A 54,861-nucleotide genomic window follows, 5' to 3' on the forward strand; every position below is an offset into this window, starting at 1 on the left:
AGCCCACCAGGGCGACCACGACCGCCGGAACTCTCTCTTATCCGGTGGACCCGCCTAATGGGGCAGGTCACGCACCACGCCGACGGTCACGTCATCGACGATGGTATAGAGAATCAGATGTCGTGGCCGGCGCACACCCGCGCTCGCTGATCGCGCGCGTTCACGACTGAGGCGAAGGTGCCACGAGCGTATATCGCCGCCGAGCTCCGGACGCGGGGCACTCCCCGGGCGTTCCGGGGCCTCGCTGATGTCGTGCAGCGCGGCCACGAGCAGCGCTTCGTAGCGCCTTCTTGCCTCCAGCCCGAATTCGCGTTCCGAATGCTCCAGAATATCGACGATGTCGGTCTCGGCCGCGGCAGCGAGACGGATCGTGCGGGTCAAGGGGTCTTGCCGGCGCGCTTTCCGGCCTCGACACCGAGTCTGCCGACCGCAGTGTCAATGGCCCCCGGCTTCACGTCCCGAAACCGGCCCGAGGCGAGATCGGCAAGACCCACGTGTGCCGCCTTGCGCAAGGCGTCGAGCTTGAGCGCATCCTCATTCTCGCGCTGTTCGACCAGCCGCAGCCCTTCGCGCAGAACCTCGCTGGCGTTCTGGTAACGTCCCGAATCCACCAGCATTTCAATCACATCCTGCTGATGGTCGGTCAGGACAACATTTCGTGTCGGCATCGTTCAATCCTCGCGCACCTATGTCCAAGCCATTATAGGATAATTGGCAGTATATGCCAATGACATCGTTCCAGCCTAAAGGCTGATGATTGGTCCGCTGCAACGGGAGCGCCAAAGCAATCCATACAGCCGTTCGCCCCACACTTGGCGGTGAAAATGCCGTTCCAGACGGCGGAGAGGCTGTAACGCTCCCGAGCGAGCCCGTGCGAGTCTTCTCCGGTCGGACCATTGCATTCGCGTCGGAGCCTTCCCGTGACCCCCACCAAGCTTCTGATCGGCCAGATTTTCGTCGTCTTCGCGATCGTCATCGCCGGCGTTTGGGCGGCGACGCAGTGGTGCGCGGCAGCGCTCGGGTACCAGTCGCAACTCGGCGACGCCTGGTTCGTGCTTGCAGGAACGCCGATCTACAAACCCTGGGCCATTTTCCCATGGTGGTTCCACTTCGACGCCTACGCGCCCCATATCTTTGACAAGGCCGGCGCGATCGCGGCAGCGAGCGGCTTCCTCGGCTGCGGCGCGGCGATCGCGGGCTCCCTCTGGCGCGCGCGCCAGGGCGCCCAGGTCACCACCTACGGGTCGGCACGCTGGGCAACGCGCCGGGAGATCGAACGCGCTGGCCTGTTCAGGGACGCAGGCGTGTTTCTAGGGCGCCTGCGCGGACGCTATCTCCGCCACGACGGCCCCGAGCACGTCATGGCGTTCGCGCCGACACGAAGCGGCAAAGGCATCGGTCTTGTCATCCCGACGCTGCTCAGCTGGCCGGGGAGCGCGGTCATTCATGATATCAAGGGTGAGAATTGGCAGCTGACCGCGGGATGGCGCGCCCGCTTCAGCCACGCGCTTCTCTTCAATCCGACGGACGCTGCGTCAGCAAGGTACAATCCGCTCCTTGAGGTGCGGCGGGGCGAACACGAAGTCCGCGACGTCCAGAACATCGCCGATATCCTCGTCGATCCGGAAGGCGCACTCGAACGCCGCAATCATTGGGAAAAAACCAGCCACAGCCTTCTCGTCGGCGCGATTCTCCACATCCTCTATGCCGAGGAGGAAAAGACGCTCGCGCGCGTCGCGACGTTCCTGTCCGATCCGCAGCGCACGTTCGTCGCGACGCTGAAGCGCATGATGTCCACCAATCACCTCGGCACAAAAGAGGCACCGCAGGTCCATCCCGTTGTCGCTTCCGCCGCGCGCGAGGTTCTGAACAAATCGGACAACGAACGCTCGGGCGTGCTCTCGACCGCCATGTCGTTCCTCGGGCTCTACCGCGACCCGACGGTTGCCGCCGTCACGTCCTGTTGTGACTGGCGCATCGCCGATCTTGTCGAGGCCGAGAATCCCGTGTCGCTCTACATCGTCATCCCGCCGTCCGATATTTCGCGGACAAAGCCGCTTGTCCGCCTCATCCTCAACCAAATCGGACGGCGCCTTACCGAACGGCTCGATGTCGAACGCGCTGAGGCGAACGGCAGGCACAAGCTTCTCATGATGCTCGACGAATTCCCGGCACTCGGACGGCTCGATTTCTTCGAGACGAGCCTTGCCTTCATGGCCGGCTACGGCGTTCGCGCCTTCCTCATCGCGCAGAGCCTCAACCAGATCGAGAAGGCGTACGGCGAGAACAATTCCATTCTCGACAATTGCCACGTCCGCGTGAGTTTCGCGGCCAATGACGAGCGCACGGCGCGGCGCGTTTCGGACGCGCTTGGGCAGGCGACCGAACAGCGCGCCATGCGCAACTATGCCGGGCACCGGCTCGCGCCCTGGCTCGCACATGTCATGGTCAGCCGCCAGGAGACCGCGCGGCCGCTGCTGACACAGGGCGAGGTGTTGCAGCTGCCGCCGAGCGATGAACTCATCATGCTCGCGGGGCTCGCGCCGATCCGGGCGAAGAAGCTGCGCTACTTTGAAGATCGCAATTTCAAGCGGCGATTGCTTCCGCCGCCCGTCATTGCAGAGGGCGCCGCGCGCGACCACCCGAAAGCACGCGCCGACGACTGGACCGGTCTTGTCCGCACACCTGACGCGCGGCTCGTGGTCGCCGGCGAGGACGCAAAACCGGACGATCATGACGGGCTTCAGCAGCAGCGGCATCCGGGGATTGAGGAGACGACCAAATCGCCAGATCCTGCGAAGCCGGTCGATGCGCTCGGCTTTGAGAAGGATGATACCGACCCGGCAATCGACAAGCGCGCAATGGACCAGGCGCGTGCGCGCGACGCGGTTATCCGCGCGCATGCGATCAACCAGTCCCGCGATTCCAAGCCGCTGCCGAAATTCTGATGGGCAGGACCAGGAAACCGCCGCGCGTGCGCTACCAGCTTTTCCTGCCACAGGAATTGAGCCACCGCTTCGAGGCGCTTGCCGCCCCGCCTGGCGCGTCCAAGTCGGCGATCCTCACCGACGCGCTCACCGCCTGGCTGAGCCGCGAGGCCGTCAGCGAACTCGAGCACCGGTTCAGCGGACGGCTCGACCGTATGTCGATGGCACTCGGGCGGATCGAACGCGATGGCCAGGTCCTGCTCGAAAGCCTTGCGCTGTTCGTGCGCTACGAACTGATGGTGCAGGCGCCGCTCCCTGATGCCGATGAGGCGTCGCGTGCGGTCGGCCGCGATCGTTTCAATGCTTTCGTCGCCCGCGTCGGCGAGGCGATGGCGAGTGGGCGGCGTACGCTCGGGACGCCTGCGATCGGAGGCGGCAAGTCATGAGCGAAGCCATCGCCGAAGGGCGCAAGCACGCGATGCTGCGGAGCGCGATGGGACCGACGATCGCGGCAGCGCTCGCTGATCCGCTGACGCAGGAGGTCATGGTGAACCCGGACGGCACGCTTCGGATCGACCGGCTCGGCGAGGGGCGGATTGACACAGGCGTGCGGCTCGACCCTGCGCAAGTCGAGCGCATCATCCGCCTTGTCGCATCGCACGCGCGCGCCGAGGTTCACGCGATGTCCCCGATTGTCTCGGCGGAACTCCCGCCCCGCGGCGAAGGGGCGGGCGAACGCTTCGAGGGCGTACTCCCGCCGGTCAGCGTCGCGCCCTGCTTCTCGGTCCGCAAGCCCGCCGCGAAAATCTACACACTCACCGACTATGTGAAGGACGGCATCATGCCTGCCGAGATGGCGCGGCTGCTGAGCCTCGCCGTCGTCGAACGCAAGACCATCCTCGTCGCGGGCGGCACCTCGTCGGGAAAGACGACGCTCGCCAATGCGCTTCTCGCCGAAATGGCTCACCTCAACGAGCGCGTCATCCTCATCGAGGACACGCGCGAATTGCAATGCGCCGCGCCCGACGTGGTCGCGCTCCGGACCAAAGCCGGCACGGTGACGATGGCCGATCTCGTGCGCTCAACACTCCGCCTCCGCCCTGATCGCATCATCGTCGGCGAGGTGCGGGGCAGCGAAGCCCTCGATATGCTCAAGGCCTGGAACACCGGACATCCGGGTGGCATCGCGACGGTCCATGCAAACAGCGCGCCCGCCGCGCTTGACCGGATCGAGCAGCTCATAGCCGAGGCGGTCGTCACCGTGCCGCGGCGCCTCATCGCCGACGCGATCGACGTGATCGTGTTTATTTCCGGGCGCGGTCGCGCCCGCCGCGTCTCGCGCGCGGCACGCGTCGACGGCATCGGACCGGACGGCGGCTACCGTCTCGTCGACCTCTTCGACTTTATGCCAGATATTCAAGGAGACCGACATGCGCACGCTTCGCACGCGAGACTACTCTAAGCTTCTGTTCGTCCTCGGCATCGCGGCACTCGGTCTTTTCATCGCGACTGGTGCCGAGGCCGCGGGCTCGGGTATGCCGTGGGAAGAACCTTTGCAGCAGGTGCTGGAATCGGTTCAGGGCCCCGTCGCGAAGATCGTCGCGGTGATCATCATCATCGTGACCGGCCTGACACTTGCGTTCGGCGAGACGGCAGGCGGCTTCCGGCGCCTGATCCAGATCGTGTTCGGACTGTCGATCGCCTTTGCGGCGTCGTCCTTCTTTCTCAGTTTCTTCAGCTTTGGCGGCGGGGCGCTCATCTCATGACCGCGACCGGCGACCATATCGAAGGCTTCGAAGCGCCAATGCACCGCGCGCTTGCCGAGCCGATTCTCCTCGGCGGTGCGCCGCGTGCCGTTGCAATCGTGAACGGTACGGTCGCTGCCGCGCTCGGCCTCGGCCTTCAGCAGTGGATCGCGGGCCTCGTGCTTTGGGTTCTGGGGCACACGCTTGCGGTATTCGCAGCGAAGCGTGATCCCGATTTCATGCCTGTGCTGGCGCGACATCTCCGCCAGAAAGCTTATCTCTCATGCTGATGCTCCACGAGTATCGCCGGCGCGCGGACCGGCTTGCCGATCACCTGCCGTGGGCGGCGCTCGTCGCGCCCGGCGTCGTGCTGAACAAGGACGGCAGCTTTCAGCGCACGCTGCGCTTCCGCGGCCCTGACCTTGAAAGCGCGACAGAAGCCGAACTCCTTGCCATCTGCGCGCGCGCAAACAATGTGCTGAAGCGTTTCGGCTCGGGCTGGTCGCTCCATATCGAGGCTGAACGCCGCGAAGCAATGGGCTATCCGGCGAGCGATTTTCCGGATGCAGCGTCCTGGCTCGTCGATGAGGAACGGCGCGCCGCGTTCGAGAGTGCGGACGCGCATTTTGAGAGCCGTTATTACCTGACGCTCACCTTCCTGCCGCCGCCCGATCAGGCGGACACCGCGGGCCGCGCGCTGATCGAGCGCGGCGACCCGCAACAAGGCCGCGACTGGCGGCGGGCACTGGCGAACTTCATCGTCGAGACGACCCGCGCGCTCGACCTGTTCTCCGGGTTCATGCCTGAGGTGCGCGCCCTCGGCGACAGCGAAACCCTGACCTTCCTGCACGGCACGATTTCCGCGCGCCATCACATCGTCGCCGTCCCCGAGACGCCGATGTATCTCGATGGGTTCCTCGCCGACACGCCGCTCACCGGCGGGCTCGAGCCGATGCTCGGAACGGAGCATCTGCGAACGCTCACCATACTCGGTTTTCCGAACCTCAGCCGTCCAGGGATCCTTGACGCGCTCAATCACGAGGCGTTCGGCTATCGGTGGGTGACGCGCTTCATCGCGCTCGACAAAACGCAAGCGACAAAGGTGCTGACACGGCTGCGCCGCCAGTGGTTCAACAAGAGGAAGTCGGTCACGGCGCTGCTGCGCGAGGTGCTCTACAATCAGCCCGCGCAGCTTCTTGACAGCGACGCCGACAACATGGTGACGGATGCAGACGCAGCGCTTCAGGCACTTGGTGCGGATCATGTCAGCTTCGGCTATCTGACGACGACGATCACCGTCGCCGATGACGACCGCGCCCGCGTCGAGGAAAAGGTCCGCGCGGTCGAGCGCATCGTGGGCGGCCTTGGGTTCACGACGATCCGGGAAAGCGTGAACGTGGTCGAGGCGTGGCTCGGATCACTGCCGGGACAGGTTTACGCCAATGTCCGCCAGCCCATCGTCCATACGCTCAACCTTGCGCATATGATGCCGCTGTCATCGGTCTGGGCTGGACCGTCGCGCGATGCCCACCTCGATGGCCCGCCGCTGCTCTATGCCGAGACCAATGGCTCGACGCCCTTCCGTCTGTCCACCCATGTCGGTGATGTGGGCCATATGCTCATCATCGGGCCGACCGGTGCCGGCAAGTCCGTGTTGCTCGCACTGCTGGCATTACAGTTCCGGCGTTATCGGCAAGCTCAAGTCTACATCTTCGACAAAGGCCATTCTGCCCGTGCCGCGGTGCTGGCTTGCGGCGGCGCGCATCATGCGCTCGGCCTTGACGGCGAAGATGGCGAGGGCGGCCGTGCTATCGCCTTCCAGCCGCTGCGCCATATTACCCAGGCCGGCGAACGTGCATGGGCGGCCGAGTGGATCGGTGCGCTGCTCGCGCACGAAAAGGTTCTCGTTACCCCCGAGGTGAAAGACGCGGTCTGGTCGGCGCTCACCAATCTCGCCACGGCTCGGCAAGAGGAACGCACGCTCACCGGCCTGACACTGCTGCTCCAGTCGGCACCGCTGAGATCTGCGCTCGCGCCCTATACATTGGAGGGGGCGTTCGGCTGTCTGCTCGACGCCGCCGAAGATGATTTGCGCGTCGCCGACGTGCAGTGCTTCGAGACTGAAGCCTTGATGGGGCGGTCGGGCGTGGTGGCGCCGGTGCTGTCCTATCTGTTTCACCGCCTCGAAGCCCGGTTCACGGGTCGGCCGACGCTGCTCATTCTCGACGAAGCCTGGGTATTTCTCGACCATCCCCTGTTTGCTGCGCGCATACGCGAGTGGCTTAAGGTGCTCAGGAAGAAGAACGTCAGCGTCGTCTTCGCGACGCAGAGCCTTGCCGACATCACAGACTCGGCAATCGCACCGGCGATCATCGAGAGTTGCCCGCAGCGCATTTTCCTACCCAATGACCGCGCGATCGAGCCGCAGGGCCAAGCCGCCTATGTTCGCTTTGGGCTCAACCAGCGCCAGATCGAACTCGTCAGTCGTGCCGTGCCCAAGCGGCAATATTATCTGCAATCGGCGCGGGGCAACCGGCTATTCGAATTGGGGCTGGGTCCGATCGCGCTCGCGCTCTGCGGTGCGTCCGACCCTGAAAGTCAGAAGCGCATCGACGCCGTGCTTGCCGAGCACGGCTCCGGTGACTTCGCCGCGCACTTTCTGCGTGCGTCCGGCCTCAACTGGGCCGGCGATCTACTTGCTGAATTCAATGAAACGAGAAGGTGAAGGAATTAATCATGAAAACAACGTTTGTTCACGCTGTTCTGCCGATCTCACTCACGGCGGTCACGATCATAGGGACTGCGGTTCCGTTCGGGCCCGCGTATGCGATCCCGGTCTTCGACAGCACCAACTATGCCCAGAACCTGCTGATCGCAGCACGTACGCTCAGCCAGATCAACAACCAGATATTGTCCCTGCAGAACGAAGCAAAGATGCTGTTGAACCAGGGCAAGAATCTCGCCCGGATCGATTTCCCGCAGCTCGACGCGCTCCGCGAAAGACTTGCCGACATCGACCGGCTGATGAGCGAGGCGCGGGGCATCGACTTTCGGATCGACGCGTTGGATGAGCGCTACCGCGGACTGTTTCCGGAAGAGTTCGAAGGCGTGTTCCGCCGTGATCAGCGCGCTGCCCGCGCACGCGATCAGCTGGACAGCGCCATGGCGGCGTTCCGGCACACGATGGACCTCCAGAACCGCATCGCCGACAATGTGACACGCGACAGCGAAGCGCTCGGCGAAATCGCCGCGCAGAGCCAGGGCGCGGAAGGCGCACTGCAGGTCGCTCAGGCAACCAACCAGCTCCTCACGCTCGCCGCCAAACAGCAGCTGCAAATCCAGCAGATGATGGCCGCCGAGTATCGGGGCCAGGCGATCGAGAAGGCGCGCGCCGGGCAGATCGCGCGCGAGGCGCGGGAATCAACGCGCCGGTTCCTCGGTGACGGCAAGGCGTACACGCCGCGCGATTGAGTTGGGATCAGGGCAGGGCTGCTCCCCCAGCTCCCCCGGCCCGCCTTGGTCCCGTCGCGGGGCTCGGCAGATGTGCCGGCTGTCACCGCTGCCGGCCCCGCGACACCATCTGGAGACCTGCAACGTGGATGATCTGAATGTCATTGATGGATTCCTGGAGGCGTTCATCCTCTACATCGACAGCGGCTTCGGGCTGCTCGGCGGCGATGTCGGGTTCCTGACCTCGATCCTCATCGGCATCGACATCACGCTTGCAGGCCTGTTCTGGGCTCTGGGCGGCGAAGACAATGTCATCGCGAAGTTCCTCGCCAAGATTCTTTACGTCGGCGTCTTCGCGCTCATCATCAATAGCTTCTCCGCGCTTTCGGATATCATCTTCCGTTCGTTTGCCGGCCTCGGGCTCACGGCTGGCGGCGGCGCGATCACCGCGGACGACCTTCTACGCCCCGGGCGGCTTGCCGGAACCGGGTTTGAAGCCGCAGCGCCGCTCCTTGCGCAGGCCGCGGACCTCGTCGGGCCGGTCGCGTTCTTCGAGAACTTCGTCGAGATCTCGGTGCTGATGATCGCCTGGGTGATCGTCATCGCGGCCTTCTTCATCCTTTCGATCCAGCTCTTCGTCACCATCCTTGAGTTCAAGCTGACGAGCCTTGCGGGTTTCGTCCTCGTGCCGTTCGCACTCTGGAATCGCACGGCCTTTCTCGCCGAGCGCGTGCTCGGGCATGTCGTGAGCTCGGGCATCAAAGTGATGGTGCTCGCCGTGATTGTCGGCATCGGTTCGGGCTATTTTGCCGAGTTTACGGGCGCGCTCACGGGCGACACGGTCAACATCGAGCAGGCGATCTCGCTGATGCTCGCAAGCCTCGCAATGTTGGGCCTCTCCATCTTCGGCCCCGGCATCGCATCGGGGCTTGTGTCAGGCGCCCCCCATCTTGGCGCGGGATCGGCGATCACGACGACCGCGCTTGCCGCTGGCGGACTTGCAGCGAGCGGCGCGGGCACGGCGGCAGCAATGCGCGGCGTGGCAAGCGCTAGTCTCGGGGCCGTTCGCGCAGGCACGTCAATGGGCGCGGCGGCGCATACGGCGTACCGGCTCGGCCAGGAGACCTCGGGTATGGGCACTACGCGTGCGGGTCTCGGCGGTGTCGGCACTGCCCTCAAGGGCGCGGCGCTGCAGGGCGCGGACAAGGCGCTTGGCCTCAGATCAGCCGTGACGGAGGGCCGAATGGCAGCCTGGCAGGCCGGCGCCGGTCTGTCGCGTCCGCCGGCAACGCCGCAACCCGCCGAGCCCATGCCCGACTGGGCGCAGAAGCTTCAAAGCGCGCAGTCGGCCCGTCACCGCCGCCAGATGGCGATCCACGCGATCCGTGATGGCGACCGCGGCGGCGGCGGGATCACGCCGGACATCAAGGAAAGGGACTGAGCCATGCGATTCAGACGTGCTGTTCAGCGTTACGGAAAGACGCCCGAACCGGAGACGCCATATCATAGGGCGGGGCAGCTCTGGGATGACCGGATCGGCGCCGCGCGCGTCCAGGCCCGAAACTGGCGATGGATGGCCTTCGGAGGATTGTTTCTCACCATTGGCCTTTCGTCGGCTTTGGTGTGGCAATCGCTTCAGAGCCGTGTCGTACCCTATGTGGTCGAGGTGGATCGGCTGGGCGAAGCGCGCAGTGTCGTGCCGGCGGAAACGGACTATAGCCCAACAGATCCGCAGATCGCCTGGCACCTCGGACGTTTCATCGGCAACGTGCGCAGCCGGTCGCTCGACCCCGTGCTGATGCGCGAGAACTGGCTCTCGGCTTATGACTTCGCGGGCGAAGGTGCTGCCCGATTTCTCGGCGAATACGCGCGTGCTGACAATCCGTTCGCCGAGGTCGGCCTCCGTACCGTGTCGGTGCAGGTGACCAGCATCGTTCGCGCGTCGGCGGAAAGCTTTCGCGTCAACTGGACCGAAAGAACATACGAACGCGGCACCCGTACCGGAACCTCGCAGTGGACGGCGATGGTCACGGTCAGGGTCCGGACCCCGCGCTCCGCCGATGTGCTGCGCAAGAACCCGCTCGGCCTCTACGTCGAGGCGATTGACTGGAGCCGCGAACTCGACGCCGGGAACCAGCGCGAGGCACGCCCCACCGCGCAGCGATCTGGGTTTTCCGCAGGACCTGATGATTTCTCCGGAGACGATACCCAGCGTGATGCCGACCCCAGCCTCAAGGTTCTGCCCAATGAGAGGAATGCCCAATGAGCCGGATTCTCATCATGTCTGCGAGTTTAACAGTGTTTGCCCTGTCTGCTGCCGCCGCGCCCGCCGTCCACGTCGAGGCGGCGAACACCGAGGCGCTCCGCGAACCTTCGCGCGCCGGGTATATCGATGCCGTGCAGGTCTATCCCTACAGTGAAGGCGCGCTCTACCGGCTCTACGCCGCGCCGGAGCGCGTCAGCGATATTGCGCTTCAGCCCGGAGAAACTATTACGTCCGTGGCCGCCGGCGATACGGTGCGGTGGACGGTGGGCGACACAACGAGCGGCAGCGGCGAGAGGAAGCGTGCGCACATTCTCGTAAAGCCGTTCAGCGCCGGGCTTTCCACCAACCTCGTCATCACCACCGATCGCCGCGCCTACCGTCTGCAACTCATGAGCACTGCCGCGACCAGCATGGCGGCGATCAGCTGGACTTATCCCGCCGACGCGCTGCTTGCGATACAGCGCAGGCAGGAGCAGGCGGAAGCGGCAAAGGCCGCAGCTGCGGGCGTCACGGTCGAAGATCTCAACTTCGATTATGTCATCACCGGCGACACGCCTGCATGGCGGCCTGTCCGCGCGTTCGACGATGGGCGTCAGACGTTTATCGCGTTTGCGCCCGACATCGCTGCCGGCGAGGCACCGCCCTTGTTCATCCTCGGGCCTGACGGCGAGGCCCAGCTCGTCAACTACCGCGTCGTCGGGCGCTATTATGTCGTCGACCGGCTCTTCGGCGCGGCCGAACTTCGTCTGGGCAAGAGAACGCAGCAGATCGTGCGCATCACGCGCACCGAACCCGGGGGCCGTAAAGACCGGGGGGCGTTGTGACCAAGGCGGATAATGCAGAGACTGCTCCTGCCGAACCTCTTTCAAACAAGGCTACTCCGGCGAAGGCTGATCCCGAGGCTTTGGTCATGCGCGCGAGCCCCGTCCGTGTGACGCGGTTTCGGCGCGGCGTGGTTATCGCCGTTGCCGCCGCTGGTTCAACGGCTGTCGTTGGTGTGGCTTGGTTTGCGCTCAAACCGCCGTCGTTCGAGCTTGCCGAAGAGCGGGAGCGGCCCGAACTCACGGCAAAGACGCCTGCCGATGCGCTGGAGGGTGCGCCGACAAGCTATGGCGACGTGCCGCAACTCGGCGAGCCGTTGCCCGGTGACCTTGGGCGGCCCATTCTCAATCGGCGGCGTGAGCTGCAAATGTCCTCTCGGGAACCGATCGATGAGGCCGCAAGAGCTGCGGTGCAGGCGGCTGAGGCTGAGCGTCAACGCGTGGCGGCCGAGGAGCGTGCGGCGCGGACGTCGAGCGTAATTCTGCAGCTGGCGCGTGCATCGCCGATGGGGGCGCCTGCGCTCAGCCTGGCACGAACAGCGGACGGCGGCGCAGTCAGTCCAGAAGAGGGCGTCATGGCACCTGATCCTGCCCGCGATCCGGGCGGTCAGCAGCGCAAGAACGCGCTTGTAGGGCGTTCGGAGAATAGCGGCGAGATCAATCCACACAGGTTGATACCGCCCGCATCGCCCTGGACGCTCCATGCCGGCAGCATCATATCGGCCAGCCTGATCACCGGCCTCGACTCTGACCTACCCGGCCTTGTGACGGCGCAGGTCACCGAGAACGTCTACGACAGCGTGACCGGGCGGACGTTGCTGATACCGCAGGGGTCGAGATTGATCGGCGGTTACGACAGCGTCGTTGCGTTCGGTCAGAGCCGCGCGCTTGTCGTATGGCAGCGCATCATCCTGCCTGACGGTTCCTCGATCCGGATCGACAATGTTCCTGCCGCCGATACTGAGGGTTACGCTGGCCTGTCCGACCGGATCGACCGGCATACCTGGCAGCTGCTGAAGGGTGTGGCGCTCTCGACGCTGCTCGGGGTCGGAACGGAACTCGGCTGGGGCAGCGGAGAGAGCGACCTCGTGCGCGCACTCCGCGAATCCACGCAGTTGGCGGGCAGCCGGGCAGGGGATGAGTTCGTCCGGCGGAGCCTCGACGTGCAACCGACCTTGCGTGTGCGGCCGGGCTGGCCCCTACGGGTGGTCCTGCACAAGGATCTGATATTGCAGGAATGGAGGATGGAGCGTGGCTGAGCTCAAGCTGCCGCGGCTACCGGATCGCACGCCGGTCAAGGTAACTATCAGCATTTCGCCGGATTTGCATGACGCGCTCCGGGAATATGCATTGGCCTACATGGATGCCTATGGTCGGGAAGAGCCCATTGCCGAGCTGATTCCTGCGATGGTCTCTCATTTTCTTGAGAGCGATCGCGGATTTCGGCGGAGGCGAGCGCCTTTGGCGAAAACATGAAACGCGGCTCTCATCCATTACCACGACGAAACTCGAAAGCTGTTCTTGAGGATTCGGCGTTGCCATGGTCTTCGGATGCACAGCAATCGCAGCTTCGTCCGCTGACCGTGAGAGTGCGCGTTGCAGCTGCGATGCTCGGCATTGGCCGATCGAAGCTCTATGAACTGATCGCCGAGGGCGAAGTCGAAACCCTCAAAATCGGCAACGCCACGCTCATCCCGGTGGATTGCCTGCACAAGCTGATCGAGAAAAGGCGGTTCGGTCCGCAATCCTGACTGGCTTTGCGGCCGAGCCTGCTTTCAGCGGGCCCGCTGAAAGTTCGCGACGATCACTTCGCCACCCGCGCGCAGTTCATCGAGGTGATCGGACCACCACTGCGCCATTTGTACCCGTTCCGCCCAGTGTGTGCCGCGATGATAGGCGGCGCGCACCGCATTGCGGTCGCGATGCGCAAGCGCGCGTTCGATCGCGTCTGGGTTCCACAGACCTGACTCGTTCAGAAACGTGCTGGCGATTGCCCGAAAGCCGTGCGCGGTCATTTCGTCGTTCGCGTAGCCAAGCCGCCTGAGAGCCTGATTGAGCGTACCGTCACACATGCACCGCTTGTTCGTGTGAAAGGCCGGAAAGAGAAAGGTGCCATGGTTCGCAATGGCACGAAGCTGCAGAACCAATGCGAGCGACTGTCTCGAAAGCGGCACCATGTGCGGCTGCGCCATTTTCATCTTTTCAGCCGGGATGCGCCAGACGGCCTCATCGAGATCGAACTCGGACCATTCCGCCTTGCGGAGTTCGCCCGGGCGAACGAAGAGATGTGGGGCGAGCTGCAGCGCGATCCGGGTTTCGGGCCGCCCATCGTAGCCGTCGATCGCGCGAAGCAGCGCACCGACCTTCCTTGGCTCAAGTACAGCGGCACGGTGCGTGACCTTCGGCGCGGTAAGCGCACCGCGCAGGATATCGGCGGGGCTTGAGGTTGCCCGCAAGGTCACGATGGCATAGCGGAACACGCGGTCGGCAAAAGCGCGGAGCCGGTGCGCCGTCTCACGGTGGCCGCGGCGTTCGACGCGGCGAAGCGCGTCGAGCATCTCGTGCGGAATAATTTCCGCGATTGGCCTGTGACCGATGTCGGGCTCAAGCACGTCGCGGAACCAGCGCATTTTGACGAGGGTAGACGCGGCCTTGCCCTCGCACGCCATCTTCTCGATGTACTCATCGGCCACCACGCGGAACGTCGTCGCCTGGCTCATTGCGGCTTCGAGCTCAGCCTGCTTCCTGGCAACGGCCGGATCGATGCCGGAGGCGATTAGGCGGCGCGCTTCGTCCCGCCGCTCGCGTGCTTCCGCGAGGCCGATTTCCGGGTATTTTCCGAGGTTTAGCTTCTTTTCATAACCCCGGAAGCGATACTTCAGACGCCAAAGACGTGCACCAGAGGGCTGAATCAGGAGAAAAAGACCCCTTTCATCGGCCATTTTATACGCATTTTTGCGTGGCTGAGAGGCGCGGATTTCTGCGGCTTTCAGAGACATTTGGGGGCCACCGATTTCGTTTCCGTTTCGTGGCCCCCACCGTGGCCCCCAAAACGCCCGGAAAGGGGTGGATCGGAGTGGACACCGGCGGATGGCCGATGTCCGATTTTACTCTATTTTAGAATGGGTTGCGAGCAAATATGGATCGCCGCGGAAGGGCTCCTGGTGCCGGGTGTCGGACTCGAACCGACGACCTACCGCTTACAAGGCGGTTGCTCTACCAGCTGAGCTAACCCGGCGCGCAGCGCTCTATTGCGGCGCCCTTCGGTGCAAATCAAGCGTTTCAGCGTTCCGGCAACGTCTCGCCGGGCGCGGCGGCGGCGATGGCGAGGGCGTGGATGCTTTCCATGAGGTCGCCGAGCGCGGCGTAGACGGCGCGTTGGCGCTGTACGCGGTTTTTGCCCGCGAAGGCTTCCGAGACGATGCTGACGGTGAAATGGCTCTCGCCAGTGCCGTCGTGACCGGCGTGGCCGCGGTGGCGGTCGCTGTCGTTGCGGACGTCGAGATGAGTGGGCTGGAGCGCCGCGAGGCGGCGTTCGATTTCGGCGCTGACTGTGGTCATGCCGTCTCTATACAGCAATGCGCCGGCGTGTCAGCTGGTCAGGCGACCTCCGCCCGCCGCTTCCAGAACCAGATCGCGAAGATCAGGATTGCGACTGGAACGGCGATGCCGAACTCGTCGATCACGTAGGGCGTCACCTCGCCGCGCGGGCCGGTGAGCGGGGTGAACACGCGCTGGATGAAGAGGTTGTGGCTGGCGTGCAGGATGGCGGCGGGCCAGAGGCTGCCGGACTTTAGCCGCAGCCACGCCGCAATCAGCGAGACGCCGAGCACGAGCACCATGAAGCAGGGTATCGCGACCCACCATTCGGTCTCTGCGTTGTAGCCGCCAAGCAGGATGAGCGGCATGTGCCACGCGCCCCAGATCACGGCGACGATGAACACGCTCGGCATGAAGCCGGCGAGCTTTGCGACGCGCGGCGCGAGGAAGCCGCGCCAACCGATCTCCTCGCCGAGCGCGGTGGCGAGCGAGATCGCCATGCCCGCTGTTGCCATCAGGAGCGCATAGCCGATGACGACGAGTGCCGGATGTGCATCGTTCCAGCCGAGGAAGGTGCGTGCCTGCTTGATGTTCTCCGCGTCCGCGAAGCCGCCGAGGCCGAATATCCACACGGCAGCATAAGCCAGGCCCGCGTATCCCAGAGGGACGAGGTAGGCGGTGAGGTTCCAGCGGTGCTCGCCCCAGCCCCAGCCGAGCGAGGCGAGGTCGAGGCGGCGGAAGCGGACGGTGAGCAGCGCGGCGATCGCGGGGGACCACATGAGGCCGGTGACATAGGGCATGAAGGCGGGGGAGGGCTGGAGGGTGACCAGGGGCACGTAAAAGATACAACTGAGACCCAGCGTCAGTGCGAGGAACAGGGCGATATCGCCGGAGAGCCTGCTTTTTTCCATGACCGATCCCCCTTGGTCGAAGGAGGAGCTTAGGATCATTCCGCGTTTTCTCAAGAGAGAATTTTCTCTGATCCGGACCGGGGCTGCCATTGCCGCCGTACCTTCCTATATAGGCGAAAAACCAGACTCAGGACCGCCCCGATCACTGCCCCCCGCAAACCTCGCGAACGCTTCCACGGCCGCGTCGATGCGCCGGAGCCGCCCCTTTGCGCGGAGCCGGGGTGCAATCAGCCGGGCGAGTTCCGCGCACCACTCTCCAACCGCGGGCGGGCGGGCTGGAAGTACCTGTGCCTCGATCATGCGCGCGCCTTCAACGCAGCCTATTCGTTTCAGGACGACGGTGTGCAGAACGCCGTGCCGGGCTGGGAACGGCGCACGCAGGCGTTCGCCTCCAACGCCTACGCAGGCGGCTTCGACGATCCGATCGGCGTGATGAAGGCGCGCATGGGCGGTTTCGCGCCGCCGAAGGCGCGCGGCGGGCGCGTGCTCGACAAGGCGGATACCGAGGCGCTCCGCACGCTCGGCCTTGACGAAAACGCGAGCTTCACGGACATCCGCGCCCGCTACAAGGAGAAGGTGCGGGTGCTGCATCCGGACGCAAACGGCGGGGACCGCACCCATGAAGCCGAGTTGCGCCGCGTGATCGATGCCTATACGCACCTTAAGGAAAGCCCGGGATTCGGGGCCGAACGGAAGAGCAGGAAGAGTTAAGTGGCGACGCAGCTGAAGGATAACGAACCGCACGGCACGCTGATGGACGCGCCGGACCTGGAGGTCGATGCGCGGCAGGTGTTCGGCATCGACGTGGACATGAAAATCCCGGCCTTTTCAAAGGCCGACGAACGCGTGCCCGACCTCGACACCGACTATGTGTTCGATCCCGACACGACGCTCGCGATCCTCGCTGGCTTCGCCTTCAACCGCCGCGTGATGATCCAGGGCTACCACGGCACCGGCAAGTCGACGCACATCGAGCAGGTGGCTGCGCGGCTGAACTGGCCGTGCATCCGCATCAACCTTGATTCGCACATCAGCCGCATCGACCTGATCGGCAAGGACGCAATCGTGCTGCGCGACGGCAAGCAGGTGACGGAATTCCGCGAAGGCCTGCTGCCATGGGCGCTGCAGACGCCGACCGCGCTCGTCTTCGACGAGTACGACGCGGGCCGCCCGGACGTGATGTTCGTGATCCAGCGCATTCTGGAGGTTGAGGGCAAGCTGACGCTGCTCGACCAGAACCGCGTGATCCGCCCCAACAAGTATTTCCGCCTGTTCGCCACCGCGAACACCGTCGGCCTCGGCGACACGACCGGGCTCTATCACGGCACGCAGCAGATCAACCAGGGTCAGATGGACCGCTGGAGCATCGTCACGACGCTCAACTACCTGCCGCCGGAAACCGAGAGCGCCATCGTTTCGGCCAAGGTGAAGGGCTTCGACGCGAAGACCATCGCCAACATGGTGAAGGTTGCCGACATGACGCGGCAGGGCTTCATTGGCGGCGACATCTCCACCGTGATGAGCCCGCGCACCGTGCTCACATGGGCGCAGAACGCGCAGATCTTCAACAACATCGGCTTCGGCTTCCGCGTCAGCTTCCTCAACAAGTGCGACGAGGCCGAGCGCGGCATCGTCGCCGAATACTACCAGCGCGTCTTCGGCGAGGAGCTGCCGGAGAGCATCGCGAAGAAGGCGTAGTCGGTGCGGCGCTGGACAAATCGTGCCATCGCGGGCGCTGCAGCGACATGTTTGGTCGCGTCGCTTGTTATGCCCATGCAGGGCGCCCTGGCCGCTGATCCCGCACCCAAGCTGAAGAACAAGTCGTTTCAGATCAGCGGGCCGCGGCTCGTCCTCGCGCCCGGCGAAGCGCCCACGACTCTCGGGACAACGCTCCACGTGCGGGAGAAGGATGTGATCTTCTCCGCACCGATCGGTTACAGGAATGCGGCGGAGCTGCTTGAACCCGTGACGGCGAGCGTGGCCGGGTTGCAGCTGACGATGGAAGCGGGCGCGGTCCTTGCCGAACATACGGCGAAGGGCGGCTATCTGGCCGATCTTCCCGCCGATGCCCTCGTCGTCTGCGAAGAGCCGAAACAGGATCTCGCCAAGAGCCTGATGGGGGCGGTTACGCTCGGCCTCACCTCGCTCGGTGCCCGCTATTCGGCCTGGACGCAACTCTGTGCCGTCGATGCGGACCGCGACGGAAGCATTGAAAAGCTCTTCCTCGCCGGCGCAAAGCAGCCGGAAGACCGCGTGTTCACGGAGATTGCCCCGGCACGCATCGCCGTGTCGTCGAGCAAGCCGATTCCCGACAGCCGGGTCGATGTCGTCTATTTCGACGGGGGCGCGCTGAACAGCGAGAACGTCGAGTTTCAGGTGTACATGAGGGGTGCCAAGCTGACGCTGGACCGCGTTTATTTCAGCGACGATCCGGCGGACAAGGGCGCAAGATGGTACACGCCGATCAAGGCCAAGAAGCTGCCGCATCCAATCGTGTACGGCGCATCGTCGCTGACGGTCCTTTCGGTCGACGCGGCGAGCAAGACCGCCGAAGTGCGTCCCGAGAGCGGTTTCGCGCCTACGGAGATCAATTGGCGACTGCAACCGCAATACATCTACGTTTACGTTCCGGGCTGATCGAATGAGCAAGCCAGAGAACAAGATCGAGGATTTCCGGCACGCGCTGGCGGCCACGCTGCGCGCGATGGCGCACGTGCCGGAGTTCGACCTGACCTATACGGCGGACAGGCCGGGGGCTTCGGGCAATCAGGCGCGGGTGCCGCAGCCCGCGCGGGGGCTCCCCGCCGATCAGGTCGCTGAGGCACGCGGCTGGGCGGACAGTTTCGCGCTGCGCCGCCGTCACCATGATGTGAAGCGTCATGCCGCGCTCCAGCCGCCGGCAGGATTGCCGCGTGACGTGTTCAACGCGGTCGAGCAGGCGCGCGTCGAGGCCATCGGCGGCCGCGACATGGCGGGCGTTGCGGTCAATCTTTCGCAGATGAACCTTGCGCGCGTGAAGGCGGATCCGCTGGTCCGTGCGCGCAATCTCGACGAGGTGCCGCTGGCGAGCGCCGTCGGCATGATCGCGCGCGAGCGGCTGACGGGCGAGCCGTCGCCCGCCATCGCCGACGCCGGGCTGTCGCATGTGCGCGACTGGATCGAGGAGAAGGCCGGGCGCCACCTCGACGACCTTGCCGCCAATCTCGACGATCAATCCGCGTTCGCATCGCTCACCCGGCGCATCCTTGCCGATCTCGGTCTCGGTGAGGACAAGGGCGAGGAGCCCGAGCAGGACGATCAGGAAAGCGGCGAGGACGAGCAGCAGAACGAGGGCGACAGCGACGACGGCGACGACGAGGGCGCCGCCGGGCAGGATTCGAGCATGGATACCCGTGCCGAGGAGAGCGAAAGCGGCGATCAGGAGACGAGCCAGAGCGCGGAGATGGACAGCGACGCCATGTCCGACGCCGACATGGCGGAGGACGGCGACGAGGGCGTGGTGCCGTGGCGCCCAAACACGCCGACGAACGATCTCTCGCCCGATTTCGATTATCACGCCTACACCGCGAAGTTCGACGAGGTGCTGACCGCCGAGGAGCTTTGCGACGCCGAGGAACTGACGCGCCTGCGCGGCTATCTCGACCAGCAGCTCGTGCACCTGCAAGGCGCGGTGACGAAGCTCGCGAACCGCCTGCAGCGCCGACTGATGGCGCAGCAGAACCGGGCGTGGGATTTCGATCAGGAAGAAGGGCTGCTCGATCCGGCGCGACTGACGCGCGTCGTCGTGAACCCCGAGCACGCGCTCAGCTACAAGATCGAGCGCGACACCGATTTCCGCGACACGGTGGTGACGCTGCTGATCGACAATTCGGGTTCGATGCGCGGGCGCCCCATCTCGATCGCGGCGATCTGCGCGGACATCCTCGCGCGCACGCTCGAACGCTGCGCGGTGAAGGTCGAGATCCTCGGCTTCACGACGCGCGCATGGAAAGGCGGGCAGAGCCGCGAGCAGTGGCTGGCCGACGGCCGCCCGCCGAAACCGGGCCGCCTCAACGACCTCCGCCACATCATCTACAAGACCGCCGACGCGCCGTGGCGCCGCGCGCGCAAGAACCTCGGCCTCATGATGCGCGAGGGGCTGCTCAAGGAAAACATCGACGGCGAGGCGCTGCTCTGGGCACACAACCGCCTGATCGGGCGTCCCGAGGAGCGGCGCATCCTGATGGTGATCTCGGACGGCGCGCCGGTCGACGATTCGACGCTGTCGGTGAACAGCGGCAATTACCTTGAGCGCCACCTGCGGCAGGTGATCAAGTGGATCGAAGGCCGCTCACCCGTGGAACTGATCGCCATTGGCATCGGCCACGACGTGACGCGTTACTACAACCGCGCCGTCACCATCATGGACGCCGAGCAACTCGGCGGCACGATCATCGAACAGCTCGCGCAGCTTTTCGAAGAGGAAGGCGCGGGCAAGGGGCGGGGACGCCGGGCGGCATAGGAGTAGGCAGTATTCCGACGATGTCGGGTGGCAAGGAGCGGCCAAAACTGGCGCCGGGTTTCCCGTCCTGATAGGCATGAACCCTCCGCAGGACACTCAGGCCATGTCGAAGCGTACCATTGCTCTCCGTCTTGTGATCGATGATCCCGTGCCGGGCGTCACGTACAGCCTTCAGGACAAAAAAAGCGTACCTGTCGGCCCTGTGGTCGCGGGCAATACGGCGCTTTCGTTCGACGTGCCGGTTCAGCTTGCGCCCGGACCCAAGCTCAGTGGCGAATTTGTTCGCCGGGAAGGACCGGAGCGGCGCTTTGTCTACATAGCCATTGGCGGGCAGGCCGGCGATACGGCGTCGGAGTGGAGCCGACGCGCCAAGATCGACGTTCACACTATTCCCAATGATCTTCTGGAGCGGGCCGTCGCGCCGAAGGCTCTGGAATGTCACTTGCCCGGCCGCGCGAAGGATAATGGTCCAGCCTGCGGCACCGTTAAACCTCTAGGCGGCTGGCAAGTGACGGATGCTGCTGCCCATCCTTGAGCTGTCGATTGCATCGGGCCTGCGCACGAGATGGCCGCTTCGCTCAGTCTCTTACCGGCCGCCGCGCGAGCCGGGAGAGCGCATCGCCGAGGAAATCCATCACCACGCGCACCCTCGGCTCATGCCGGAGGCGCTCGTGCGTCAGGAGCCAGACGCCGCGCTCGACGTTATCGGGAGCGGGCATACAGCGGATGAGGTCGGGCTCCGCATCGGCCACGAAGCAGGGGAGCGCCGCGATGCCCGAGCCGGATTTGACCGCGGCCAGAATCCCCGTGAGCGAGGCGTGCATCAGGACGACGGAGTCTTCGAGGCCGTGCTGTTCGAGCCAGTGCCTGTAGATGCGCCACACGCCTTCGCTGCCGCCGCCGATCATCGGATGTTCGCGCAGGTCGGCGAGGGTTTTCGGCAGGCCGCGTGTCGCTGCGTAGCTTCGGCTGCAATAGGGTGTCCACGTTTCGTCGGCGACGCGGCGGCAGACGAGCCCGGCTCCGGCAGGGCGGCGTGCGCTGCGGAGCGCGATGTCGGCTTCGCCCACCGCGAGGTCGCATAGCGCCTCGGTGGCGTCCAGCTCGATCCGGATCGCCGGATGCGCGGCGCGCAGATCGCGCAGGATCGGCGAGAGGATGGTGACGGCGTGGATTTCCTGCGCGGATAGGCGCACCGTGCCGCTCGCCTGCCGCACATGGCCGCCCGCCGCATCGGCAAAGCCCGACGCGGCGGCATCGACGGCTTCGGCGTGGCGGAGCAGCGAGTCGCCCGCCGGGGTCAGCGCATAGCCGCTTTGGCGGCGCTCGAAGAGCATGACGCCGAGGGCTGCTTCCAGCGCGGTGATGCGCCGCGCCACCGTCGTCTGGCTTACCCGCAGCGCGGTGCCGGCGGCGAGCGTGCTGCCCGTGCGCGCGACGGCAAGGAAATGGCGCAGGTCGTTCCAGTCGAACATGGGTCCATTCTGCACATTTGCAGAACGAGCTGGCAATATCGTTGTTCGGAGAGTGGGCGCAAACGCGCTATTCAGGCACTGCGGCGCCGCGAACCCCTCCCACACCGCATGGAGCCTGACCGATGAAAACCCTGCTTGCGCTCTCCGCGCTCGCCGGCGCCCTGTGGGCGCTGCCCGCAGCCGCCGAACCCATTTCCCCGCAAACGACGCGCGTCGTGTCCTACGGCGATCTCGACCTCGCGACCCACGAAGGACGCCGCACGCTCGATCGCCGCATCGGTATTGCCGTCCGCAGCGCATGTGGCGCGGCCTCGAGCGCCGATCTTGTCGGCAAGCGCGAGGTGCGCCGCTGCCGCGAGGTGACGCTGGCGGCCATCAGCCCCGTCGGCGCCGCCATGCAAAGCGCTGCTCTTGAAGACGGCCCGGCGCGTCCTCCCACGCGCTGAGCCGCTCTGGCCCGTCGCAGCATCACCTGCGACGGGCCGTTCGTCGCACCTGTCCGAACCCTGACAGAAACATTCACAAGCCGTTCAAACGGCGAGTCGCAGTCTCTCCACGTGGTCATCGGCGGACCCGGTTCCCCTCCCGCCGATGGCCGCGAGCAAAGAGTGGAGAGACGATATGTTGAACAGGATTCTAATGGCCGCTGCGGCGATGACCATGCTGACGGCGGCGCCGGCGATGGCCGACAACGACCGTTGGGATCGCGGCGGCAAGCATTGGCAGAAAGATCGCCACGACGAGCGCAAGGCGTATCGCAAGGGCTACCACGACGGGCGCAAGTACGACCGCCGGGATGACCGCCGCGACAACCGCTATGCCTACCGCGACGGCTATCGTGACGGCCGCTTCTATGACGGTCGCCGCTATTACGACAATTATCGCCCGGTCTATTACCGGGGTTCCAATGATTATCGTGGCGGCTGGTATGGCCAGGGCGGCCGCTACTATTCGAGCTACGATCGCTGCCGCAAGGACAGCAACATCGAAGGCACGCTGATCGGCGGCGTTCTCGGCGGTGTGCTCGGCAACGAGGTGGCGCGCCGCGGCGACAAGACTGTCGGAACCGTGATCGGCGCGGGTCTTGGCGCACTCATCGGCCACGAGATCGACGACAAGGGCGGCAAGCGTCGCTACTGCTACTAAAGGCCGCGCCGCCGGTTCGCATTGAACCCCATCGCGGCTGGCGGAACGGGCCGCCCGGACAAGTACCGGGCGGCTCTTTTCTTTCGCGCCAAAGAGGCTAACAAGCGGGCAAAGAAACCGCAGGACCTGATCATGACCGAAACCGACAGCCCGCCCGACCGCCTGTGCGCGGATCCGGACAGCCCCTTTTTCAGCGAAGCCGCGATGGAACGCGGCGTCGGCATCCGCTTCAAGGGGCGCGAGCGCACCGATGTGGAGGAATACAGCGTCAGCGAAGGCTGGATCCGCGCGGCGCTTGGCAAGAAGGTGGATCGGCGCGGCAAGCCGCTCACCATTACGCTGAAGGGCGAAGTCGAGGCCTACTGGCGGAGCTGATCCGATGCTCGAAGGGGCACAGAAGGTTCCGAGCCCGAAGCTCGACCTTTTTATCCGCAAGCGGTTTCTGACGCCGGAGGAATGCGCGGAAATCGTGGCACGCATCGATGCGAAGCGGCGGCCTTCGGAAATCGCAGACGATCTGGGCTACGCCGCCTATCGCACCAGCGAGACCTGCGATCTCGACGGTGCGGACCCCGTTGTCGCCGCGCTCAACGAACGCATCTGCGCGTACATGGGGATCGACCCCGCGTTCGGCGAACCCATTCAGGGCCAGCGCTATGCGGTGGGGCAGGAGTTCAAGCAGCACACCGACTATTTCGAGCCGGACGGGCCGGATTATGCGCGTTACTGCACGGTCTCCGGCCAGCGCACGTGGACGGCGATGATCTACCTCAACGACCCCGCCGCGGGCGGCGCCACGCGCTTCAAGGTGATCGACAAGATCGTGCAGCCGGAAACCGGCAAGATCGTCGCGTGGAACAACCGCCGCGCCGACGGCACGCCCAATCCCGCGACGCTGCACGCCGCGATGAAGGTGCGGAGCGGTGTCAAATACGTCATCACCAAATGGTTCCGCGAACGCCCCTGGGGATGACATGAAAAAGGGCCCCGCACGCTGGTGCGAGGCCCTTTTCCGTTGACCCGGGTACGTTAGAACTTCGCGCTGAGACCCAGCGAGAAGGACCGGCCGATGTCGTAGGTGTTCCGATCGACACGCGTGCCGTTGTACTGCTGGAACTCCTCGTAATTCTCGCCCGTCAGGTTGCGTGCTTCGAACTTCACTTCGAGCTCCTTGCCCGCAACCGTAAAGCCCTGCCGCGCCACGAAATCGAGACGCAGGCCCGGCTCCTCGATGAAATCGATCGGCGTGCCCTGATACGAGAAGCGGTTCGAGATGCGGTTGCTGGCGTAGGTCAGCATCAGCGTCTGCTGGGAGAGACCTTCGCTGTCCTCGAAACCGATCTGCACGTTGACGATATGATCGGACTGGCCGGTGAGCTTCGCACCGTCGTTGAAGACGAGCGAGGCCGCGATCGGCACGCCCGCCGTATCGGTCGGGATCGTCGTGTCCCCGGCGCCCACCTTGATCTTCGATTTCGTGTACGTGTAGTTCGTCGCGATCAGCAGATCGCGCGTCTCGAAGAATTTGCCGGGCAGCCAATCGGACAGCGCGAAATACTTCTGCACCTCAAGCTCGGCACCGTAGAGCTGGGCTTCCGGCGCGTTCGCGAAGGTGGTGAAGAACGTCTGCCCCTGCTGCGTGGCGATCGCCTCGATCGGCTTGTCGATCTTCTTGTAGAAGCCGGCGAGCGACACGCGCTCGTTGCGACCCATATACCATTCGTAGCGCGCCTCGAAGTTCAGGAGCTTGCTGTCGGTGAGGTACGCGTTGCCGATGAACGTGCGGTCCGATTCCGTATCGAAATACTGCTGCGGCGCCAGCTCGCGGAATTGCGGGCGGGCGATGGTTTTCGACGCGGCGATACGGAGCTGCATGTCCTCCGCGAAGTTCCACGTGATCGTTGCCGCGGGCAGGAAATAATCGTTGGCAAGGTTCGTCGAGAGACCGGCGGCACCACCCGTGCCGAACAGATCGATGGCGTTCACGAATTGCTTCGCATCCTCGTAGCGCACGCCGATGCTGGCGTTGAGGAATTCCATCAGCTCGATCTCGGCCTGCAGGTATCCGCCATGCACTTCGAGACCCGCATCGTATTTCGCGACGCCCGCCGCGCCGGAGCGGTCGGTGAGCACGATGTCGTAGGTGTAGATGTTGTAGTCGGAGAGCAGATAGTCGGGGCGCTGCTGCGCGACGGCGAGACCGAGGCTCGCTTCCGGAAGGAAGGCGAAATCGCGGCGCGTCGACGTACGTGTCGTGTCCGAATAGGCGTAGCCCGCGGTGAGCGTGATGCTGCGCTCGGTCGGCAGCTTCCAGCTGACGTTCGCGGAGCCTGCCCACACATCTTCCGACAGATCGGAGAACGAAATCGTCGCGCTCTGGCCGCCGGTGCGCAGATCGTTGATGAAGTCGCCGACTTCCTCGTCGTAGCGATAGCTGAACGCCCGCTCGTACGGAGCCTCGCGCTGCGTGTTGGCGTAAGTGCCGCGCACGTCGAACGCAACGTCCTTGAACTTGAATTCGCCGACGAACTGCGTGTCGATGAGCTGACGCTCGAACCAGTTCGTATAGCTCTTGTTCAGACGGTCGGAACCGACGTTGATCTCATCAACGCCGTCCTGAATGCGTGCTTCCTTGGAAGTGTCGCGGATGTAGAGATTGGTCCAGCGCAATTTGTGCTCGCCGAACTCGTAGCCGAGGCCGAGCAGGCCGTGCACGACGATACGGTTTTCGGTGGAGAGGAACCGGAAGTTGCTGTCGGGCCGGATAACGTCCTCACCCTCGCTGTTCGCGGAGAGGCCGATCGTCTGCTGCTGCAGGCCCCCGCGCGTTTCCCAGCTATTGTCCCAGCCGAACGCTGCAATGATGCCGAAGCGGTCGCTGCCGATGTCGAAGCTGAGACCGCCGCTGATATCCACGGAGCCGTTCAGCGGGATGTCGTTGTTGCCCTGCACGACCGTTGTCGGTGCATTGAGCAGGCTCGCGGTGAGGCCTTTCATCGTATCGAGGCTGAAGTTCGGGCCGACGACCAGAAGGTTGCCGCTGTTCATCGCCGCCTTCAGGTTCGCCGGGACGTTGCGCGATCCGTCGTCGAAGCCGGTCCAGTCGGTATCGCTGCCGTAATAGGTGTAGCCGCGCTGGAAGGTCGTCTCGCTGTCGCCGCTGAGGCTGCCGCCGATCTTGAGGAAGCTTTCCTCCGGGATCGCCGCCGTCGTCAGGTTGATGACGCCGCCGCCGAATTCGCCGGGATAGTTCGCCGAATAGCTCTTCTGCACGACCGAGCTTGCGATCACGTCGGTCGGGAAGATGTCGAGCGGCACGACGCGGCGCAGCGGCTCTGGCGAGGGCAGGGGCAGGCCGTTCAGCAGGGCGAGCGAATATCGTTCGCCGAGACCGCGCACGTAGACGAAACGCCCGCCGACGAGGCTGAGACCGGTGACACGCTGCAGCGCGCCCGCGATGTCGCCTTCGCCGGTACGCGCGATTTCCGCTGCCGAAAGCACGCTTACGACTTCAGGCGTCGCGCGGATCGGCTCGGGAATGTAGCGGCCCTGCACGACGATCACTTCGTCGCTAGCGCTCACACCGGGCGCGGAAATATCGATCGATTCATCTGGCTGCGGCTGCGTTTCCTGCGCCAGTGCAGGCACGGATACGAGTGCGCTCGACAGCAGCAGGGCGGCGAGTGACGAGGGTTTGGTCATGCGGGGATTTCCCATCTTCCTGAACTGAAGGGGGGCGACGGCCGCCGATGCGCGCCGCCGCCCCGGATGCTTCACGGATGGATCAGTTCGCCGGATTGACGGTGCACGAGGAACCGCTGCCGAGGCCGCAGGTCCAGCCCTGCCACCACGTGTCGGCACTGTTCTTCACGGCGCCGATGTAGTCCACGTTGCGGAAGAAGCTGTTGACCGTGGCAAGGTTGGAGACGGCGGTAACGGCTGTTTCGTTGGCCCCGTTGATGAACTTGGGTCCGTCGGCGAAGACGCTGGCCAGCGTCGAGGTGCCGGACGGCGTGTTGTTGTTGCCGGCCACTTCGAACAGCGCCTGAATCTGCGCCGCCGTGACGTTCGTGTCGTCGACGTAGGGCGCCGCGCAGGCGAAGAACACCGACTTGAAGACAGGCGGGCCCTTCTCGTCGGTGCCGGCACCGGCAGCCTGGATGGTGGCTGCGCCGTCGATGTCGAGGCACTGCGACGAAGCGGGCGCTGAAACGACCCAGTTGGTGAGCTGGTAATCGCCGCCGCCGCGCAGCAGGATGGCCGGGCCGGCATTGGCCGCGACCGTGACGTTGGCGAAGTGCGTGTCCTGACGGACGGTTTCGTTGACCGACCCGTCACCCGTACCGGCTTCCCATACATAGTCGCCGCCGGCAGCGCCGACAGCGGTGCGCTGCGTGACGATCACGAACTGGTTGACGCCGCTGTAGCCGTTGTCGGTGTCGATCGAGTCGTCGTCGTTACCGGTGAGCACGAGATAGCGACCGTTCACCGTGCCGCCGAACCACTCGATGCCATCGTCCGAGCTGTTGTTGACCTGCACGTACTCGATTGTCGTGCCGCTACCGACACCCGCGAGCGTGATACCGTTCAGCTCGTTGCCGGCCGAAAGTGCGAAGCCCGAGTAGCGGAGCTGGAAGTATTTCAGGGTGCCGCTGCTGTCGTTCGCGACGCCGCCGCCATAGTAGGCGTTCGTAACACCTTCGACCGCGGCCTGGCAGCCCGCCGTTCCAGGCGTCGTGCCGCCTGCCGAGCAGGTGCCGATCGGCGCACGGCCGAGGATGACGAGACCGCCCCACTGGCCGATGCTCTCGGAGGTTGCAGTGCCCACGATGTTGGCGCGGCTGGTGAAGATCACCGGCTGGGTCGCGGTGCCTTCGGCGACGAGCCGCGAGCCGCGATTGACGACGAGCGCATCGGCACCCGAAGAGCCGAACACGACGACGCCGGGGTCGACGGTGAGCGTTGCGGAGGTGCCGCCCGGCGCTGTTCCGTCGGAGCCGATGTCCACGCCGACCTGCACGACGCCGGACAGCGAGTAGACGAGGCCGGCGATCTTCGGCAGCGCGAGGTTGCTGGTGATCGTGCCGGAGATCTGGCAATTCCGCAGATCAGCGACCGTGCCGACGTTGCTTGTGCCCGTGGGGCAGTCGGTGGGCGTCGGTGTCGGAGTTGGTGTCGGCGTGGGGGTCGGTGTAGGTGTCGGGGTGGGCGTGGGGGTCGGCGTCACAATGACGCCCTCACCGGGGGATGCAACGTCGTCCGCGCCGCAGGCGACGAGCGCAAGCGCGGAACCAAGCATCAGGAAACTGCGGAGATGTGACATTGATGCACCCCTTTGTGGTGGTTGGCCGAAGGGCAGACACCACGACTCCGTGTGGCGGCTGCTGTCCCGAGCCGGACGCCTAGGGGTGATTCATGATGGAAATATTACAAATTTCGCAATGTTTTGCGAACACGTATTGTGACAATTCAAATCATTACTTTCACGATACTTTCGTGAAACTGAAACAATTCTGTCACAATGCAGTTAGTCGGTGAAGTCGACCACCGCTTCGCGGGCCTGTCCGTCGCGCATGTAGCCGATCACGACGCGTTTCGACTGGGCAAGCTCGTCAGCGAGCTCCATCACCTTTTCCTCGTCGTGGAGGCCGCCGCCGTTGATCGTGCTGACGATATCGCCGTCCTTCAGGCCCGCGCGTGCGAAGAACGGCATCGTAGACACCTTGCGCACGCGGAAGCCGAGCATCGCCTCGCCCTGCTCTTCGCGGACGAGGCCGAGCTGGAACGCCAGCGTCTGGCGGCGGCGATTGTCGCCGCTGAACGCCGCACGCGACAGCGTGGGGGCTTTCGGTGCGGTGCCGGGCTTCGTCTTCGGATCCGCTGTTACGAGCGTCGCCGCGGGCGCGGTGCCGTCGAAGGTGAGCAGCGGCACTTTCAGCCGTGTGTCGCCGCGCGCAAGGATGATGTGCCCGGGCGCAGCGCTTTCCAGCACGATGCCGGGCAGGAGCTGGCGGCCGATCGACACGCGCTGCTGCGCATCGCTGCCGACCGAGACGATCGCAGCGTTCCCCAGCGTTCCGTACACGCGCACCTGCGCGACGTCCGCGGGAGTCAGCGTTGGCGCGGGCGGCGGCGTGGGTGGCGGCGGAGCCTGCACCACGGCGGGCATGGGCAGCGGCGCTGGCGGAGGCGACGCGGTTTCGGACCAGAACGCGAGGATTGCCACAGCACTGGCGCCCGCCGCGAAAAGCAGCGCCAGCCGGACCGTCCCGGGGTTGAGCCTGTTGCCGATTGTGATAGCCACAGGAAAGCCGGTTAGGCCGGGTGCATGACAGATTTGCGACAACGGAGAGGGGCGCGCGGTCTTGTCGGTGAGCGGAAACGTCGGATTGCTTCTGGCCTGCGGGTTTCTTGCCGGTGCCATCATCGGCAGCTTCCTCGCGCTCGTTGCCGAGCGCCTGCCGCAGGGGCGCCCGGTTGTCGGCGGACGCTCGCAGTGCGACGCGTGCGGGCGCACGCTTGGGCCGCTCGAGCTGATCCCCTTGTTTTCCGTCCTCGTGCTGCGCGGCCGATGCCGGGGCTGCGGCGCTGCGATTCCGGCGTTTACGTGGATCATGGAACTGCTTGCGGGCGTCGTCGGGCTGCTCGCCGCGCTGCTCGCGCGGACGCCCGTCGATCTCGTGTGGGCGGTGTTCGGGTGGCTGCTGCTGCTGCTCGCGGCGCTCGATCTCCGGCATTACTGGCTGCCGCAGCGGCTCACCGCGCTCCTCGCGCTGACGGGTGTCGCGGCTTTGTTCATCACGCGCGGTGACGTGGCGGCTTCGCTGATCGGCGGCGCGGCCGGGTTTCTCGGCCTTGAAGCAGTGCGCGTCGGCTACCGGCTGCTGAGGGGCCGCGAGGGGATCGGTGGCGGCGACCCCTTGCTGCTCGGCGGCATCGGGCTCTGGATGGGCTGGCAGGCGCTGCCGTTCGTGATGGTTGTCGCCTCGCTCGTCGGCTTTGCGCTCATTGCGCTCTGGAAGCTGCGCGGCGTGGAGGTCGGCGCGGCGACGCGGGTTCCGCTCGGCGCCTGTCTCGCAATTGCGGCGATCGGTGTCTGGGCGGCGGCGGCGCGTGTTCCCATCGTTCCGCTGGCGTTGCTATACGCCTCTTAACAATGTCCCGATATGACACGCGATGGCGCTCGCCGTCATCAAACTGACATGCTAACTCCCTAGCGGGGCGATTTCGTGAAGGCGGGCCGGACGGAATGGGGTTCACTGACAGGCAATGGCTGCAGCGATTGAACGCGCGCAGCCTCGTGGCGGCAGCGCAGATTCTGCTGGCGCTGCTGCTTGCCTTGGCCGTCGCGCGGCTCGTGTGGGCGCTGCTGGTGCCGATCGGTCCGGTGGGCGCGCCGCCCTCGCCGACGCTCTCCGCACGGTCCGATGCCGTGCTCGGCCGATTCGATCCGTTTTTCCAGATGCTTGACGGCGGCGGGCCTACCGTCGTCTCCGACCTCGCCATCGATCTCTACGGCACGCGCGTCGACAACGTCAGCGGGCGCGGATCGGCGATTATCGGCGTCGACGGCACGCAGCGTAGCTTCCTCGTCGGCGAGGAGATCATGCCCGGCGTCACGCTGCACAGCGTCGCATTCGACAGCGTCACGGTGAGCCGGGGCGGGGCGCTCGAGCAGCTTTTCCTCGATCAGTCCGTACCCGCGCGCGCCGTTTCGCCGACACCTGCGCCTGTGACGGATACGCCGGCGGCGCAGGTTCCGCTGGAGCGCGTGTCACGGGAGATCACCGGCGAACTCGTGCGCCGCGGCGGCGGGGTGGAAGGCCTTGCGCTGAAACCCGTGGGAAGTGGCGGATTGTTTAACGAAATCGGCTTAAAGGCAGGAGACGTGCTGCTTGCGGCGAACGGCGTCCGAATCGATTCAGAGACGTCGGCCGGAAACATCGCGAACCTCATCGGCGACAACGACGTCGCGGTGCTGGAAATCAGGCGTGGGGCCGAGGTGCAGACTGTGACGTTCGAGATCGTTCGGTGAGGGCGGGCCGCTTCCTGATCGGCGCGGCGCTCGCGCTCGCCTTCGCGGTGCCCGCGCCCGCGCAGCAGGTGATCAACCTGCGCGACGCCGATATCCGCGCCTATATCGAAGATGTCGCGCGCACCACGGGGCGCACGTTCATCATCGATCCCGCCGTGCAGGGCAAGGTTTCGGTCGTTGCCGACCGGCCGCTCTCGCGCACGCAGTATTTCGAGGTTTTTCTCTCCACGCTGCGCGCGAACGGCTTCATCGCCATTCCCACGGACGGCGGCGCCTTCCGCATCGCGCCCGCCGCGAACGCCGCGCAGCAGCCGACGCGCGGCGGCAGCAGTAGCTTCGTCACGCAGGTCATCGATCTGAAGTCGATCGACACGCAATCCGCCATCGAGGCGCTGCGTCCGCTCGTGAGCGCGCAGGGGCAGATCACCGCGAGCAAGAGCGGCAGCTCCGTTGTCATCGCGGACTATGCGGACAATCTCGCGCGCGTGCGTTCGGTGTTGAAGGAGATCGACCGCGACCGCACGTCGATGCGCCTCATCACGCTCGACAACGCCGGCGCGCGCGAAATCGCCACGGCGATCGAATCGGTGTCGCGCGCTGCGGGTTCGGATGGTGCGGGTGCGGTTTCGGTGATCGCGGTGGACAGTTCGAACAGCGTCATCCTGCGCGGCGATCCCGAAGCGGTGGGGCGCATGGCTGCGATCGTCTCCGATCTCGACAAGCGCGCCTCGGCAGGCACGGATATTCAGGTCGTGTTCCTGCAGAACGCCGATGCGGGCGCGCTGCTCCCGGTGCTCCAGCAGATCGCGGGGCAGCAGGTGCAGGTCACTGTGGTGAACAGTGCGCCGCAGTCGGGCGAGAACGGGCAGATGTCGAATGCGGCGCCAAGCGTTTCCACGACGCCCGCGGGCAGCGCCCCGCCGGGACCGGGCCGCGCCGTCATCGCGCGCTATGAAGGCGCGAACGCGCTCGTCATCTCCGCGCCGCCCGATGTGCAGCGCTCGCTCAATGAGGTGATTCGCAAGCTCGACGTGCGGCAGGAGCAGGTGCTCGTCGAAGCGATCATCGTCGAGGTTTCCGACAATGCGGCGAAGCAGCTCGGCGTCCAGTTCCTGCTCGCGGGCACGGGAAGCAACAGCGTTCCGTTCGCTGTCACAAATTATTCAAACAGCGCGCCCAATCTGCTGGCGATTGCAGGAGCCATCGGTGCGCGCGAACTTGATAGAACACAGACCACGACAAGCGACGGCGTCACCACGACGGGCCGCACCTCGTCCTCGGCTGGCGACGCCCTCGAACAGGCGGCGGTGCAGTCGCTGCTCGGCGTGTCCGGCTCGCTGTTCGGCTTCGGCGGCGAGATCGGCAACGATGCGCTGTTCGGCGCGGTGATCAACGCCGTGAAATCCGATACCGCCTCCAACGTGCTGTCGACGCCGTCGATCATGACGCTCGACAACCAGGAGGCGAAGATTCTCGTCGGCCAGGAAGTGCCGATGACGACGGGCGAGGCGCTGTCGCCCAACTTCGACAACGCCTTCCGCACCGTGCAGCGGCAGGATGTCGGCGTCCAGTTGCAGGTGAAGCCGCAGATCAATGCCGGCGGCGCGATCAAACTGTTCCTGCGGCAGGAAGTCTCTTCGATCGCCGGACCGGTCGCGACGGGGTCCTCGGACCTCATCATCAACAAGCGCGAGATCGAGACGACCGTGACGGTTGACGACGGCGACATCATCGCGCTCGGCGGCCTCATCGACGAGAACGAGCGCCGCACGATCGAGAAGGTGCCGCTGCTCGGCGATATTCCCGTGGTCGGGGAGCTTTTCAAAAGCCGGTCGCGCAGCCGCACGAAGACCAACCTGATGATCTTCATCCGCCCCACGATCGTGCGCAGCCGGCAGGATGCGCAGGCGATCAGCGCGCGCCGCTTCAACTACACGCGTGAAATGCAGCGGGAACGCTATCCCAAGCAGGAACCGTCGCTCGACGCGCTGGTGCGCGATTACATGGGCGCTGCCCCGCCGGTTGCGCCCCCGGTCGTGCGCTCCCCCGCGCCGCCGCCCTCGGAGTAGGACCAATGACGGCCGGCGACGCCGCACCGCTGCCTTCCGAACGCCCGATCCAGATTCCCTATGCCTTCGCGAAGCGCTTCGGCGTCATCGTGCTTGAGGATGAAGGCGCGGAGATCGGGGTTGGCCTGCGTGAAGGTGACGATCCGCGCGCGCTCACCGAAGTGCGCCGCATCCTTGGCCGCCCGATCGTCGTGCGTTTCGTCCCGCGTCGCGATTTCGAACGTCTGCTGCAGGAACGCTACGCAACCGACGGCCTCAGCGCCGAGCAGGTGTCGGACCGTCTCGGCGAGGTCGGCGATCTCGGCGCGCTCGCCGAGGACATTCCCGCCGCCGAAGACCTTCTCGACACGCAGGACGACGCTCCCGTCATCCGCCTCATCAACGGCGTCATCGCCGAAGCGGTGCGGCAGGGCGCGTCCGATATCCACGTCGAGCCCTACGAGAGTTCGCTGATCGTCCGCCTGCGCGTCGATGGCGTGCTGCGCGAGGCGCTGCGCTTGCCCGCCAAAGTCGCGCCGCTCGTTGTCAGCCGCATCAAGGTGATGGCGCGCCTCGACATCGCCGAGCGCCGCCTGCCGCAGGACGGACGCATCGGGCTCTCGCTCGGCGGCCGCGCGCTCGATGTGCGCGTCTCGACATTGCCCTCCCGCCACGGCGAGCGCGTCGTGCTGCGTATCCTCGACAAGGAACAGGCCGAACTCGGCCTCGAAGATCTCGGGATGCCCGCCGACCTGCTCCGCATCGTTTCCGATGCGCTGAAGGAACCGCACGGCATCATCCTCGTCACCGGCCCCACCGGATCGGGCAAGACGACGACGCTCTATTCGGGTCTGCGCCTGCTGAACGACGGCACGCGCAACATCCTCACCGTCGAAGACCCGATCGAATATGCGATCGACGGCGTCGGGCAGACGCAGGTGAACACCAAGGTCGGCATGACCTTCGCGGGTGGCCTTCGCGCCATCCTCCGGCAAGACCCCGACGTCGTGATGGTCGGCGAAATCCGCGATACCGAAACGGCGGACATCGCCGTGCAGGCCTCGCTCACCGGCCACCTCGTGCTCTCCACGGTTCACACCAACGATGCCGTCGGCGCGATCACGCGCCTCAAGGATCTCGGTGTCGAAACCTTCCTGCTGGCCTCGTCGCTGCGCCTCGTCGTCGCGCAGCGGCTGGTGCGGCGGCTGTGCAGCGTCTGTTCGCAGCCCGTGCAGGCGAGCGCTGCCGATGCCGCCCCATTGGGCCTCGATGCGGGTGTCGTCATCCGCCATGCGGTCGGTTGCCCGTCGTGCGCCAACACCGGCTTCCGCGGCCGCATCGGCGTCTACGAGGCGGTACGCATCGACGAGGATATCCGCCAGCTCATCCTGTCGGGTGCCGACGAGGCGGTGATCGCACGGCAGGCGTTCGGCCGCGCGCCGAACCTTGCGGCGGCGGTGCGGCGTCTCGTCGTCGACGGCAAGACTACGGTTGAAGAGGCGGTGCGGATCATGCGCCGGGACTCGGCGGTCGATGCCGACCTTTGATTATCTCGCGCTCGACACCGCGGGCCGCGAGCGCACGGGTACGCTGACCGCTGCCAGCGAGGGCGATGCGCGTGCGCTTCTCGAACGCCGAAAGCTGCTCCCCGTGCGTCTCGGTGCCGTCGCTGCTGAGGCGCGCACCGCACCGGTACCTACGCTCAGTTCCGGTCTCGGCCGGCGCAAGCTCTCCACCAAGGCGCTCACGCTGTTCACGCGCCAGCTCGCGACACTGATCTCGGTGTCGCCGCTCGAAGAAGCGCTGCGTTCGATCGCCCTGCAGTCGGAACAGAAGCGCGTCGCCGATGTGGTCTGGCGCGTGCACGGCGGTGTCGTCGAAGGCCGCCGCCTTGCTGATGCGATGGCGCTCGAATCCGCAAGCTTCCCGCCGCTCTACCGCGCGATGGTCGCGGCGGGCGAAGGTTCGGGCGGCATGACCGAGATCCTCGAACGTCTCGCTGATCTCCACGAGCGGCAGGCGGAGGTACGCGGCAAGATCCTCACCGCGCTCGCCTATCCGGCGATGCTCGCGCTCGTCGCGCTGCTCATCGTCATCGGCATGATGACCTACGTGATCCCCAAGGTCGTCGAGCAGTTCAACGACATGGGGCAGGAATTGCCGCTGCTCACGCGCATCGTCATCGGCATTTCTGAATTCATGACAAGCTACAGCCTCATCGTGCTGGCACTCATTGGCATCGGCGTCGTGGTCTTCGGGCGCATGATGCAGCGCGAGGATTTCCACCTGAAGGTCGATCGCCGGCTGCTCGGGATTCCCCTCATCGGCCGTCTGCTGCGCGATCTTCACGCCGCACGCCTTGCGCGCACGCTTTCCACGATGGTCGACAACGGGATGCCGCTGCTCGACGGCCTCGCCGTCACCTCGCGCACCATCCGCAACCGCGTGCTGCGCGGCGCGACCGAGGACATGGTGGAATCGATCCGCGAAGGCGGCAGCCTCTCCGGCTCGATGCGCCGCACCGGCATCTTCCCGCCGCTTCTCGTCCACATGACCGCGTCGGGTGAATCGAGCGGCAAGCTCGCGCAGATGCTCGGCCGCGCCGCCGACTACATGGAGCGCGAGTTCGACGCCTTCACGAAAAGCGCACTCAGCCTGCTCGAACCGCTCATCATCGTCATCATGGGCGGTGTGATTGCGACAATCGTGCTATCCATCCTGCTGCCGATCCTGCAGCTCGACACCATTGCCATCAAGTGAGGTTCCCCGTGCAGACGCCCGAACAGAAGAAGAAACGCGAAGACGGGTTCACGCTCGTGGAACTGATGGTCGTGCTCGCCATCATCGGCCTGCTCACGACGTTCGTGGTCATCAACGTGCTGCCGAGCCAGGACCGCGCGATGGTGGAGAAAGCGCGCGCCGATATCGCGCTGATCGGTCAGGCGATGGAAATGTACCGCATCGACAACATGACCTACCCGCGCACAGAAGACGGCCTGCAGGCCCTCGTCACACCGCCTGCCACGCTGGCGCGGCCGGATCGTTATCGCAGCGGCGGTTATCTCCAGCGGCTTCCGGCAGACCCGTGGGGCAATCCCTATCAGTACGCGTTCCCCGGTACGAACGGCCGCTTCGACATTTTTTCGTTCGGCGCGGACGGCAAGCCGGGCGGGGAAGGGGATGATGCCGATCTCGGCAACTGGCAGAATTAGCGCCGAGCGCGGCTTCACCCTCGTCGAGATGATGGTGGTGCTGGCGATCGTCGGGCTGATGACGGCGGTCGTGGTAGTGAATCTGCCGTCTTCGGAATCGACGCTGGCGCGCGAGAGCGAGCGCCTTGCCGCGCGGCTGCTGGCGGCGCGCGATCACGCTATTCTGGCGAACCGCGAGACCTCCGCGATCCTCGATGCGCGCGGCTACCGTTTCGTCGAGCGGCAGGGCAAGACGTGGAAGCCGCTCGCCGACGAACCGCTTGGCGAGGCGGCGTGGCGCGGCGGGACAACGCCCGCGCTCCCTGAAAACGGCGAGCTCCGCGTCAGTTTCGACAGCGTCGGCATGAGCGAGGCGCAGGCGCTGACGCTGATGAACGACGACAAGCGCACCGTCGTGCGCGTGCTTGGCTCGGGTGAGGTGCGGGTCGATGCGGGGGCGTGAGCACGGCTTCACGCTGATCGAGGTCATGGTCGCGATGGCCGTGCTCGGCCTCGCCGTGCTCGCGCTGATCCGCCTCGGCGCCGCCAACGCGCTGACGGCAGGCCGCGTCGAGGACGTGCTCCTCGCCGATATCGTCGCCGAGAACGCCGTCGTCGATGCACTCACCCAGCCCGAGCCGCCTCCGCTCGGCGAGACCAGCGGCACGGTGGTGAACGCCGGCGTGAACTGGAACGTGACGCGGCAGGTCGCGCGCACCGAAAACGCGCGCCTCATCCGCATTTCCGTCGCCGTGCGCGGCCCCGGCGGCGCGGCGGGCGATCTCACGGCCTTCCGGGGCGTTACCGCGCCGTGAGGAACGGCTTCACCCTCGTCGAGACGCTGGTCGCGCTCTTCGTCTTCTCGCTGCTCGCGGCGGCGGCTGTCGTCGTGCTCGGCAACTCCGCCGACGCGCAGCTTCGCCTGTCGGACGTGTCGACGTCGGTGCAGGATTTCCAGCGTCTGCGCGCCGCGCTCCGCGCCGATCTCGCGCAGGCGGCCGAGCGTATGCCGCGCGGCGAAGCGGGGGAGGCGCGTCCGGCATTCGAAGGCGCCGACGGCAACGGGCGCCTGTTCGCATTCGTACGGCGCGGCTGGGAAAACCCTGGCGCCGCGCCGCGCGCATCGCTGCAATATGTCGAATACCGGCTCGAAAACGATGCCATCGTGCGCCGCGCCCGGCCGATGGTGGACGGCGCGGCATTCGGCGAGCCTGCGGTGCTGGCGAAGGGCGTGAGCAGCGTCGATGTCGCCTACCGCGCCGCGCCGGACCCGACACCCGGCGCGGTCGCAACCGCCGATTGGCGCGCGGCATGGGATCCGCTGCAGCCGAGCATCCTGCCGCTCGCCGTCCGCATAGACGCGACCACGGCGCGCTTCGGCGTCGTGCGCCAGCTTTTCCTCACGCAGGTGCCGCTATGAAGCGGCGTATGCGCGAGCGCGGCATGGCGCTGCTCACCGTGCTGATGCTGGTGGCGGTGATGGGCGCGCTCACCGCGACCGCGCTCGAAACCATCAACCGCTCAGTGCGCATGGCGGGCAACAGCCGCGTCGCCATGCAGGCGCGCTACACCGTGCTCGGCGCCGAAGTGATGGCGCTCGAACGCATCGCCGCGCTCGTCAGCACGGCAGGCGAACAATTGCCCGCCGGTTGGAGCGGCCGCGAATTCGTGTTCCCGACGCCCGACAAGACCGGAACCATCCGTGCCCGCGTCTCCGATGGCGGCAACTGCTTCAACCTCAACAGCGTCGCGGACGGCGGCTCTCCCACGACGCTGCGCGCCCGCCCGCGCGGCATCGCGCAGTTCACGGCATTGATGACAACGCTCGGCATTTCCGAAGCCCAGGCGCGCCGCGCCGCCTTCACGCTCGCGGACTGGATCGACGCGGATTCGGTGCCGCTGCCCCTCGGCGGCGAGGATGAAGCCTACACGGGGCTGTCGCCCGCGTACCGCACGGGAAATACGATGCTCGCTGAAGTCAGCGAACTGCGCGCGGTTGCGGGGATCACGCCGGAAATCTATGAAGTCGTGAGACCTTGGGTATGCGCCTTGCCGACAACTGAACTTTCACCGATCAACGTCAACACGCTCGAAGCGGCCCAGGCGCCGCTTCTGACGATGATCCTGCCGGGGCGGCTCACGCCCGATGCGGCGCGTCAGGTGATGGCGGGCCGTCCGGCGGGTGGCTGGACCGACGTTCTCGATTTCTGGGAACACCCCGTGCTCGCGGCGCTGTCGCCGTCGAGCGAGGAGCTTGATCAGGTGAAGCTGACCTCGCGCTGGTTCGCGCTCGAGATCGATATGGAGATGCCGGGCACCGCGCTCACCGAAACCGCGCTGCTCGATGTCTCGCGCGATCGCACGCGCGTTGTCGAGCGCCGCTGGACGGTCGAGGAATGAGCCGCCGCCTTTTCGTTCTGCTCCCCGCCTCGGGGACGGCCCTGCGCTGGCGCACGCAGGGCGAAGACGGGCGCACGCTCGCGTCCGGGCTGCTCGTCGACGATGCCGAGGCGCAGATCGACGAGGACACGCGCGTCACCGCGATCGTGCCGGGCAGTGCCGTGTCGCTGCACTGGGTGGAGCTCCCGGCAGCGTCCGCCGCGCAGGCCGCGGCCGCCGCGCGCCACCTCGCCGCCGATTTCGTCGCTGCGCCGATTGCCGATCAGCACGTCGCGGCGGCGGAAGGCGCGGATACCGCCGGTCGCCGCCTCATCGGTATCGTCGACAAGGGCGTGATGGCGGGCTGGCTCGCCGCGCTCACACACCACGGCCTCGATCCCGACGAGATGGTGCCCGCGCCGCTGATGCTGCCCGTGATCGAGGATGCCGTCAGCACGCTCCGCGCGGGCGACATGCTGCTCGTGCGGGCGCCTGATCTCGCGCTCGAGACAGAGCCCGCGCTTGCCGAAATGCTGATCGGCGGGCGTCCGCTGCGGCCGATCCTGCGCGATATCCTCGATCTTCCTGCCTATCCCGAGGTGCCGCTCAATCTCCGGCAGGGCGAATTCCGCAAGGCCGCCCCGCGTGCGTTCGGCCGTGCCGATATCCGGCGCATGGCGCTGCTCGCGGCAGGCATCGTCGCGGCATGGCTCGGCGCCGATCTCGCGCTCGCGCTGCGCCACCACTTCGCGGCGAACGCGCTGGAGGCGGAGATAAATACGCTCGCCGCGAAAGCGCTGCCGGGCACGGCGATCACCGATCCGGCCTTGCAGCTTCAGCAGCGCTACGCCGCGTCGGCATCCGGTGGCGGTTTCACCGGCATGGCGGCGTCGCTGTTCGGCGCGCTGCAGGCGAGCGGCACGATCCGGCTCGAATCGCTGCGCTACGAGCCGACGGGCGCGATGCGCGCGACGCTGATCGCGCCGATGGGCGCTACTGTCGATCCTGTGAAACAGCGCATGGCGGCGGATGGGTTGAACCTCGTCGAGGGCGCCTCGCGCAGCGGTGACAACGGCCAGCGGATCGATGTCGAGGTGACGCGCCTGTGATGCAAACAGCGTTAACATGGTGGAACGGCCGCGATGCGCGCGAGCAGCGCCTGCTTGGTGTCCTCGGCATCATCGTGCTCGCGATGCTCTTCTGGCTCGTGATCCTGCGGCCGCTCGCGGCGTTCCGGGAAAGTGCCGCCGAGCGCCACGACCGTATCGCCGCGCAGATGCCCTCGGTGCGCGCCGCCGCGGCAGGGATCGCTGCGGAGGGCGGGACCTCCGCCCGCAAGGACGCTCGCGCGGTGCGCGATGTCGTCGCCGCTTCAGCGAGCGCGGCGGGACTCGAATTCACCTCTACCCAGCCAGAAGATGGCGGCGGCGTGCGCGTCGGCATCGCAGCGGTGAAGCCGACCTTCCTGTTCGGCTGGATCGCGGGACTCGAGAAGGACGGTGTCGTCGCGGACCGCGTGCTCGTGCAGCGCAACGACGATTCCACTGTCTCGGCCGAGATCGGCTTTTCGGACAGCGGCGCATGACGGTGCTTCCGGCCCGTACGCTCGCCGCAGTGTTCGCCGCGGCGCTGGTTCTGTTCCTGCTGATCCTGTTCCCGCTGGCGTTCGCGCTGTCGCTGTCGCCGCTCCCGGCGCAGGGCTTCCACGCGCGCAGCGTTTCGGGCTCGATCTGGTCCGGGCACGCGGCGGGTGCGGGGTTCGGAAGCGCCTCGCTCGGCGATCTGCGCCTGTCGCTCTCGCCGCTCGCGCTTCTCACCGGCAAGGCGCGTTTCCGTTTCGCGCCAGAGGCGGAAGGAGCCGCGCCCGTCGGCGCGCTTGAGGCTGCGCGCGGCGCCTTCTCCGCCGAGGGCGTCACAGCTGCCATTCCGATGCCGCCGCTCGTGCCGGGCATAGCCGCGACGCTTTCGCTTCAGGATTTCAGCGTTGCCTTTGCGGACAAGGTCTGCCGCACCGCATCAGGCGCCGTCTCTGCCGACGTGCGGATGGAGACGTCCAGCATGTCGCTTGCGGGCACCGCGACCTGTGCCGATGGGCGCCTGCTGCTGCCGCTCACGGGGCGCACCCCGGCGGGCGATGCGAGCCTCTTCGTCCACGTCGCGGGCGATGCTGGCTACACCTACGAGATCAAGGTCGCGGGCGCGCCGGACACCGATGCCGGCCTGCTCGCCGCGGGTTTCGTGCGCGAAGGCGGCAATCTCGTGCTGCGCGGAGAGGGGCGCCTGCAATGAAGCGCGCCGCGATTCTGCTCGGCGCGCTGGCCGCTGCGTCCTGCGGCGGCGCGGGCGGTCCGGCACCGCGTCCGCTGGCGACCAGCATTTCCGCTGAACGTCCGCTCGCCGAGTTGCCGCAGCAGGAGCTTCAGCAGGGGCAGTGCGGCATGGCGCTCTGGCAGCGCACCGAGCCCGCGCGCCGCATCGCTTTCGTTCTGGATGAGCCGGCAACGATCCGCATCGTCGATGGCGGCAAGGTCATCGTGTTCGCGCGCACCGCGTCGGAAGGCGACCCCATCGTCCGCCACGCCTCCGTTCAGCGCTTCGCGGGCGCCGGGCACAGCATCGCCATCGATGTTCGCATCGAGCAGCGCGAAGGCCTGCTTGCGGGCGCCATCATTCCGCAAGGCACGCTGACCTGGCAGTCAGCGCGCGGTTCGGTCGTGCTTCCGGTCTTCGGCCTGATCGGCTGTCGTTAGTTGCGGGCGGCGGTCGCTGTCGTCTGCAGCGCTGATTTCGCGACCGCGTGGGCTGAGACGACGCTGCCGTCTGAAAGCACGAGCTGCATGTCGTCTTCTTCCAGCACCTTCGCATAAAGGTCGCGCGCGGCGAGATCGCGCTCGGTCACGCGGTAGATCTGCGCGAGGTTGAGCAGGCGGGCGGGATCGTCCGCGTTCGTCCGCGACAGTTGGGTTTCGGCCTTCTGCCAGTCGCCCTTGGTCATCGCGGCGTAGCCGAGCGAGCCCGGCGCGTAACCGATTTCGGCCTGCTGGGTGGGCGACGTGGTGCAGCCGGCAAGGAGCGCGGCGGCGGTGGCGGCAAACGCAAGTTTCATAGCGACACTCCCTCGGTACTGGTCCCCCGGTTCATGCGACTCAGGAACCCCTCTTTGCTCGAACATTACAATTTTGTGACAGTCTCGTAAATGAATTATTACAGTTTTGTGACAGTGCGTGACCGGGGCTAAAAATGGAGCCGGAAAACAGAGCTAGGCGGTACACAAGACTTTGTATTTTGTTTGGTAAGGTCTGTTCGCGCATAGAGCGGTGCCATGAAGCCCCTGACCCATCTCGATCGCCTTGAAGCCGAAAGCCTGCACATCTTCCGCGAGGTCGTCGCGGAGTGTGAGAAGCCGGTGATGCTCTATTCCATCGGCAAGGACTCCGCCGTGATGCTGCATCTGGCGAAGAAGGCGTTCTATCCGGCGCCGCCGCCGTTCCCGCTGCTGCATGTCGACACGACGTGGAAGTTCCGCGCGATGTACGACCTGCGCGAAAAGTCCGCCGCAGACGCAGGCATGGAGCTTCTCGTATGGCATAACCCCGAGGCGAAGGCGCGGGGCATCAACCCGTTCGATCACGGCTCGGCGCTGCATACCGACATGTGGAAGACCGAAGGCCTGAAGCAGGCGCTCGACCACTATGGCTTCGACGCGGCTTTCGGCGGCGCGCGCCGCGACGAGGAAGCGAGCCGCGCCAAGGAACGCATCATGAGCTTCCGCACGTCGACGCACCGCTGGGACCCCAAGAACCAGCGCCCGGAGCTGTGGAACCTCTACAACGTCCGCAAGAACAAGGGCGAAAGCATCCGCGTGTTCCCGATCTCGAACTGGACCGAGCTCGACATCTGGCAATATATCCATCGCGAGAACATCCCGATCGTGCCGCTGTATTTCTCGGAAGAGCGCCCCACGGTACGCCGCGGCGACCTGCTGCTGATGGTGGACGACGATCGCTTCCCGCTCGCCGAGGGCGAAACGCCCGAGATGCGCTCGATCCGGTTCCGCACGCTCGGCTGCTATCCGCTGACGGGTGCGGTTGAAAGCCGCGCGGCGACGCTGCCTGAGATCATCCAGGAAATGCTGCTCACCACCACCTCCGAACGGCAGGGCAGGGCAATCGATCACGATCAGGCCGCCTCGATGGAAAAGAAGAAGCAGGAGGGGTATTTCTGATGGCCCTCGAAGTTTACGGCTCCTCGGACCTTATTGAGCGCGACATCGAAGCGTACTTGGAGCAGCACGAAAACAAGTCGCTGCTGCGTTTCATCACCTGCGGCTCGGTGGATGACGGCAAATCGACACTGATCGGCCGGCTTCTCTATGACAGCAAGATGATCTTCGAGGATCAGCTCGCGAAGCTCGCGGCGGATTCGAAGACGGTCGGCACGCAGGGCGGCGCGCTCGATTTCGCGCTGCTGGTGGACGGCCTCGCCGCCGAGCGCGAGCAGGGCATCACCATCGACGTCGCCTACCGCTTTTTCGCGACCGACAAGCGCAAGTTCATCGTCGCCGATACGCCCGGCCACGAGCAGTACACGCGCAACATGGTGACGGGCGCCTCCACGGCGGACCTCGCCATCATCCTCATCGATGCGCGCAAGGGCGTGCTCACGCAGACGCGCCGTCACACCTACCTCGCGCACCTGCTCGGCATCCGGAACCTCGTGCTCGCGGTCAACAAGATGGACCTCGTCGGCTACGACCGCGCCGTCTTCGATCGCATCGTGCTCGATTACCGCGCCTTCGCGACCGAGATCGGCATCACGCGCTTCAAGGCGATCCCGATTTCCGGCCTTGGCGGCGACAATATCGGCAGCCGCAGCGAGAACACGCCGTGGTACGAAGGGCCGAGCCTCGTCGAGCATCTGGAAACCGTCGAGGTGGACGGCACCGCGCGTCAGGCGGGGCCTTTGCGGTTGCCGGTACAGTGGGTGAACCGTCCCGATCTCGATTTCCGTGGGTTTGCGGGGCAGATCGCTGCCGGAAGCGTGAAGCCGGGCGACGCCGTCCGCGTTGTGCCCTCGGGCAAGACCTCCAGCGTGGCGCGCATTGTCACGGCAGGCGGCGACCTCGATGAAGCTGTCGCGGGCCAGTCGGTCACGCTCACGCTTGCCGACGAGATCGATTGCTCGCGCGGGGACGTTATCGTCTCGGCGGACTCGCCGCTCGAAGTCGCCGACCAGTTCGAAGCGACGGTTGTCTGGATGTCGGACGCGAAGATGCTGCCCGGCCGCCCCTATTGGCTGAAGCTCGGCACCACCACCGTCTCCGCGACGATCACCGAACCCAAGTACGAGGTGAACGTCAACACGCTGGAGCGCCTCGCCGCGAAGACGCTCGATTTGAATGCCATCGGCGTCGTCAACATCGCGCTCGGCAAGCCGATCCCGTTCGCGCCCTATGCGGAGAGCCGCGAGCTCGGCGGCTTTATCCTCATCGACCGTATGACGAACGCCACCGTCGGCGCGGGCCTCATCCACTTCGCGCTCCGGCGCTCGCAGAACATCCACTGGCAGGCGGCGGACATCACGCGCGAGGCGCACGCCGCGCAGAAGGCGCAGCAGCCGAAGCTGCTCTGGTTCACCGGCCTCTCGGGCGCGGGCAAGTCGACGATCGCCAACCTCGTCGAAAAGAAGCTGCACGCCCTCGGCAAGCACACCTTCCTGCTCGACGGCGACAACGTCCGCCACGGTCTCAACAAGGACCTCGGCTTCACCGAGGCCGACCGCGTGGAGAACATCCGCCGCGTGGGCGAGGTGGCGAAGTTGATGACGGACGCGGGCCTCATCGTGCTCACCGCCTTCATCTCGCCGTTCCGCGCGGAGCGGCAGATGGTCCGCGCCATGCTGCCCGAAGGCGACTTCATCGAAGTGTTCGTCGATACCCCGCTCGCCGAAGCCGAGAAGCGCGACGTGAAGGGTCTCTACAAGAAGGCCCGCGCCGGTCAGCTCCGCAACTTCACCGGCATCGACAGCCCCTACGAGGCCCCGGAAAGCCCCGAAATCCGCATCGACACCACCAAGCTTTCGCCGGAAGCCGCGGCGGATGCCATCGTGGAACGGCTGCTCAAGGCCTGATCTTCTGCGGACCCTGTCCGATTGAAGGGCGGACCCGGCGGCCTCGACCTGCCATGTCTAACGCCGATTCGACGTTGGAAGGCTGATGCATGAGGGATGATCCGCGCCGCCGGGATTTGGCCGCCTATCCGTTTCGGATCGAAATGGTGCCACGCTTCGGCGACATGGACCTCAACCGGCACCTCAACAATGTGGCGGTCGCGCGCTTCTATGAAGAGGGGCGCGTCCGCTTTCATTTCGATCTGCACCGGCGGCCGGGGCTTGAACGCTTCCGGGGTTTCATCGCGCACCTCGCGATCGATTACCTCGCGGAAGGGCACTGGCCCGATCCGGTCGAGATCGGCGTCGGCGTCGTTCACATCGGCGGGTCATCCTACCGGCTCGGCCTCGCCATGATCCAGCGCGGCGCCTGCATCGGGCTTTGCGATTCGGTGCTCGTCCACCGCGACGAACACGGCAACGCGCCGTTGCCGCCGCTGCTACGCGAGGCTCTGGAGAGCCTTCGCCTCCGGGCCGAATGAGCGGCGCGAGAGCCACCAGAAACGCGCGAGCAGGAAGCCCGACGAGATGACGCTGGCGATCACCACCGACCAGACGAGGCCGATCAGGCCCATGCCGAGCGACAATCCCAGCACGTAACTGAGCGGCAGCATCACACCTGCGTAGCTGATCGTGTGGGTGAGCGTAGGCAGCCACACATCGTCGCGCGCGCGCAGCGCGTTCGCGGCGACGACCTGCAGCCCGTCCGCAACGAAGAACAGCGACGAAAGCGCCATCGCCGGCACCGCGAGCACGACGAGCGCGGGATCGGTCGTGTAGGCGCTTACGATCGTTTCCGGCAGCAGCGCGACAATCGCTGCGATCACGACGAGCGCCGATCCGGTCGCCGCGAAGCCCTGCATTCCCGATCGGCGAACGGCGGCGGGTGAGCGTTCACCGAAGCCGCGCCCCACGAGAACGGCGGTCGCCGAGGCGAAGCCGAGCGGTACCATGAAGACGATCGCGGCGACGTTGAAAACCACCGCCCATGCCGCCGCCTCCAGCCCGCCGAGCAGGCCCGCGATGGCGTTCATGCCCGCAAAGGCGCTGGTTTCGACGAACAGCGAGGCGGCCGACGCGCCGCCGATCCAGATCAGCGGTTTCCATCCCGGCGCACCGGGCGCAGCGGCGAAAAGGCCATATTTCCGGCGCGCGTCGGACCACAACACGAGATAGGCGGCAAGTCCCAGGACGAGCGCGGTGCGCGCGATGAACGTCGCGGTCGCCGAGGCTACGGCGCCTTCGACCGGAAACGGCGAGGTGCCCGGCACCAGCCAGAGGTTCGCCGCAAGATTGACGATGTTCGCACCCCACATCAGCGCCGCGGCGGGGCCTGGGCGCCCGAGCGCCTCCAGCCAGAAGGTGAGGGCGATCGCGAGCAGGTAGGCAGGCGTCGAGAGCGCGAATGTGCGGGCGACCGCCGCCGAACCCTCGGCAAGCGCGGGTTCGAGCCCGATGGCGTGCATCGCCGGCCCGGCGCCCACCCAAAGCACCGCACCGAAAATAACACCCACCGCTGCGGCGAAGATCAGCCCGCGCCGCAGCACTGCGCCCGCATCCTCGGGGCGGCCCTCGCCGATGCGCTGCGCCGTCAGCACCTGCACGCCCGTCAGCAGCCCGACGCCCGTCGTCAGCGCGATCATCGTCGGCGCCCAGCCGAGCGCGTGATAGCCGAGTTCGATCGAGCTATGGTGCCCCACGACGATCGCGTCCGTTAGCCCCATCATCATGATGCCGAGGCGCGACAGGATCACCGGCGAGGCAAGCGCCAGCAGTTCGGAGAGGCTTCCGCGCGCGGCGGTGTGTGTCTTCAGCATGATCATTGAACCGGTTTCAAAACAGCCGGCCCGGATACGCGAAACCGATGACATTGGCGAGTGCATCCGTGTACGATGGCGTCGTACAAGGCGAGGGTGCGTTGAAGGAGGCCCTGTTGGTGCTGAAAGTCGGTCAGGGACATGGCATGTCGGCCGCGCGCCTCGCGCGGATCGACGATTTCCTGGAGCAGACATATGTCGCTTCGGGCAAGATGCCTGGCACGCTCACGCTCGTTGCGCGCCGGGGCGAGATCGCCCATGTCGGCGTGCGCGGCCTTGCCGATCGCGAACGCGGCACGCCGGTCGCGGAGGACACGATCTTCCGCATCTATTCGATGACGAAGCCGGTCACGTCGGTCGCGTTCATGATGCTGGTGGAGGAGGGGCGTGTCGCGCTCGACGATCCCGTGCACCGCTACATCCCGGAATGGAAAGACCTCGGGGTCTTCGCGGGCGGCATTGACAAGCTCGGGTTCCAGACGGCGGTGCCCGCCCGGCCGATGCTCGTCGTCGATCTGCTGCGTCACACCTCGGGCCTCACCTACGGTTTCCAGAACCGCACCAACGTGGACGCCGCCTACCGCGCGCGCGGCATCGGCGAGATCGAGAAGGGCACGATCACGCTCGCCCAGATGATCGCGGGGCTTGCCGAGCTGCCGCTCGAGTTCTCGCCGGGCGATAAGTGGAACTATTCGGTCGCCACAGATGTGATCGGCTATCTGATCGAGCGCATCTCCGGGCAATCCTTCGAGGATTTCCTGCGCGAGCGCCTGCTGACGCCGCTCGGAATGATCGACACAGACTTTCAGGTCCGCGCGGGCGAGGCGCATCGCCTCGCCGCCTGCTACGCGCTCACCCCGAACGGCCGCACCATCCTGCAGGATGACCCCGCGCTTTCCGGCTTCCTGAAACCGCCCGCGTTCGTTTCGGGCGGCGGCGGCCTCGTCGGCACCGCGCACGATTACCTGAAGTTCGCGCAGATGTTGCTGAACGGCGGCGAGGCGGATGGTCGCCGCTACATCAGCCGCAAGACGCTCGACCTGATGACCGCGAACCACCTGCCGGGCGGCGTCGATCTGCCCGCGCTGTCGGTCTCGCTGTTCTCGGAGGCGAACTACAACGGCATCGGCTTCGGCCTCGGCTTCGCGACGACGATGGACCCGGCCAAGACGATGATCCCGGGCTCGGCCGGCGACTATTTCTGGGGCGGCGCCGCCTCCACGGCGTTCTGGATCGATCCGGTCGAAGACCTCATCTGCATCTTCATGACACAGCTCATCCCCTCATCGTCCTACCCCGTCCGCCGCGAACTCAAGACGATGGTCTACGCCGCGATCGAGGATTGACGCGCAGGGAGCCACTCCTCTGAGAGGCGATTGTACCGCTTGCAAACCCGCGGTTGGCGCTGCGGCTCCTCTACACACCCGTCATACCGGCGTAGGCCGGTATCCATGGGGCCGTGGTTATGGGCCCCGGCCTTCGCCGGGGTGACGAGGGGAAGTTTGCAATCGACATACCCCCCGAAGAGGAGGGGAGGAAGAAGCCTTACGCCGCTTCCCCGAACGCCAGCGCCTCGTAGCGCTGCAAATGCCAATCCGTGTTCCCGAACTGGCTTTCGATCATCGTCGCACGTTTGAAGTAGTGGCCGATCGCGAGTTCGTCGGTCATGCCCATGCCGCCGTGGATCTGGATGGCTTCCTGTCCACTCAGCGTCAGCCCCTTGCCGATCTTCGCCTTGGCCATCGAAACGGCGGCGGGATCGGGGAGTTTCAGCGTTGCCATCAGCGCCATCGATGCCGCCTGCTCGGCCTCCATGAACATGTCGACCATGCGGTGCTGCAGCACCTGGAACTTCGAGATCGGCTGGCCGAACTGCTTCCTTTGCTGGGCATAGTCCTGCGTCTGCCGGTGGAGTTCGTGCAGCACGCCGACGGCTTCGGCGCAGAGCGCCGTCGTCGCCTCGTCGATGATCCGGCTGACGAGCGGGAAGGCGCCGTCGGTCTCGCCGAGCAGCGCTTCGCCGGGCACTTCGGCGTTCTCGAAATAGACCTCGGAGGCGCGGCCGCCGTCCGCGGTCGGGTAGTCCCGCCGCACGACGCCCTTCGCGCCGTTCTCGATCAGAAACAGGCTCACGCCGGCCTGCTCGCGCTGCCCGCCGCCGGTGCGCGCGGTGACGATCAGGTGGCTCGCGAACGGCGCATCGCGCACCACGGCCTTGTGCCCGGAGAGCGTCCAGCCGCTGCCGGACCGCTTCGCGCTCGTCGCGATGTTCGCCGGATCGAAACGCCCCTTGGGTTCCGCCCACGCGAACGCCGTCGTCAGCGTTCCCGCGATGATGCTTTCCACAAGGTCCGTGCGGCCGGTCTCGCGCGCGAAGCCGCCCCCGATCACCACCGTTGAAAGATAGGGTTCCAGCACCAGCGCCTTGCCCAGTTCCTCCATCACGATCATGTTCTCGACCGCGCCGCCGCCGAGCCCGCCGAGGCTTTCGGCAAAGGGCGCCGCGAGGATGCCGAGTTCTTCGGCGAAAGCCTTCCAGATATCGGGCGACCAGCCGTCCCCACGCGAAATCTTCATGCGCGTTTCGTGGTCGTAGCGGTCGGCAAGGAAGCGCGCGAGCGTATCGCGCACCATCGTCTGCGTTTCGGTGTAGCTGAAGTCCATTGTCTTGCCCCTACAGCCCGAGAACCATCTTTGCGATGATCCCGCGCTGAATTTCGTTCGATCCGCCGTAGATCGAGGTCTTTCGCATGTTGAAATAGGTCGGTGCGGCGCGCAGCGCGTATTCGGGGCCGATGGCGTGCTCGTTGTCGCTGTCTCCGAAGCCGCGGAACCAGGGAGCGCCGTAGTGGCCCACCGCTTCCAGCGTCAGCTCGGTGATGCGCTGCTGGATCTCGGTGCCCTTGATCTTGAGGAGCGAGGATTCCGCCCCCGGCGGCTTTCCGGCCGCGAGTGCCGCCAGCCCGCGCAGTTCGGTGAATTCGAGCGCGGCGAGGTCGATTTCCAGCTCGGCGATCTTGCGCTTGAAGAACGGGTTCTCGATCAGCGACCGGTCGCCGTCCAGCTCGGTCGCCGCGATCGCGCGCAGCTTCTCGATGCCGCGCTTGGAGCGCGCGACGCCCGCGATGCCGGTGCGCTCGTGCGCGAGCAGGAACTTGGCGCAGGTCCAGCCCTTGTTCTCTTCATGCACGCGGTTTTCCACCGGCACGCGCACGTTTTCCAGCCACACCTCGTTCACCTCGTGCTCGCCGCCGAGCGTGATGATCGGGCGCACGGTGATGCCGGGCGTCTTCATGTCGATGAGGAGGAAGGAAATGCCCTCCTGCGCCTTCACCGAGGCATCGGTGCGGACGAGGAAGAAGCCCCAGTCGGCGTGCTGCGCGAGCGTCGTCCACGTCTTCTGGCCGTTCACGATATAGTGGTCGCCGTCGCGCTCGGCCTTGGTGCGCAGCGAGGCGAGGTCCGATCCCGCGCCCGGCTCCGAATAGCCCTGGCACCACCAGTCCTCGCCCGAAAGGATGCGCGGCAGGAAGCGCGCCTTCTGCTCGGGCGTGCCGAACGTGTAGATCACGGGGGCGACCATGCTGATGCCGAACGGCAGGATGGGGACCGTGTCGGCGCGCGCCAGTTCTTCTGAAAAGATGTAGCGCTGCGTCGCGCTCCAGCCCGGCCCGCCGTATTCGGTCGGCCACGCGGGCGCGACCCAGCCTTTCTTGCCCAGAATCCGGTGCCACGAGAGATAGTCTTCCTTCGACCATTCCTCGCCCTCGTCGAGCTTGCCCTTCAGGTTTTCGGGATAATTCTCGTCGATGAAGCGGCGCACCTCCTCGCGGAAGGCGGCGTCTTCGGGGCTGAACGACAGGTCCATTGTATCCTCCTCAGGCGGCGTTGGCGGTCGTTGCCGCCGGCCGGTCTTTGCGCCGGTTTTGTCCGGCTTTCAGTTCATGCGCGATCTCGCGTTTATAAACGTCGAAATCCACCTGCATCGTGTGGCGGCGCGAGGCGTAATAGTGGCCTTGATGCCGGGTCTCGTCCTCGCCGATCATGCGCCGCATCGCGTTCGCATCCGGTAAACCATAGGCGCCGGTCAGCCACGCCGCGAGCAGCTTCGATTGCTGCTCGGCGAGGTTCACCAGCGTCGGCAGCGACTGCGCGAGCCCCATGAACCACAAGTCCGTCCGCTCTGGCCTCACCATGCGCTTGAAAAGCCCGATGTGGTTGTCGACGACTGGCGCGTCGGCATCGCTCAGGAACGGGAAGGAAATCTGGTAGCCGGTCGCATAGACGATCGCGTCGATCGCCTCGCTGCTGCCGTCTTCGAAGCGCACGCTGCCGCCTTCGAATGACGCGATGTTCGGCTTCACCGTGATGTCGCCCGATCCGCAGCGCAGCAGGAATTCGGAGCTGACCGTGGGGTGCGCTTCGAGCGGGGCATGATCGGGGGCGGGGAGGCCGTAGCTCTCCATGCTCCCCACCGCGCGTTTAACTACGAACGCGGCGAGGCGGCGCTTGAGGCCGATCGGCATCCATTCGGGCAGCGCCTGCTTGTCCGAAGGTTTGCCGCCGAGATACTTCGGCAGCACCCACACGCCGCGGCGCGCAGCGACGAACAGCTTCGCCGCCATCGGCCGCTGCGAAAGTTCGGAGGCGATATCGACCGCGCTGTTGCCGAGCCCGACGACGAGCACGCGCTTCCCCACCATGTTCACGGGTTCGAACGGCGTACGGTAGTCGTGGCTGTGGATCTGTGCCCCGTCGAAGGGACCGGGAAAGGCCGGGATATTCGGTTTCCAGTGATGCCCGTTCGCAACCACCAGCACGTCGTAGCGGCGCGTTTCGCCGCCGGCGGTCACCTCCCAGCCGCTGCCGTCGAGTGGCCGGCACGCCGTCACCTCGGTGTTGAAGAGGATGCGCTCGCGCAGCCCGAAATGGTCGACGTAGGCGTTGAAGTAGCTGTCGATCAGGCTGTGGTGCGGGAAGTCCGGCCAGTCCGCCGGAACCGGGAAATCCTCGAACTGCAGCCGCGTTTTCGAGGTGTCGATGTGCAGGGACTGGTAGCAGGCCGAAACGCCGTTCGGGTTGCCATACGCCCAGTTGCCGCCGACGCGGTCGGACTTTTCGAAGATGTCGAAGGCAATGCCGTGGTCGGCGAGCCGCTTGGCGGTCGTGAAACCGCTGCAACCGGCGCCGATGATGCAGACCTTTGGTGCGGAGGCTCCCATGCCCCCAAATTCGGGTGAGGCGCCCGAAGCGTCAACTCACCCGAATCAATAGGGGGGCCTTGGTTAACCGAGGATCGAACGCAGCATCCACGCGGTTTTCTCGTGATACTGCATCCGGCCGACGAGCAGGTCGACCGAGACCTCGTCGCCCGCATCTTCCACGGTCGAGAAGATCTTCCGCGCCGTGCGCGCGACGGCCTCGTGACCCTCGGCGAGCTGCTTCACCATCTCCATCGCTTCGGGCGGCTGCTCGGGCGCTTCCTTGATGCTGGTGAGCTTGCCGAACGCGCTATAGCTACCCGGCGCGAAATGGCCGAGCGCGCGGATGCGTTCCGCGATCTCGTCGGTCGCCAGCCACAGCTCGTTGTACTGCGTCTCGAACATCGTGTGCAGCGAGTTGAACATCGGACCCGTGACGTTCCAGTGGAAGTTGTGGGTCTTCAGGTAGAGCGAATAGGTGTCGGCAAGAACGTGGGCGAGGCCGTCGGCGATCTTGGCGCGGCCAGCCTCGGGGATGCCGATGTGGGATTCAGTGTCGGACATGATGTTTCCTTTCGTCGCTGCATACTCGTGGAAATCGGAAACCACCGCCAATGGATTATGTCATTGACTGCAATCAAAAACTTCAATCAGCCGAATTGGTTTCAGGCTTTTTCCAGCGTGCACTGCAGCGGGTGCTGGTTCTGCCGCGCGAAATCGAGCACCTGGTTCACCTTGGTTTCGGCGACCTCGTAGGTAAACACGCCGCACAGGCCGACGCCTTTGTGGTGGACCTGCAGCATCACGCGCGTCGCATCCTCGGTGGACATGCGGAAAAAGCGCCGCAGCGTTTCCACCACGAATTCCATCGGCGTGTAGTCGTCGTTCAGCATCAAGACCCTGTAAAGCGCAGGCTTTTTGGTCTTGGGCTTGGTCTTGGTCGCGACGCCGGTGTCCGTGCCGGAACCGTTCCGGTCGTCTGACTCGCGATCAGTCATTCATCCGCTCACTCACGAGGTTTCGCACTGCGTCATGATATTGCAGGTACGGCAGCGATAACAAGACCATGAACGAAAAGGGCGGCCGCAGATGCGACCGCCCTTCCGATACCAATGTCTGGCGCAGCGCTTACTTGGCGACAGCGGCCGTCTTGAACTTGTCGGCCGCAACCGCGAAGCGGCTGGAGATCGGCTCGAACACGTCGTTCGAAAGCTTCACGAACGCTTCGGTCATCTTGCTGCTGTCAGCGATGAACTTGTCGAACTGCGTGCGGGCGAAATCGCTCTGCAGCTGAAGCAGCTCGTTGGCGCTCTTGGCAGACGAGAACGACTTGAACGCCGTCGTCGCGGCTTCGCCGTTCTTCTTGGCGAGTTCGATCGCCGACTGCGTCAGCGTCTCGAAGCCCTTCGCGGCGATCTTGCCGGATTCGACGAACGCTTCCACGTTCTCGCGCGTGAAGCTGCCCAGCTCCTCGGCGGCCTTGGTGCTCTTGTCGAGCGCTTCGCGCGTCTTCGTCTGGAACTGTTCGACAGCAGCCTTGCCCTGCGCCATCGCGGTTTCGGTCTGCTTCTTCACGTTTTCATTGATCGTCATGATTACTGCCTTCTGCTTCGGGGGGACGCTGGCCTTCGCGGATACGGCTGCGGGGGCCACTGTTTTTGGTTTGGGTTTGGCTTTCGGCGTCGGCGCTTTCGCGACCTTTGCCTCAACCTTGGCGGGGGCCGGCTTCACCGGCTTCGCCACGACCTTCGCGGCGGCCTTGGGGTTCACCTTCGGCTTCGCGGCAGGGGTGGGCGCGGCGGCTTTCGGTGCCGGTTTCGCTTCAACCTTAACGGCGGGTGCGGCTTCTGCCTTCGGAGCGGCGGCAGGCTTCGCCGGCGCCGCGGTGACGGGTTCCACTTTCACTTCCACCTTTGCTGCTTCAGCCATCGTGACCTCCAGAGGGACACCTTATGCTGCACTGCAACATAGGGACGTCCGCCCGACTCGTCAAGGCTTTTTGTGCACTGCAACATAAGTGAAATGTGAGGCCCGCTCAGGGCCTGATCAAACTCAGTGCCCGGTCAGCGTCGCAAGGCCGGATGCGGAGAGTTGCGCGTTGATCGCAGCGACAAGCCGATCGAGCGCTTCCGCCGAAACCGCCTCCGCGCGCGCGACGAGCACGTCCTGCGTGTTGGAGGCGCGCAGCAGCCACCAGCCGTCGGGGGTGTTCACACGCGCACCGTCGGTGCGGTTCACGTCCGCGCCGCTTGCTTCCAGCCGCGCCAGCACTTCGTCGATCACGGCGAACTTGCGTTCCTCGGGGCAGGGGAAGCGCAGTTCGGGCGTGTTCACCATCGCGGGCATCGCGCCGCGGAGGTCCGTGAGCGACTTGCCGCTCCGATCCACCGCGCCGATCAGCCGAACGGCGGCATAGATCGCATCGTCGAAGCCGTAGTAGCGGTGCGCGAAGAAGATATGCCCGCTCATCTCGCCCGCGAGCGGCGCGCCGGTTTCCTTCATCTTCGCCTTTATGAGCGAATGGCCGGTCTTCCACATCAGCGGCTTGCCGCCGAGATCGGCGATGCGATCGTAGAGCGCCTGGCTCGCCTTCACGTCGGCGATGATCGTCGCGCCCGGCACGTCCCGCAGTACGTCTTCGGCGAGGATCATCAGCAGCTGGTCGCCCCAGATGATGCGCCCGGTGCTGTCGATCGCGCCGATGCGGTCGCCGTCGCCATCGAAGGCGAGTCCGAAGTCGAGGCCCTTTTCAGCGACGACACGGCGAAGGTCGACGAGGTTCTTCTCCTCGGTCGGGTCCGGGTGATGGTTCGGGAAATTGCCGTCCACATCGGTGAACAGAAGGTGGTGCTCGCCCGGCATAGCGGCGGTCAGCCGCTCGACGATCGGCCCGGCGGCCCCATTCCCCGTATCCCATGCGATGCGGAAGCCATGCGCGGGCACGTCTCCGAGCAGTCGCTGGACGTAAGCTTCGGAAACATCGACTTTGCGGTTCGATCCGATGCCGCGCTCCCAATCGCCCGCCGCCGCCATCGTCCCGATCCCAGTGATGTCGGCGCCGTAGAACGGCCCGTGGCCCAGCATCATCTTGAAGCCGTTGTAATTGGGCGGGTTGTGGCTGCCCGTGATCATCACGCCGCCGTCCGCATCCAGATGGTGCACGGCGAAATAGAGCATCGGCGTTGGCCCCAGTCCGATCCGAAGCGCTTCGCAGCCCGTGTCCTCAAGGCCGCGCACCAG

Annotated in this window: 58 protein-coding genes and 1 tRNA gene (1 of these 59 only partly in view); 40 read left to right on the forward strand and 19 right to left on the reverse strand. The window is 65.6% G+C overall.

Going from position 1 to position 54,861, the window contains the following annotated elements:
- Window positions 1–54 precede the first annotated feature (54 nt).
- On the reverse strand, window positions 55–381 hold the full coding sequence (locus ACFQ00_RS14385) for a type II toxin-antitoxin system RelE/ParE family toxin (protein WP_381492208.1): 327 nt from the start codon (window positions 379–381) through the stop codon (window positions 55–57).
- Window positions 378–668, reverse strand: coding sequence for a type II toxin-antitoxin system ParD family antitoxin (locus ACFQ00_RS14390; RefSeq protein ID WP_381492210.1), 291 nt, complete (start codon window positions 666–668; stop codon window positions 378–380). Before ACFQ00_RS14390 ends, ACFQ00_RS14385 begins: the two co-directional genes overlap by 4 nt.
- 252 nt (window positions 669–920) lie before the next feature.
- Between ACFQ00_RS14390 and ACFQ00_RS14395 the strand changes: the two genes are divergently transcribed.
- The 13 genes from ACFQ00_RS14395 to ACFQ00_RS14455 all read left to right on the forward strand — a co-directional run bounded on the left by ACFQ00_RS14395 (window position 921) and on the right by ACFQ00_RS14455 (window position 12,960).
- Entirely contained in the window at window positions 921–2,948 is a 2,028-nt protein-coding gene (locus ACFQ00_RS14395; RefSeq protein ID WP_381492213.1) for a conjugal transfer protein TraG, read from the forward strand.
- Window positions 2,948–3,373, forward strand: a complete 426-nt coding sequence (locus ACFQ00_RS14400; protein WP_381492216.1) for a CopG family transcriptional regulator — start codon at window positions 2,948–2,950, stop codon at window positions 3,371–3,373. The genes ACFQ00_RS14395 and ACFQ00_RS14400 overlap by 1 nt, the downstream gene beginning before the upstream one ends.
- Window positions 3,370–4,389, forward strand: a complete 1,020-nt coding sequence (trbB, locus tag ACFQ00_RS14405; protein WP_381492219.1) for a P-type conjugative transfer ATPase TrbB — start codon at window positions 3,370–3,372, stop codon at window positions 4,387–4,389. The genes ACFQ00_RS14400 and trbB overlap by 4 nt, the downstream gene beginning before the upstream one ends.
- Window positions 4,358–4,693, forward strand: coding sequence for a TrbC/VirB2 family protein (locus ACFQ00_RS14410; protein ID WP_381492222.1), 336 nt, complete (start codon window positions 4,358–4,360; stop codon window positions 4,691–4,693). The genes trbB and ACFQ00_RS14410 overlap by 32 nt, the downstream gene beginning before the upstream one ends.
- Window positions 4,690–4,962: a VirB3 family type IV secretion system protein gene (locus ACFQ00_RS14415; RefSeq protein WP_381492225.1), complete on the forward strand. Its 273-nt coding sequence runs from the start codon at window positions 4,690–4,692 to the stop codon at window positions 4,960–4,962. The genes ACFQ00_RS14410 and ACFQ00_RS14415 overlap by 4 nt, the downstream gene beginning before the upstream one ends.
- On the forward strand, window positions 4,956–7,397 hold the full coding sequence (gene trbE, locus ACFQ00_RS14420; RefSeq protein ID WP_381492228.1) for a conjugal transfer protein TrbE: 2,442 nt from the start codon (window positions 4,956–4,958) through the stop codon (window positions 7,395–7,397). Before ACFQ00_RS14415 ends, trbE begins: the two co-directional genes overlap by 7 nt.
- Before the next feature lie 11 nt (window positions 7,398–7,408).
- The gene (gene trbJ, locus ACFQ00_RS14425) at window positions 7,409–8,143 is read left to right on the forward strand and encodes a P-type conjugative transfer protein TrbJ (RefSeq protein ID WP_381492230.1); all 735 of its coding nucleotides are present in this window, start codon (window positions 7,409–7,411) and stop codon (window positions 8,141–8,143) included.
- A gap of 124 nt (window positions 8,144–8,267) precedes the next feature.
- Window positions 8,268–9,563 (forward strand): P-type conjugative transfer protein TrbL, encoded by a 1,296-nt coding sequence (gene trbL / locus ACFQ00_RS14430; protein ID WP_381492233.1) that lies wholly within the window; start codon window positions 8,268–8,270, stop codon window positions 9,561–9,563.
- Between the two features lie 3 nt (window positions 9,564–9,566).
- On the forward strand, window positions 9,567–10,388 hold the full coding sequence (gene trbF / locus ACFQ00_RS14435) for a conjugal transfer protein TrbF (protein ID WP_381492236.1): 822 nt from the start codon (window positions 9,567–9,569) through the stop codon (window positions 10,386–10,388).
- Complete coding sequence (trbG, locus tag ACFQ00_RS14440) at window positions 10,385–11,212, forward strand: P-type conjugative transfer protein TrbG (RefSeq protein ID WP_381492238.1); 828 nt, start codon at window positions 10,385–10,387, stop codon at window positions 11,210–11,212. Before trbF ends, trbG begins: the two co-directional genes overlap by 4 nt.
- A gap of 86 nt (window positions 11,213–11,298) precedes the next feature.
- Window positions 11,299–12,468, forward strand: a complete 1,170-nt coding sequence (locus ACFQ00_RS14445) for a TrbI/VirB10 family protein (RefSeq protein ID WP_381492242.1) — start codon at window positions 11,299–11,301, stop codon at window positions 12,466–12,468.
- Window positions 12,461–12,685: a DUF2274 domain-containing protein gene (locus ACFQ00_RS14450; RefSeq protein ID WP_381492245.1), complete on the forward strand. Its 225-nt coding sequence runs from the start codon at window positions 12,461–12,463 to the stop codon at window positions 12,683–12,685. The genes ACFQ00_RS14445 and ACFQ00_RS14450 overlap by 8 nt, the downstream gene beginning before the upstream one ends.
- A complete protein-coding gene (locus ACFQ00_RS14455) occupies window positions 12,682–12,960 on the forward strand; it encodes a helix-turn-helix domain-containing protein (RefSeq protein ID WP_381492248.1) in 279 nt (92 codons plus the stop codon). Before ACFQ00_RS14450 ends, ACFQ00_RS14455 begins: the two co-directional genes overlap by 4 nt.
- A 24-nt stretch (window positions 12,961–12,984) precedes the next feature.
- On the opposite strand, the gene ACFQ00_RS14460 is transcribed toward ACFQ00_RS14455, so the two are convergent.
- From ACFQ00_RS14460 to ACFQ00_RS14475, 4 genes are all read right to left on the reverse strand, one after another.
- A complete protein-coding gene (locus ACFQ00_RS14460; protein WP_381492251.1) occupies window positions 12,985–14,208 on the reverse strand; it encodes a tyrosine-type recombinase/integrase in 1,224 nt (407 codons plus the stop codon).
- Between the two features lie 163 nt (window positions 14,209–14,371).
- Window positions 14,372–14,447, reverse strand: a tRNA-Thr gene (locus ACFQ00_RS14465).
- Between the two features lie 44 nt (window positions 14,448–14,491).
- Complete coding sequence (locus ACFQ00_RS14470) at window positions 14,492–14,770, reverse strand: BolA family protein (protein ID WP_381492253.1); 279 nt, start codon at window positions 14,768–14,770, stop codon at window positions 14,492–14,494.
- Between the two features lie 38 nt (window positions 14,771–14,808).
- Window positions 14,809–15,660: a CPBP family intramembrane glutamic endopeptidase gene (locus ACFQ00_RS14475; RefSeq protein WP_381492256.1), complete on the reverse strand. Its 852-nt coding sequence runs from the start codon at window positions 15,658–15,660 to the stop codon at window positions 14,809–14,811.
- Window positions 15,661–16,002: 342 nt separating this feature from the next.
- Between ACFQ00_RS14475 and ACFQ00_RS14480 the strand changes: the two genes are divergently transcribed.
- The 5 genes from ACFQ00_RS14480 to ACFQ00_RS14500 all read left to right on the forward strand — a co-directional run bounded on the left by ACFQ00_RS14480 (window position 16,003) and on the right by ACFQ00_RS14500 (window position 20,696).
- The gene (locus ACFQ00_RS14480) at window positions 16,003–16,371 is read left to right on the forward strand and encodes a J domain-containing protein (RefSeq protein WP_381492259.1); all 369 of its coding nucleotides are present in this window, start codon (window positions 16,003–16,005) and stop codon (window positions 16,369–16,371) included.
- A gap of 42 nt (window positions 16,372–16,413) precedes the next feature.
- Window positions 16,414–17,358: a cobaltochelatase subunit CobS gene (gene cobS / locus ACFQ00_RS14485; protein WP_381492761.1), complete on the forward strand. Its 945-nt coding sequence runs from the start codon at window positions 16,414–16,416 to the stop codon at window positions 17,356–17,358.
- A 75-nt stretch (window positions 17,359–17,433) separates the two neighbouring features.
- A complete protein-coding gene (locus tag ACFQ00_RS14490; RefSeq protein WP_381492261.1) occupies window positions 17,434–18,297 on the forward strand; it encodes a hypothetical protein in 864 nt (287 codons plus the stop codon).
- 4 nt (window positions 18,298–18,301) lie between these two features.
- Entirely contained in the window at window positions 18,302–20,161 is a 1,860-nt protein-coding gene (gene cobT / locus ACFQ00_RS14495) for a cobaltochelatase subunit CobT (RefSeq protein WP_381492264.1), read from the forward strand.
- 103 nt (window positions 20,162–20,264) lie between these two features.
- Window positions 20,265–20,696: a DUF5990 family protein gene (locus tag ACFQ00_RS14500; protein ID WP_381492267.1), complete on the forward strand. Its 432-nt coding sequence runs from the start codon at window positions 20,265–20,267 to the stop codon at window positions 20,694–20,696.
- Between the two features lie 43 nt (window positions 20,697–20,739).
- On the opposite strand, the gene ACFQ00_RS14505 is transcribed toward ACFQ00_RS14500, so the two are convergent.
- Window positions 20,740–21,636 carry a LysR family transcriptional regulator gene (locus ACFQ00_RS14505; RefSeq protein WP_381492270.1) on the reverse strand — a complete coding sequence of 299 codons (897 nt, stop codon included), beginning with the start codon at window positions 21,634–21,636 and terminating at the stop codon, window positions 20,740–20,742.
- Between the two features lie 122 nt (window positions 21,637–21,758).
- On the opposite strand from ACFQ00_RS14505, the gene ACFQ00_RS14510 reads away from it, so the two are divergent.
- From ACFQ00_RS14510 to ACFQ00_RS14525, 4 genes are all read left to right on the forward strand, one after another.
- Window positions 21,759–22,082 carry a UrcA family protein gene (locus ACFQ00_RS14510; protein ID WP_374598650.1) on the forward strand — a complete coding sequence of 108 codons (324 nt, stop codon included), beginning with the start codon at window positions 21,759–21,761 and terminating at the stop codon, window positions 22,080–22,082.
- A gap of 175 nt (window positions 22,083–22,257) precedes the next feature.
- Window positions 22,258–22,782, forward strand: a complete 525-nt coding sequence (locus tag ACFQ00_RS14515) for a glycine zipper 2TM domain-containing protein (protein WP_381492273.1) — start codon at window positions 22,258–22,260, stop codon at window positions 22,780–22,782.
- A gap of 132 nt (window positions 22,783–22,914) precedes the next feature.
- Window positions 22,915–23,157 (forward strand): DUF3297 family protein, encoded by a 243-nt coding sequence (locus ACFQ00_RS14520; RefSeq protein WP_381492764.1) that lies wholly within the window; start codon window positions 22,915–22,917, stop codon window positions 23,155–23,157.
- Between the two features lie 4 nt (window positions 23,158–23,161).
- Complete coding sequence (locus tag ACFQ00_RS14525; RefSeq protein ID WP_381492276.1) at window positions 23,162–23,755, forward strand: prolyl hydroxylase family protein; 594 nt, start codon at window positions 23,162–23,164, stop codon at window positions 23,753–23,755.
- A gap of 56 nt (window positions 23,756–23,811) precedes the next feature.
- Here the strand turns inward: ACFQ00_RS14525 and ACFQ00_RS14530 are convergent, their stop codons facing one another.
- From ACFQ00_RS14530 to ACFQ00_RS14540, 3 genes are all read right to left on the reverse strand, one after another.
- Window positions 23,812–26,484: a TonB-dependent receptor domain-containing protein gene (locus ACFQ00_RS14530; RefSeq protein ID WP_381492278.1), complete on the reverse strand. Its 2,673-nt coding sequence runs from the start codon at window positions 26,482–26,484 to the stop codon at window positions 23,812–23,814.
- An 82-nt stretch (window positions 26,485–26,566) separates the two neighbouring features.
- On the reverse strand, window positions 26,567–28,105 hold the full coding sequence (locus ACFQ00_RS14535) for a hypothetical protein (protein WP_381492281.1): 1,539 nt from the start codon (window positions 28,103–28,105) through the stop codon (window positions 26,567–26,569).
- A 204-nt stretch (window positions 28,106–28,309) separates the two neighbouring features.
- Window positions 28,310–29,086: a hypothetical protein gene (locus ACFQ00_RS14540; RefSeq protein ID WP_381492284.1), complete on the reverse strand. Its 777-nt coding sequence runs from the start codon at window positions 29,084–29,086 to the stop codon at window positions 28,310–28,312.
- 67 nt (window positions 29,087–29,153) lie between these two features.
- On the opposite strand from ACFQ00_RS14540, the gene ACFQ00_RS14545 reads away from it, so the two are divergent.
- The 14 genes from ACFQ00_RS14545 (at window position 29,154) to ACFQ00_RS14610 (ending at window position 41,185) form a co-directional block, all read left to right on the forward strand.
- Complete coding sequence (locus ACFQ00_RS14545; RefSeq protein ID WP_381492287.1) at window positions 29,154–29,936, forward strand: prepilin peptidase; 783 nt, start codon at window positions 29,154–29,156, stop codon at window positions 29,934–29,936.
- Window positions 29,937–30,031: 95 nt separating this feature from the next.
- The gene (locus ACFQ00_RS14550; RefSeq protein ID WP_381492290.1) at window positions 30,032–30,817 is read left to right on the forward strand and encodes a type II secretion system protein N; all 786 of its coding nucleotides are present in this window, start codon (window positions 30,032–30,034) and stop codon (window positions 30,815–30,817) included.
- A complete protein-coding gene (gspD, locus tag ACFQ00_RS14555) occupies window positions 30,814–32,886 on the forward strand; it encodes a type II secretion system secretin GspD (RefSeq protein ID WP_381492293.1) in 2,073 nt (690 codons plus the stop codon). Before ACFQ00_RS14550 ends, gspD begins: the two co-directional genes overlap by 4 nt.
- Window positions 32,887–32,891: 5 nt before the next feature.
- Complete coding sequence (gene gspE / locus ACFQ00_RS14560; protein WP_381492296.1) at window positions 32,892–34,412, forward strand: type II secretion system ATPase GspE; 1,521 nt, start codon at window positions 32,892–32,894, stop codon at window positions 34,410–34,412.
- On the forward strand, window positions 34,399–35,625 hold the full coding sequence (gene gspF, locus ACFQ00_RS14565; protein ID WP_381492299.1) for a type II secretion system inner membrane protein GspF: 1,227 nt from the start codon (window positions 34,399–34,401) through the stop codon (window positions 35,623–35,625). The genes gspE and gspF overlap by 14 nt, the downstream gene beginning before the upstream one ends.
- Window positions 35,626–35,633: 8 nt before the next feature.
- Window positions 35,634–36,077, forward strand: coding sequence for a type II secretion system major pseudopilin GspG (gene gspG, locus ACFQ00_RS14570; protein ID WP_374598674.1), 444 nt, complete (start codon window positions 35,634–35,636; stop codon window positions 36,075–36,077).
- A complete protein-coding gene (locus tag ACFQ00_RS14575; RefSeq protein WP_381492303.1) occupies window positions 36,046–36,519 on the forward strand; it encodes a GspH/FimT family pseudopilin in 474 nt (157 codons plus the stop codon). The genes gspG and ACFQ00_RS14575 overlap by 32 nt, the downstream gene beginning before the upstream one ends.
- Entirely contained in the window at window positions 36,506–36,871 is a 366-nt protein-coding gene (gene gspI / locus ACFQ00_RS14580; RefSeq protein ID WP_381492306.1) for a type II secretion system minor pseudopilin GspI, read from the forward strand. The genes ACFQ00_RS14575 and gspI overlap by 14 nt, the downstream gene beginning before the upstream one ends.
- Window positions 36,868–37,476, forward strand: a complete 609-nt coding sequence (gspJ, locus tag ACFQ00_RS14585; protein ID WP_381492309.1) for a type II secretion system minor pseudopilin GspJ — start codon at window positions 36,868–36,870, stop codon at window positions 37,474–37,476. The genes gspI and gspJ overlap by 4 nt, the downstream gene beginning before the upstream one ends.
- Window positions 37,473–38,456 (forward strand): type II secretion system minor pseudopilin GspK, encoded by a 984-nt coding sequence (gene gspK, locus ACFQ00_RS14590; RefSeq protein WP_381492311.1) that lies wholly within the window; start codon window positions 37,473–37,475, stop codon window positions 38,454–38,456. The genes gspJ and gspK overlap by 4 nt, the downstream gene beginning before the upstream one ends.
- Window positions 38,453–39,544, forward strand: a complete 1,092-nt coding sequence (gene gspL, locus ACFQ00_RS14595) for a type II secretion system protein GspL (RefSeq protein WP_381492314.1) — start codon at window positions 38,453–38,455, stop codon at window positions 39,542–39,544. The genes gspK and gspL overlap by 4 nt, the downstream gene beginning before the upstream one ends.
- The gene (gspM, locus tag ACFQ00_RS14600) at window positions 39,544–40,020 is read left to right on the forward strand and encodes a type II secretion system protein GspM (protein WP_381492317.1); all 477 of its coding nucleotides are present in this window, start codon (window positions 39,544–39,546) and stop codon (window positions 40,018–40,020) included. Before gspL ends, gspM begins: the two co-directional genes overlap by 1 nt.
- Complete coding sequence (gene gspN, locus ACFQ00_RS14605; protein WP_381492320.1) at window positions 40,017–40,724, forward strand: type II secretion system protein N; 708 nt, start codon at window positions 40,017–40,019, stop codon at window positions 40,722–40,724. Before gspM ends, gspN begins: the two co-directional genes overlap by 4 nt.
- Window positions 40,721–41,185 carry a hypothetical protein gene (locus tag ACFQ00_RS14610; protein ID WP_381492323.1) on the forward strand — a complete coding sequence of 155 codons (465 nt, stop codon included), beginning with the start codon at window positions 40,721–40,723 and terminating at the stop codon, window positions 41,183–41,185. Before gspN ends, ACFQ00_RS14610 begins: the two co-directional genes overlap by 4 nt.
- Here the strand turns inward: ACFQ00_RS14610 and ACFQ00_RS14615 are convergent.
- Entirely contained in the window at window positions 41,182–41,541 is a 360-nt protein-coding gene (locus ACFQ00_RS14615; protein WP_381492327.1) for a hypothetical protein, read from the reverse strand. The two genes, ACFQ00_RS14610 and ACFQ00_RS14615, sit on opposite strands and share 4 nt — an antisense overlap.
- 216 nt (window positions 41,542–41,757) lie before the next feature.
- Here ACFQ00_RS14615 and cysD point away from each other — a divergent pair, with 216 nt between their 5' ends.
- The 3 genes from cysD to ACFQ00_RS14630 all read left to right on the forward strand — a co-directional run bounded on the left by cysD (window position 41,758) and on the right by ACFQ00_RS14630 (window position 45,085).
- Entirely contained in the window at window positions 41,758–42,660 is a 903-nt protein-coding gene (cysD, locus tag ACFQ00_RS14620) for a sulfate adenylyltransferase subunit CysD (RefSeq protein WP_381492330.1), read from the forward strand.
- Window positions 42,660–44,564 carry a sulfate adenylyltransferase subunit CysN gene (gene cysN, locus ACFQ00_RS14625; protein ID WP_381492333.1) on the forward strand — a complete coding sequence of 635 codons (1,905 nt, stop codon included), beginning with the start codon at window positions 42,660–42,662 and terminating at the stop codon, window positions 44,562–44,564. Before cysD ends, cysN begins: the two co-directional genes overlap by 1 nt.
- 89 nt (window positions 44,565–44,653) lie before the next feature.
- A complete protein-coding gene (locus tag ACFQ00_RS14630) occupies window positions 44,654–45,085 on the forward strand; it encodes an acyl-CoA thioesterase (RefSeq protein WP_381492336.1) in 432 nt (143 codons plus the stop codon).
- Here ACFQ00_RS14630 and ACFQ00_RS14635 read toward each other — a convergent pair.
- Entirely contained in the window at window positions 45,044–46,426 is a 1,383-nt protein-coding gene (locus tag ACFQ00_RS14635; RefSeq protein ID WP_381492339.1) for an MATE family efflux transporter, read from the reverse strand. The genes ACFQ00_RS14630 and ACFQ00_RS14635 overlap by 42 nt on opposite strands.
- Before the next feature lie 113 nt (window positions 46,427–46,539).
- On the opposite strand from ACFQ00_RS14635, the gene ACFQ00_RS14640 reads away from it, so the two are divergent.
- Window positions 46,540–47,766 carry a serine hydrolase domain-containing protein gene (locus ACFQ00_RS14640; RefSeq protein ID WP_381492342.1) on the forward strand — a complete coding sequence of 409 codons (1,227 nt, stop codon included), beginning with the start codon at window positions 46,540–46,542 and terminating at the stop codon, window positions 47,764–47,766.
- A 199-nt stretch (window positions 47,767–47,965) separates the two neighbouring features.
- Here ACFQ00_RS14640 and ACFQ00_RS14645 read toward each other — a convergent pair whose 3' ends face one another.
- The 7 genes from ACFQ00_RS14645 to pgmG all read right to left on the reverse strand — a co-directional run.
- The gene (locus ACFQ00_RS14645; RefSeq protein ID WP_381492344.1) at window positions 47,966–49,084 is read right to left on the reverse strand and encodes an acyl-CoA dehydrogenase family protein; all 1,119 of its coding nucleotides are present in this window, start codon (window positions 49,082–49,084) and stop codon (window positions 47,966–47,968) included.
- A gap of 10 nt (window positions 49,085–49,094) precedes the next feature.
- Window positions 49,095–50,288, reverse strand: coding sequence for an acyl-CoA dehydrogenase family protein (locus tag ACFQ00_RS14650; protein WP_381492347.1), 1,194 nt, complete (start codon window positions 50,286–50,288; stop codon window positions 49,095–49,097).
- 10 nt (window positions 50,289–50,298) lie between these two features.
- On the reverse strand, window positions 50,299–51,642 hold the full coding sequence (locus ACFQ00_RS14655; protein ID WP_381492350.1) for a flavin-containing monooxygenase: 1,344 nt from the start codon (window positions 51,640–51,642) through the stop codon (window positions 50,299–50,301).
- Between the two features lie 63 nt (window positions 51,643–51,705).
- The gene (locus ACFQ00_RS14660; RefSeq protein ID WP_381492351.1) at window positions 51,706–52,185 is read right to left on the reverse strand and encodes a Dps family protein; all 480 of its coding nucleotides are present in this window, start codon (window positions 52,183–52,185) and stop codon (window positions 51,706–51,708) included.
- 101 nt (window positions 52,186–52,286) lie between these two features.
- Complete coding sequence (clpS, locus tag ACFQ00_RS14665; protein ID WP_293782787.1) at window positions 52,287–52,619, reverse strand: ATP-dependent Clp protease adapter ClpS; 333 nt, start codon at window positions 52,617–52,619, stop codon at window positions 52,287–52,289.
- A 130-nt stretch (window positions 52,620–52,749) separates the two neighbouring features.
- Complete coding sequence (gene phaP / locus ACFQ00_RS14670) at window positions 52,750–53,550, reverse strand: phasin family protein (protein WP_381492354.1); 801 nt, start codon at window positions 53,548–53,550, stop codon at window positions 52,750–52,752.
- A gap of 123 nt (window positions 53,551–53,673) precedes the next feature.
- On the reverse strand, window positions 53,674–54,861 hold the 3' portion of the coding sequence (gene pgmG, locus ACFQ00_RS14675) for a phosphoglucomutase/phosphomannomutase PgmG (protein WP_381492356.1). 192 nt of this gene lie beyond the right edge of the window; 1,188 of the gene's 1,380 nt are visible here — the last part of the coding sequence; the start codon falls outside the window, past its right edge; the stop codon is at window positions 53,674–53,676.

The organism is Sphingosinicella xenopeptidilytica, assembly GCF_042676985.1.
GTDB classification, from domain to species: Bacteria; Pseudomonadota; Alphaproteobacteria; order Sphingomonadales; family Sphingomonadaceae; genus Sphingosinicella; species Sphingosinicella xenopeptidilytica.

Coding starts and splice junctions, on each gene's coding strand:
- gspI (WP_381492306.1), top strand. CDS start 36,506: ATGCGGGGGCGTGAGCACGGCTTCACGCTGATCGAGGTCATGGTCGCG.
- ACFQ00_RS14415 (WP_381492225.1), top strand. CDS start 4,690: ATGACCGCGACCGGCGACCATATCGAAGGCTTCGAAGCGCCAATGCAC.
- trbG (WP_381492238.1), top strand. CDS start 10,385: ATGAGCCGGATTCTCATCATGTCTGCGAGTTTAACAGTGTTTGCCCTG.
- ACFQ00_RS14655 (WP_381492350.1), bottom strand. CDS start 51,642: ATGGGAGCCTCCGCACCAAAGGTCTGCATCATCGGCGCCGGTTGCAGC.
- ACFQ00_RS14500 (WP_381492267.1), top strand. CDS start 20,265: ATGTCGAAGCGTACCATTGCTCTCCGTCTTGTGATCGATGATCCCGTG.
- ACFQ00_RS14530 (WP_381492278.1), bottom strand. CDS start 26,484: ATGACCAAACCCTCGTCACTCGCCGCCCTGCTGCTGTCGAGCGCACTC.
- ACFQ00_RS14510 (WP_374598650.1), top strand. CDS start 21,759: ATGAAAACCCTGCTTGCGCTCTCCGCGCTCGCCGGCGCCCTGTGGGCG.
- ACFQ00_RS14535 (WP_381492281.1), bottom strand. CDS start 28,105: ATGTCACATCTCCGCAGTTTCCTGATGCTTGGTTCCGCGCTTGCGCTC.
- cobT (WP_381492264.1), top strand. CDS start 18,302: ATGAGCAAGCCAGAGAACAAGATCGAGGATTTCCGGCACGCGCTGGCG.
- ACFQ00_RS14550 (WP_381492290.1), top strand. CDS start 30,032: ATGGGGTTCACTGACAGGCAATGGCTGCAGCGATTGAACGCGCGCAGC.
- ACFQ00_RS14490 (WP_381492261.1), top strand. CDS start 17,434: ATGCAGGGCGCCCTGGCCGCTGATCCCGCACCCAAGCTGAAGAACAAG.
- trbJ (WP_381492230.1), top strand. CDS start 7,409: ATGAAAACAACGTTTGTTCACGCTGTTCTGCCGATCTCACTCACGGCG.
- ACFQ00_RS14470 (WP_381492253.1), bottom strand. CDS start 14,770: ATGACCACAGTCAGCGCCGAAATCGAACGCCGCCTCGCGGCGCTCCAG.
- ACFQ00_RS14645 (WP_381492344.1), bottom strand. CDS start 49,084: ATGGACTTCAGCTACACCGAAACGCAGACGATGGTGCGCGATACGCTC.
- trbF (WP_381492236.1), top strand. CDS start 9,567: ATGCGATTCAGACGTGCTGTTCAGCGTTACGGAAAGACGCCCGAACCG.
- ACFQ00_RS14630 (WP_381492336.1), top strand. CDS start 44,654: ATGAGGGATGATCCGCGCCGCCGGGATTTGGCCGCCTATCCGTTTCGG.
- cysD (WP_381492330.1), top strand. CDS start 41,758: ATGAAGCCCCTGACCCATCTCGATCGCCTTGAAGCCGAAAGCCTGCAC.
- phaP (WP_381492354.1), bottom strand. CDS start 53,550: ATGGCTGAAGCAGCAAAGGTGGAAGTGAAAGTGGAACCCGTCACCGCG.
- ACFQ00_RS14445 (WP_381492242.1), top strand. CDS start 11,299: ATGCGCGCGAGCCCCGTCCGTGTGACGCGGTTTCGGCGCGGCGTGGTT.
- gspN (WP_381492320.1), top strand. CDS start 40,017: ATGACGGTGCTTCCGGCCCGTACGCTCGCCGCAGTGTTCGCCGCGGCG.
- ACFQ00_RS14635 (WP_381492339.1), bottom strand. CDS start 46,426: ATGATCATGCTGAAGACACACACCGCCGCGCGCGGAAGCCTCTCCGAA.
- ACFQ00_RS14515 (WP_381492273.1), top strand. CDS start 22,258: ATGTTGAACAGGATTCTAATGGCCGCTGCGGCGATGACCATGCTGACG.
- trbE (WP_381492228.1), top strand. CDS start 4,956: ATGCTGATGCTCCACGAGTATCGCCGGCGCGCGGACCGGCTTGCCGAT.
- ACFQ00_RS14455 (WP_381492248.1), top strand. CDS start 12,682: ATGAAACGCGGCTCTCATCCATTACCACGACGAAACTCGAAAGCTGTT.
- trbB (WP_381492219.1), top strand. CDS start 3,370: ATGAGCGAAGCCATCGCCGAAGGGCGCAAGCACGCGATGCTGCGGAGC.
- gspF (WP_381492299.1), top strand. CDS start 34,399: ATGCCGACCTTTGATTATCTCGCGCTCGACACCGCGGGCCGCGAGCGC.
- ACFQ00_RS14410 (WP_381492222.1), top strand. CDS start 4,358: ATGCGCACGCTTCGCACGCGAGACTACTCTAAGCTTCTGTTCGTCCTC.
- clpS (WP_293782787.1), bottom strand. CDS start 52,619: ATGACTGATCGCGAGTCAGACGACCGGAACGGTTCCGGCACGGACACC.
- ACFQ00_RS14390 (WP_381492210.1), bottom strand. CDS start 668: ATGCCGACACGAAATGTTGTCCTGACCGACCATCAGCAGGATGTGATT.
- cobS (WP_381492761.1), top strand. CDS start 16,414: ATGGACGCGCCGGACCTGGAGGTCGATGCGCGGCAGGTGTTCGGCATC.
- ACFQ00_RS14505 (WP_381492270.1), bottom strand. CDS start 21,636: ATGTTCGACTGGAACGACCTGCGCCATTTCCTTGCCGTCGCGCGCACG.
- ACFQ00_RS14475 (WP_381492256.1), bottom strand. CDS start 15,660: ATGGAAAAAAGCAGGCTCTCCGGCGATATCGCCCTGTTCCTCGCACTG.
- gspK (WP_381492311.1), top strand. CDS start 37,473: ATGAAGCGGCGTATGCGCGAGCGCGGCATGGCGCTGCTCACCGTGCTG.
- ACFQ00_RS14610 (WP_381492323.1), top strand. CDS start 40,721: ATGAAGCGCGCCGCGATTCTGCTCGGCGCGCTGGCCGCTGCGTCCTGC.
- ACFQ00_RS14575 (WP_381492303.1), top strand. CDS start 36,046: ATGATGCCGATCTCGGCAACTGGCAGAATTAGCGCCGAGCGCGGCTTC.
- ACFQ00_RS14400 (WP_381492216.1), top strand. CDS start 2,948: ATGGGCAGGACCAGGAAACCGCCGCGCGTGCGCTACCAGCTTTTCCTG.
- ACFQ00_RS14460 (WP_381492251.1), bottom strand. CDS start 14,208: ATGTCTCTGAAAGCCGCAGAAATCCGCGCCTCTCAGCCACGCAAAAAT.
- ACFQ00_RS14525 (WP_381492276.1), top strand. CDS start 23,162: ATGCTCGAAGGGGCACAGAAGGTTCCGAGCCCGAAGCTCGACCTTTTT.
- gspE (WP_381492296.1), top strand. CDS start 32,892: ATGACGGCCGGCGACGCCGCACCGCTGCCTTCCGAACGCCCGATCCAG.
- gspM (WP_381492317.1), top strand. CDS start 39,544: ATGCAAACAGCGTTAACATGGTGGAACGGCCGCGATGCGCGCGAGCAG.
- ACFQ00_RS14615 (WP_381492327.1), bottom strand. CDS start 41,541: ATGAAACTTGCGTTTGCCGCCACCGCCGCCGCGCTCCTTGCCGGCTGC.
- ACFQ00_RS14650 (WP_381492347.1), bottom strand. CDS start 50,288: ATGGACCTGTCGTTCAGCCCCGAAGACGCCGCCTTCCGCGAGGAGGTG.
- ACFQ00_RS14520 (WP_381492764.1), top strand. CDS start 22,915: ATGACCGAAACCGACAGCCCGCCCGACCGCCTGTGCGCGGATCCGGAC.
- gspL (WP_381492314.1), top strand. CDS start 38,453: ATGAGCCGCCGCCTTTTCGTTCTGCTCCCCGCCTCGGGGACGGCCCTG.
- cysN (WP_381492333.1), top strand. CDS start 42,660: ATGGCCCTCGAAGTTTACGGCTCCTCGGACCTTATTGAGCGCGACATC.
- ACFQ00_RS14660 (WP_381492351.1), bottom strand. CDS start 52,185: ATGTCCGACACTGAATCCCACATCGGCATCCCCGAGGCTGGCCGCGCC.